Source organism: Streptomyces sp. NPDC059850, assembly GCF_042731515.1.
Lineage (GTDB): Bacteria > Actinomycetota > Actinomycetes > Streptomycetales > Streptomycetaceae > Streptomyces.
The window spans coordinates 453-56,490 of record NZ_JBHWJI010000062.1; the positions used below are offsets into that span (position 1 = coordinate 453).

The 56,038-nt window shown below is 68.9% G+C and carries 48 protein-coding genes and 1 pseudogene; 42 read left to right on the forward strand and 7 right to left on the reverse strand.

The window, feature by feature from the left end:
* Positions 1–156: 156 nt before the first annotated feature.
* On the forward strand, positions 157–1,245 hold the full coding sequence (gene ychF, locus ACFV9T_RS35385) for a redox-regulated ATPase YchF (protein WP_385446616.1): 1,089 nt from the start codon (positions 157–159) through the stop codon (positions 1,243–1,245).
* A gap of 237 nt (positions 1,246–1,482) precedes the next feature.
* A pseudogene (locus ACFV9T_RS35390) lies at positions 1,483–1,644 on the forward strand (SAM-dependent methyltransferase); the annotation flags it as partial.
* Between the two features lie 24 nt (positions 1,645–1,668).
* Here the strand turns inward: ACFV9T_RS35390 and ACFV9T_RS35395 are convergent.
* Positions 1,669–2,250 carry a TetR/AcrR family transcriptional regulator gene (locus ACFV9T_RS35395; RefSeq protein WP_385446617.1) on the reverse strand — a complete coding sequence of 194 codons (582 nt, stop codon included), beginning with the start codon at positions 2,248–2,250 and terminating at the stop codon, positions 1,669–1,671.
* Positions 2,251–3,091: 841 nt separating this feature from the next.
* Here ACFV9T_RS35395 and ACFV9T_RS35400 point away from each other — a divergent pair.
* From ACFV9T_RS35400 to ACFV9T_RS35410, 3 genes are all read left to right on the forward strand, one after another.
* Positions 3,092–4,666: an MFS transporter gene (locus ACFV9T_RS35400; RefSeq protein WP_385446618.1), complete on the forward strand. Its 1,575-nt coding sequence runs from the start codon at positions 3,092–3,094 to the stop codon at positions 4,664–4,666.
* Positions 4,663–5,265, forward strand: coding sequence for an NADPH-dependent FMN reductase (locus tag ACFV9T_RS35405; RefSeq protein WP_385446619.1), 603 nt, complete (start codon positions 4,663–4,665; stop codon positions 5,263–5,265). The genes ACFV9T_RS35400 and ACFV9T_RS35405 overlap by 4 nt, the downstream gene beginning before the upstream one ends.
* Before the next feature lie 588 nt (positions 5,266–5,853).
* Complete coding sequence (locus ACFV9T_RS35410; protein WP_385446620.1) at positions 5,854–6,528, forward strand: response regulator transcription factor; 675 nt, start codon at positions 5,854–5,856, stop codon at positions 6,526–6,528.
* A 241-nt stretch (positions 6,529–6,769) separates the two neighbouring features.
* Here ACFV9T_RS35410 and ACFV9T_RS35415 read toward each other — a convergent pair whose 3' ends face one another.
* Entirely contained in the window at positions 6,770–7,351 is a 582-nt protein-coding gene (locus tag ACFV9T_RS35415) for a hypothetical protein (protein ID WP_385446621.1), read from the reverse strand.
* Between the two features lie 869 nt (positions 7,352–8,220).
* Between ACFV9T_RS35415 and ACFV9T_RS35420 the strand changes: the two genes are divergently transcribed.
* The 29 genes from ACFV9T_RS35420 to ACFV9T_RS35560 all read left to right on the forward strand — a co-directional run bounded on the left by ACFV9T_RS35420 (position 8,221) and on the right by ACFV9T_RS35560 (position 38,998).
* The gene (locus ACFV9T_RS35420; RefSeq protein ID WP_385446622.1) at positions 8,221–9,690 is read left to right on the forward strand and encodes an FAD-dependent monooxygenase; all 1,470 of its coding nucleotides are present in this window, start codon (positions 8,221–8,223) and stop codon (positions 9,688–9,690) included.
* A gap of 26 nt (positions 9,691–9,716) precedes the next feature.
* Positions 9,717–10,046: a TcmI family type II polyketide cyclase gene (locus ACFV9T_RS35425; protein ID WP_385446623.1), complete on the forward strand. Its 330-nt coding sequence runs from the start codon at positions 9,717–9,719 to the stop codon at positions 10,044–10,046.
* Positions 10,043–11,314 carry a beta-ketoacyl-[acyl-carrier-protein] synthase family protein gene (locus ACFV9T_RS35430; RefSeq protein WP_385446624.1) on the forward strand — a complete coding sequence of 424 codons (1,272 nt, stop codon included), beginning with the start codon at positions 10,043–10,045 and terminating at the stop codon, positions 11,312–11,314. The genes ACFV9T_RS35425 and ACFV9T_RS35430 overlap by 4 nt, the downstream gene beginning before the upstream one ends.
* Complete coding sequence (locus ACFV9T_RS35435) at positions 11,311–12,540, forward strand: ketosynthase chain-length factor (RefSeq protein WP_385446625.1); 1,230 nt, start codon at positions 11,311–11,313, stop codon at positions 12,538–12,540. Before ACFV9T_RS35430 ends, ACFV9T_RS35435 begins: the two co-directional genes overlap by 4 nt.
* Positions 12,537–12,800 (forward strand): acyl carrier protein, encoded by a 264-nt coding sequence (locus ACFV9T_RS35440; RefSeq protein ID WP_385446626.1) that lies wholly within the window; start codon positions 12,537–12,539, stop codon positions 12,798–12,800. The genes ACFV9T_RS35435 and ACFV9T_RS35440 overlap by 4 nt, the downstream gene beginning before the upstream one ends.
* 46 nt (positions 12,801–12,846) lie before the next feature.
* Positions 12,847–13,629, forward strand: a complete 783-nt coding sequence (fabG, locus tag ACFV9T_RS35445) for a 3-oxoacyl-ACP reductase FabG (RefSeq protein WP_385446627.1) — start codon at positions 12,847–12,849, stop codon at positions 13,627–13,629.
* Between the two features lie 41 nt (positions 13,630–13,670).
* Complete coding sequence (locus tag ACFV9T_RS35450) at positions 13,671–14,618, forward strand: aromatase/cyclase (RefSeq protein ID WP_385446628.1); 948 nt, start codon at positions 13,671–13,673, stop codon at positions 14,616–14,618.
* Positions 14,619–14,620: 2 nt separating this feature from the next.
* Positions 14,621–16,105, forward strand: coding sequence for an FAD-dependent monooxygenase (locus ACFV9T_RS35455; protein WP_385446629.1), 1,485 nt, complete (start codon positions 14,621–14,623; stop codon positions 16,103–16,105).
* A gap of 43 nt (positions 16,106–16,148) precedes the next feature.
* Positions 16,149–16,910 (forward strand): SDR family oxidoreductase, encoded by a 762-nt coding sequence (locus ACFV9T_RS35460; protein WP_385446630.1) that lies wholly within the window; start codon positions 16,149–16,151, stop codon positions 16,908–16,910.
* A 182-nt stretch (positions 16,911–17,092) separates the two neighbouring features.
* Positions 17,093–18,298, forward strand: coding sequence for an MFS transporter (locus ACFV9T_RS35465; protein WP_385446631.1), 1,206 nt, complete (start codon positions 17,093–17,095; stop codon positions 18,296–18,298).
* Between the two features lie 231 nt (positions 18,299–18,529).
* Positions 18,530–19,606 (forward strand): glycosyltransferase, encoded by a 1,077-nt coding sequence (locus tag ACFV9T_RS35470; RefSeq protein ID WP_385446632.1) that lies wholly within the window; start codon positions 18,530–18,532, stop codon positions 19,604–19,606.
* Between the two features lie 13 nt (positions 19,607–19,619).
* Entirely contained in the window at positions 19,620–20,795 is a 1,176-nt protein-coding gene (locus ACFV9T_RS35475) for a nucleotide disphospho-sugar-binding domain-containing protein (RefSeq protein ID WP_385446633.1), read from the forward strand.
* Positions 20,796–20,854: 59 nt separating this feature from the next.
* Entirely contained in the window at positions 20,855–22,000 is a 1,146-nt protein-coding gene (locus tag ACFV9T_RS35480; RefSeq protein ID WP_385446634.1) for a nucleotide disphospho-sugar-binding domain-containing protein, read from the forward strand.
* Positions 22,001–22,012: 12 nt separating this feature from the next.
* A complete protein-coding gene (locus tag ACFV9T_RS35485; RefSeq protein WP_385446635.1) occupies positions 22,013–23,161 on the forward strand; it encodes a nucleotide disphospho-sugar-binding domain-containing protein in 1,149 nt (382 codons plus the stop codon).
* Between the two features lie 274 nt (positions 23,162–23,435).
* On the forward strand, positions 23,436–24,077 hold the full coding sequence (locus tag ACFV9T_RS35490) for a dTDP-4-dehydrorhamnose 3,5-epimerase family protein (RefSeq protein WP_385446636.1): 642 nt from the start codon (positions 23,436–23,438) through the stop codon (positions 24,075–24,077).
* Positions 24,074–24,994, forward strand: coding sequence for a glucose-1-phosphate thymidylyltransferase RfbA (gene rfbA / locus ACFV9T_RS35495; protein ID WP_385446637.1), 921 nt, complete (start codon positions 24,074–24,076; stop codon positions 24,992–24,994). The genes ACFV9T_RS35490 and rfbA overlap by 4 nt, the downstream gene beginning before the upstream one ends.
* Entirely contained in the window at positions 24,995–25,948 is a 954-nt protein-coding gene (locus ACFV9T_RS35500; RefSeq protein WP_385446638.1) for an NAD-dependent epimerase/dehydratase family protein, read from the forward strand. It begins immediately after the preceding gene.
* Between the two features lie 84 nt (positions 25,949–26,032).
* On the forward strand, positions 26,033–26,809 hold the full coding sequence (locus ACFV9T_RS35505) for a class I SAM-dependent methyltransferase (RefSeq protein ID WP_385446639.1): 777 nt from the start codon (positions 26,033–26,035) through the stop codon (positions 26,807–26,809).
* A 75-nt stretch (positions 26,810–26,884) separates the two neighbouring features.
* Positions 26,885–27,868 carry a dTDP-glucose 4,6-dehydratase gene (gene rfbB, locus ACFV9T_RS35510; RefSeq protein WP_385446640.1) on the forward strand — a complete coding sequence of 328 codons (984 nt, stop codon included), beginning with the start codon at positions 26,885–26,887 and terminating at the stop codon, positions 27,866–27,868.
* Between the two features lie 178 nt (positions 27,869–28,046).
* Positions 28,047–28,808 carry an NAD-dependent epimerase/dehydratase family protein gene (locus ACFV9T_RS35515; RefSeq protein ID WP_385446641.1) on the forward strand — a complete coding sequence of 254 codons (762 nt, stop codon included), beginning with the start codon at positions 28,047–28,049 and terminating at the stop codon, positions 28,806–28,808.
* 38 nt (positions 28,809–28,846) lie between these two features.
* Positions 28,847–30,256, forward strand: coding sequence for an NDP-hexose 2,3-dehydratase family protein (locus ACFV9T_RS35520; protein ID WP_385446642.1), 1,410 nt, complete (start codon positions 28,847–28,849; stop codon positions 30,254–30,256).
* Positions 30,253–31,221: a Gfo/Idh/MocA family protein gene (locus ACFV9T_RS35525; RefSeq protein ID WP_385446643.1), complete on the forward strand. Its 969-nt coding sequence runs from the start codon at positions 30,253–30,255 to the stop codon at positions 31,219–31,221. The genes ACFV9T_RS35520 and ACFV9T_RS35525 overlap by 4 nt, the downstream gene beginning before the upstream one ends.
* Positions 31,218–32,126, forward strand: coding sequence for an alpha/beta hydrolase (locus ACFV9T_RS35530; protein ID WP_385446644.1), 909 nt, complete (start codon positions 31,218–31,220; stop codon positions 32,124–32,126). The genes ACFV9T_RS35525 and ACFV9T_RS35530 overlap by 4 nt, the downstream gene beginning before the upstream one ends.
* A 485-nt stretch (positions 32,127–32,611) precedes the next feature.
* Positions 32,612–33,571 (forward strand): NAD-dependent epimerase/dehydratase family protein, encoded by a 960-nt coding sequence (locus ACFV9T_RS35535; RefSeq protein WP_385446645.1) that lies wholly within the window; start codon positions 32,612–32,614, stop codon positions 33,569–33,571.
* A gap of 117 nt (positions 33,572–33,688) precedes the next feature.
* On the forward strand, positions 33,689–34,939 hold the full coding sequence (locus tag ACFV9T_RS35540; RefSeq protein WP_385446646.1) for an activator-dependent family glycosyltransferase: 1,251 nt from the start codon (positions 33,689–33,691) through the stop codon (positions 34,937–34,939).
* 176 nt (positions 34,940–35,115) lie between these two features.
* Positions 35,116–35,919, forward strand: a complete 804-nt coding sequence (locus tag ACFV9T_RS35545) for an SAM-dependent methyltransferase (RefSeq protein ID WP_385446647.1) — start codon at positions 35,116–35,118, stop codon at positions 35,917–35,919.
* Between the two features lie 56 nt (positions 35,920–35,975).
* On the forward strand, positions 35,976–37,205 hold the full coding sequence (locus tag ACFV9T_RS35550) for an acyltransferase family protein (RefSeq protein ID WP_385446648.1): 1,230 nt from the start codon (positions 35,976–35,978) through the stop codon (positions 37,203–37,205).
* 77 nt (positions 37,206–37,282) lie between these two features.
* On the forward strand, positions 37,283–37,867 hold the full coding sequence (locus ACFV9T_RS35555) for an NADPH-dependent FMN reductase (RefSeq protein WP_385446649.1): 585 nt from the start codon (positions 37,283–37,285) through the stop codon (positions 37,865–37,867).
* A gap of 81 nt (positions 37,868–37,948) precedes the next feature.
* Positions 37,949–38,998, forward strand: coding sequence for an aldo/keto reductase (locus ACFV9T_RS35560; protein WP_385446663.1), 1,050 nt, complete (start codon positions 37,949–37,951; stop codon positions 38,996–38,998).
* A 202-nt stretch (positions 38,999–39,200) separates the two neighbouring features.
* Here the strand turns inward: ACFV9T_RS35560 and ACFV9T_RS35565 are convergent, their stop codons facing one another.
* A complete protein-coding gene (locus ACFV9T_RS35565; protein ID WP_385446650.1) occupies positions 39,201–40,631 on the reverse strand; it encodes a M1 family metallopeptidase in 1,431 nt (476 codons plus the stop codon).
* Between the two features lie 142 nt (positions 40,632–40,773).
* On the opposite strand from ACFV9T_RS35565, the gene ACFV9T_RS35570 reads away from it, so the two are divergent.
* The 7 genes from ACFV9T_RS35570 (at position 40,774) to ACFV9T_RS35600 (ending at position 49,605) form a co-directional block, all read left to right on the forward strand.
* Entirely contained in the window at positions 40,774–41,526 is a 753-nt protein-coding gene (locus ACFV9T_RS35570; RefSeq protein ID WP_385446651.1) for a GntR family transcriptional regulator, read from the forward strand.
* 165 nt (positions 41,527–41,691) lie between these two features.
* Positions 41,692–43,386: a purine-cytosine permease family protein gene (locus ACFV9T_RS35575; RefSeq protein ID WP_385446652.1), complete on the forward strand. Its 1,695-nt coding sequence runs from the start codon at positions 41,692–41,694 to the stop codon at positions 43,384–43,386.
* Positions 43,387–43,657: 271 nt separating this feature from the next.
* Positions 43,658–45,310 (forward strand): APC family permease, encoded by a 1,653-nt coding sequence (locus ACFV9T_RS35580; RefSeq protein ID WP_385446653.1) that lies wholly within the window; start codon positions 43,658–43,660, stop codon positions 45,308–45,310.
* A gap of 148 nt (positions 45,311–45,458) precedes the next feature.
* Positions 45,459–45,644 carry an SPOR domain-containing protein gene (locus ACFV9T_RS35585; protein WP_385446654.1) on the forward strand — a complete coding sequence of 62 codons (186 nt, stop codon included), beginning with the start codon at positions 45,459–45,461 and terminating at the stop codon, positions 45,642–45,644.
* Between the two features lie 153 nt (positions 45,645–45,797).
* A complete protein-coding gene (locus ACFV9T_RS35590) occupies positions 45,798–46,217 on the forward strand; it encodes a (deoxy)nucleoside triphosphate pyrophosphohydrolase (protein ID WP_385446655.1) in 420 nt (139 codons plus the stop codon).
* Positions 46,218–46,343: 126 nt separating this feature from the next.
* The gene (locus ACFV9T_RS35595) at positions 46,344–46,781 is read left to right on the forward strand and encodes an ATP-binding protein (protein WP_385446656.1); all 438 of its coding nucleotides are present in this window, start codon (positions 46,344–46,346) and stop codon (positions 46,779–46,781) included.
* Positions 46,782–46,950: 169 nt separating this feature from the next.
* The gene (locus tag ACFV9T_RS35600) at positions 46,951–49,605 is read left to right on the forward strand and encodes a SpoIIE family protein phosphatase (protein ID WP_385446657.1); all 2,655 of its coding nucleotides are present in this window, start codon (positions 46,951–46,953) and stop codon (positions 49,603–49,605) included.
* A 40-nt stretch (positions 49,606–49,645) separates the two neighbouring features.
* Here the strand turns inward: ACFV9T_RS35600 and ACFV9T_RS35605 are convergent, their stop codons facing one another.
* The 4 genes from ACFV9T_RS35605 to ACFV9T_RS35620 all read right to left on the reverse strand — a co-directional run bounded on the left by ACFV9T_RS35605 (position 49,646) and on the right by ACFV9T_RS35620 (position 53,621).
* Complete coding sequence (locus ACFV9T_RS35605) at positions 49,646–50,416, reverse strand: succinate dehydrogenase/fumarate reductase iron-sulfur subunit (protein WP_385446658.1); 771 nt, start codon at positions 50,414–50,416, stop codon at positions 49,646–49,648.
* The gene (locus ACFV9T_RS35610) at positions 50,413–52,389 is read right to left on the reverse strand and encodes a fumarate reductase/succinate dehydrogenase flavoprotein subunit (RefSeq protein WP_385446659.1); all 1,977 of its coding nucleotides are present in this window, start codon (positions 52,387–52,389) and stop codon (positions 50,413–50,415) included. Before ACFV9T_RS35610 ends, ACFV9T_RS35605 begins: the two co-directional genes overlap by 4 nt.
* A 17-nt stretch (positions 52,390–52,406) precedes the next feature.
* Complete coding sequence (locus tag ACFV9T_RS35615) at positions 52,407–53,252, reverse strand: hypothetical protein (protein WP_385446660.1); 846 nt, start codon at positions 53,250–53,252, stop codon at positions 52,407–52,409.
* Positions 53,253–53,333: 81 nt separating this feature from the next.
* Entirely contained in the window at positions 53,334–53,621 is a 288-nt protein-coding gene (locus ACFV9T_RS35620; RefSeq protein WP_385446661.1) for a hypothetical protein, read from the reverse strand.
* Positions 53,622–53,918: 297 nt separating this feature from the next.
* On the opposite strand from ACFV9T_RS35620, the gene ACFV9T_RS35625 reads away from it, so the two are divergent.
* Positions 53,919–55,922, forward strand: a complete 2,004-nt coding sequence (locus tag ACFV9T_RS35625) for an ABC transporter family substrate-binding protein (RefSeq protein WP_385446662.1) — start codon at positions 53,919–53,921, stop codon at positions 55,920–55,922.
* The last annotated feature ends 116 nt before the right edge of the window (positions 55,923–56,038 follow it).

Here is a 56,038-nt window from a genome sequence, read left to right on the forward strand (position 1 = left end):
TGTCGGTGCTACTTTTTCTCCCCCGGGCTGGGTTCGGGCCCCGCGGGGGGGGGTCGGTGTGGCCGCCGCGTTTAGTGTTGCCCGGGCCCGCGCGGGGCCCGGTCCACCAGTCCTCACATTCGATCCCGCTACGGGAAGCTACGGGAAGTCGCCAACGTGTCGCTCACGATCGGAATCGTCGGTCTGCCGAATGTCGGCAAGTCGACCCTGTTCAACGCCCTGACCAAGAACGACGTGCTGGCGGCCAACTACCCGTTCGCCACCATCGAGCCCAACGTCGGCGTCGTGGGCGTCCCCGACCCCCGCCTCGACAAGCTCGCCGAGCTGTTCGGCTCGGCCCGCAAGCTCCCCGCCACCGTCGACTTCGTCGACATCGCCGGGATCGTCAAGGGCGCCTCGGAGGGCGAGGGCCTGGGCAACAAGTTCCTCGCGAACATCCGCGAGTCCGACGCGATCTGCCAGGTCATCCGCGCCTTCAAGGACGAGAACGTCGTCCACGTCGATGGCAAGATCTCGCCCAAGAGCGACATCGAGACGATCAACACCGAGCTGATCCTGGCCGACCTCCAGACCATCGAGAAGGTGCTGCCCCGCCTGGTCAAGGAGTCCCGGATCCAGAAGGACAAGCAGGCCCAGGTCAAGGCCGTCGAAGAGGCCAAGGCCATCCTCGAAGAGGGCGACACCCTCTTCTCCGCGGGCATCGTCCAGGGCAGCGAGCGCGCCGCCCTCCTCCACGACCTGCACCTGCTCACCACCAAGCCGTTCCTCTACGTCTTCAACGTCGACGAGGACGAGCTGACCGACGACGACTTCAAGGCCGAGCAGCGCTCCCTCGTCGCCCCCGCCGAGGCGATCTTCCTCAACGCCAAGCTCGAAGCGGACCTCGCCGAACTCGACGACGAGGAAGCCCTCGAACTCCTCCAGTCCGTAGGCCAGACCGAACCCGGCCTCGCCACCCTGGCCCACGTCGGCTTCAACACCCTCGGCCTCCAGACCTACCTCACGGCCGGCCCCAAGGAATCCCGCGCCTGGACCATCCCCAAGGGCGCCACGGCCCCCGAGGCGGCCGGTGTCATCCACACCGACTTCCAGAAGGGCTTCATCAAGGCCGAGGTCATCTCCTTCGACGACCTGGTCGAGACAGGCTCCGTCGCCGAAGCCCGCTCGGCGGGCAAGGCGCGCATGGAGGGCAAGGACTACGTGATGCGCGACGGCGACGTGGTGGAGTTCCGCTTCAATGTATAGGCCACGCATTACCGTGGATCCGGTGAATTAGTACATCTCCAGTCAAATGGGGTCGACCGGATTCGGGTCGACCCCGTTCGCCTGTCCGTGGCCGGATTGTGGCTGAACGATCTGACGCTTCGTCGCCGGCTGTCGTCATCCGCCGTTCTCCAGACGCTGGCTGGATCGCGGCTGGATGAAGCTGACAGATGAGAACGATCGCCTACCAAGGTCTCCGAGGTCACGGATCACCGTGGAGTCCACGCAGGCGGGCTGGCGCCGATCATGCCGCGCACCGGTGCGGAGGTCCGGCGGCTCACCGGCGACTTCGAACTGCTCGACCCGGGGCTGGTGTTCCTGCCCCGGTGGCAACCGGACGGCGAGAGTGCGGGCGACCGGGAGCGGCGCTCCAACCTCTGAGCGGCGGCCGCCCGCGAGCCGTGATCACTCCTGCGGGGTCTGGGCGCGCTCCATCATCTCCGTCGCGATAGATAGCAGCGCCGAGCGCTTCTCCTCTGTGTCGCCCTCGAAGTGCGGCAGGGCGAACGTGCCGAAGTGCAGGGTGAGCAGGGCGCCCATGCACCGCAGCTGCTCGGTCAGCGGGGTGCCGGAATCGGTGAGGAACTCGCCGATCTCGGTCATCTGGTCGTTGAACTCCTTGCCGACCTGAAGATCCCGCAGCGTCGCCTCGTTCTGCCGGAGGAAGTGGAACAAGGGGGCGGTGTCGTTCAGGGCCGCCTCGTACCGGCGCAGCAGCTCCCGCTTGGTCTCCAGAGTGCGAGACTGCCCCCGGGCCCACTCAATCGCCTCGGCGACCGGCCGTCCCACGCCCTGGAAGATGCTCTCGAGGATCTCCTCTTTCGACTGGTAGTGGTAGTAAATCGCGGGCTTGGTGACCTGGAGGGCCTCCGCGATCTCCCGGAGTGACGTCTTCTCGTAGCCCCGCTCGGCGAAGAGCTTGAGGGCAACCTCCTGGATGCGCCGGCGGGTGTTGCTCCGGCCCTGCCGGGTGTCCTTCTCGGTCACGGGACCTCCTGGTCGGTCGCGCTAGATACTTACCTGTCGGCAGGCAAGTACCCTTAGTCTACTCACCGGGCCATGTCGCCGGCCCATGGTGGGAGGCGATGAGTGTCCTGCTCACACTCTCCAACTGGTCGGGCTGCTGGTACTCCACGGTCCTCTCGGATGGGCGCTCCAGGCCGCGGGCCACGAGGTTACGGTGCTGTGCACACCAAGCCAGGCGAAACCGCTGCCCCACGCGGGCCTTGTCCCGCTGCCCATGCTCGACGCGGTGAACATGGGCATGCGGGCCGGCTGCACGACTACCGCAAGCCCTCGCGAGAACCTGGCCGTCCGGTCCGGACTGCAGAGATCCACACGAGTCTGCCGCCCCGTCCAATGATCTACACCAAGGTCATCGGCCGCCGACCAGCGCGAGTACCCCGCTCGTCATTCACATCAGACCCGCGACCTGCGACTTCACCATGCACACCGCTCGATAGTGGGGACACAGGTGATGTCACAGATCATGCGCGGGTCAGGCTGCGACACCCCGTACGTCGGCCGTGACCAGCGATGTTGTGCTCGCGCATCAGCCGCTCGGCACTTCCCGCGCAAGCGGGGGGGGGCCCAGCGGTTGACCGTGTGTCCTTGACGGCGAGACTCGGCGACGACGCGCGGGACGCCGTAGGTGTTATACGGACGGCGTAATACCTGGTCAGGCGTGCCGGTGGCCAGTTGCTCACCTATCGGCAACCTCTTCTTGACGTCGATCGCCCGGCGCCCCTAAGCTCGAAATCACTGACCTGCCGGTAAGCAAGTTCTGCTTCGGGGTCATCGTGCATCTGCGGTCTCAAGGAGGTTGGCAGTGGCCGAGGAAGCAAGCCCGGCGGGGTTAGCCGAGGAGAAGGCCGAGCGCCGGAATCGGTACGCGGCCGTGGTAGCTGCCCTGCTGGCGATGCTGCTCGGCGCCCTGGACGGCATGATCGTCGGCACGGCGATGCCGCAGGTCGTCGGCGAACTGGGCGGCGCGGACCGGCTGTCCTGGGTGGTCACCGTCTACATGCTGGCCATCGCCGTCTCCACGCCAGTGTGGGGCAAGCTCGGCGACATGTTCAGCCGCAAGGGTGCCTTCGTGGTGACCGTCGTGGTCTTCGTGGCCGGTTCCATGCTGTGCGGCGCGGCCCAGGACATGAACCAGCTCATCCTCTTCCGGCTGCTCCAGGGGATCGGCGGCGGCGGGCTGATGGTCAGTGCGCTCGCGCTGGTCGGCACGCTGATCCCGCCGCGTGAGCAGGGCCGCTACCAGGGCTTCACGTCGGCGGTCATGGGCCTCGCCATGGTCAGCGGCCCCTTGGTCGGCGGCGTCATCACCGACCACCTCGGCTGGCGCTGGTGCTTCTACGTCAACCTGCCGGTCGGCGCGGTCGCCCTGCTGCTGATTGCCGGCCTGCGCCTGCCCTGGTTGCCGCGGAGGGGAGCGCGGGTTGACTACCCCGGCGCTCTGCTGCTCACCGCGGCCATCTCCACGGTCGTCCTGGTCACCACGTGGGGCGGCAAGGAGTACGCCTGGACCTCGCCCGTACTGCTCGGGCTGGCGGCTGTCGGCGTGGCCGCGTGTGCGGCGCTGCTCGTGGTCGAGCGGCGGGCCGCGGCGCCCATGCTGCCGCTCACCCTCTTCAAGTCGGCGAACTTCTCCCTGATCACCCTGGTCGGCGTGCTCCTCGGCGCCGTGATGACCAGCGCGGTGACCTTCCTGCCGATCCTCGCCCAGTCGGCCCGGGGTACCTCGGCGACCGGCTCAGGGCTGCTCCTGCTGCCGATGTTCGCCGCGCAGGTGGCGGTCGGGCTGGTCGCGGGCCGGTTCATCACCGCCACCGGCCGATACAAGATCTTGGTGCTGGCCGGTGGGGTGTTCATGGTGCTCGGCACCCTCCTGCTCGGCACGGTGGGGGCCGGGGCCGGGGCGGTCGTCCAGGGTGCCTGCATGGCCGCGCTCGGTGTCGGGATCGGCCTGCTGACGCAGACGACGGTGCTGCTCTCCCTGCAGAGCTCCCCGGTCGAAGATCTGGGCGCCGCGTCCGCCACCGCCACCCTCGCCCGCACTCTGGGCGGCTCCCTCGGCGTCGCCGTCAGCGGGGCGTTCTTCGCCCGGGCCCTCGGGGACGCCGTTCCGGCTGGCGGCGGGGCGGCGGCGTCCGAAGGGGGCGCCGCCCTCGGCCCGGCCGTACTGGATGGGCTGTCCAGCGCAGCCCGGGACGCCGTGCTGGACGGTACGACTCAGGTCTTCCTCTTCATTGCCGTGCTCGCAGTCGTCGCACTCGCCGCCGCCTTTCTGCTGGAGGAGGTACCTCTGCGGGGTGCGCCCACGGCCGAGGGCGACATACCGGACGAGGACAACAGTGCTGCCCCCTCCGTACCCGGAACCAAGGAAGTGTCATGACAGAAACCCCCCTGCGTCTGGTCGTCATCGTCGGCAGTCACCGGTCGGGCCGGTTCGCCCCGACCGTGTCGCGCTGGCTGCTGGGCCAGTTGGAGCAGCAGCCGGAGTTCGAGGTCGACGTCGTCGACGTCGCCGAGGCAGGCTTCGGCGACGAAGGCCCGTCGCCGACGGCGTCGCTGCCCCTGCTGGAAGCGGCTGGGGCCTCGGCCCCGCGGATGGAGGCTGCCGACGCCTTCCTCGTGGTGACCCCCGAGTACAACCACAGCTATCCGGCCGCTCTCAAGAACCTCATCGACTGGCACCGTACCCAGTGGATGGCCAAGCCCGTAGGGTTCGTGTCGTACGGCGGCCGGAGCGGCGGTCTGCGCGCTGTCGAGCACCTGCGGCAGGTCTTCGCCGAACTGCACGCAGTCACCATGCGGGACACCGTCAGCTTCCACTCGGCGCACGAGCAGTTCGGCCCGGACGGCGAGCCGGTGGAGCCGGAGGGGCTTGCCTCCGCTGCCAAGGCCCTGCTCGACCAGCTCGGCTGGTGGGCGGGCGCGCTGCGGAGGGCAAGGGCCGAGAAGCCCTATCTGCCTGCTTCGACGAGCGTGTAGGTTCATCGCCCGGCCTCTTTCATCGGTCTCACCGGCGGCGCCGGGTTCCTGCCCACGGCGCCGTCCGCCCCCTCCCCGCCGGTGCTCCGCTCCTTCCCCATTGCCGGCCTGTTCCCTCACTGCCGAGCCCGCGGCGTGTCCGCGCTGTGGGCTCGGCGTTCTCATGAACGAGGCCATGCTTCTGCAAGTTCCCGTCGGGCGGAGGACCGGCCATTGTCGGGCGTTCGGCGCAATGTGACCCTTCGGACATGCTGTGTCACTCAGTCCTACAAGTGGCGAAGCATGGAACAATATGATTTTCGGCATTCTGCTCTGAGGTGGCGTCACTTACGTGTACACCCTCACGATGGCTTCACTGGAGCAAAATATGCGCCATTCTTCATGATCTGTACGGCGGGCGTCGCTGCCCTGCCGTCAAGTAAGTCCTTGACAAGGCCGTGACTCCGCTTGTTACGTTGTTTCCGGACAGGGGTGGTGGCGGGTGAAATTTCTTGAGTAAGGAGATCGGCGCGAGTTAATCGACCTGTCGCGCGGATCACTTGCTTGGTCGCGCCATCCTTGACGCATGTTGGATAGGAAAGGCGATCTATGCAGGTCTTACTCGCCGAATCCGACAGGCAATCGGGGGAAGAGCTCCGGTTGGCTTTGCGGCGGCATGGGTACGAGATGGAAGTGGCTGACAGCGGTGCGAGTGTCTTGTGTTCCTATGGCGAATTCGACATCATACTGCTGGACTTGGAGCTACCGGACATCGATGGTCTGGAGGTCTGTCGGACCATAAGACGGGAGAGTGATGTCCCTATCATATCGTTTACCGGCCATAGCGCTGAAATAGATCGCATTCTTTCGCTTCAAGCGGGCAGTGACGACTGCATTGTAAAGCCTTTCGGGATGCGTGAACTGCTGGCCCGCATGGATGCGGTGACGCGTCGTGCCGCAGGGCGCGTCCGTCGTGACCGGGCTATTTCCTACGGTTCGCTGCGAATCGACGGGGAAGGTCGTCAGATATTTCTTGATGGTGAAGTTGTAAAGCTTACCCGCAAGGAATTCGACCTGCTGCACCTGCTGGCGTCGCAGTCGTCGGTGGTCTTCACGCGCGAAGAGCTGATGCGCCAGGTCTGGGGCGCCAGGGCGAGCGGCGGGGTGTTGGGTGCCAGCCTGTCGCGGACTATCGACACGCATGTGAGTTCGATCAGGAACAAGCTCGGCAGCAGCGACTGGATCATCACCGTGCGCGGTGTCGGATTCCGGTTCGGCCGTTGACTGGCCGGGCAACATGGTCAACCGCGCAGACAACGTAGTCAGTCGGCGACGCGGTCGTACGGCGGGCAGGGGGCGGTCGGGACCCTGCCCGCCCGCCGTTTACACGTGTCTGCGGTTGGCCAGGCACTGGCCGGGAGGCCGGTGGCGCGGGTGCGGGGCCCGTCCTTCGGGCAGACGACGGGACTTTCGCAACAGGCCCAGGTGGACCGGCATGTCAACGGTCATGTCGTTCTGGCCGCCGTCACCGACTCACTGGCATCCGCGCGGCCAAGGTGCGTCGTACGTCCGCCTCGTCGTAGTACGATCGTCCGGCGCGCCGTTCGCGACGCCACTCGTGTTCACTGGCCAGCCGGTACACGCTCCCCATGGGGACACCCCACAGCCGGGACACGTCCTGCGGAGTGAACCAGTGCCGTACGGTGGCCGCCCTGTCGCCGGTCGTCCCGCGGTCGCGTGCTGCCACGCGCCGGTGCAGCCGGGGCCACTCGTACTCCGCCCACCGATGGCCCGGGTCGCTGTCGCAGCGGATCTCGCCAAGGCCTCCCGGCCCGGCTGCCGACCGGGCGACGAGCTGGCCGTCGCACCTCGCCTCCACGCACCGGCCGACCACGACCCGCTGCGACCCGTCAGGGCAGACCACCTCACGGGCGGCCGCCGCGAGCCGGTGCAGTTCCGCCGAGAAGTCGCCGACCGCCGGATGTGCGGCGAACCGCGGCAGCCGCGCCAAGAGCCAGCGGGCAAGCTTCGTTACGGAGCGCTCCGGGCCGAGCTCCCCGCTCTCCTCGGCCATCAGCCCCGACCACGACGCGAGCGTCGCGAGCATGCCGGCGCGCACCTCGACGGCCGCGGTGTTGAGGGGGATGCCCCGCGGAGTTCCCGTCCCGCCGCCGGTCCGCTCCCGCGGGCGCTCGGCCCCGGCCAGCAGTTGCCCGCACTCCTCGTAGAGTCGTGGCAGCGCGTGCAGAACCTGCGCGAGGAAATTACCGCATGACGCGCACAGCAAAGTCGCGGCTGCCGTCGGCCTGTCCGGCGCTCCGGATTTCCGGGCGACTCGGCAGGCAGCTCCCCGGCATTCCCTGGTGGAAGTCGTGACGGTCGCGGTGGTCATGGTGGTTCTGATCTCTGACATTTCTCCCCGTTCGCTCGGTGAACGGATCCCAGGAAATATCGCCGGACGTCGTCCGGGCAATGCTTCTTTCTCGTTTCTGAGAGCGACTTCCGTGGAATTCGCCGGAGCCGCAAACAGTGCAGCACCGCGTCAAGCTGATGTCAGGTTTCGGTGAGACGAGTGGGCCGTTGTGTGTGCGGGGTCACAACTTTGCGTTCCTCTGACGGTCCGCTCACCCCCACCTGTGGCTTCGGGCCCAGAATTGACCCTCTTTGCGTAACCAGTCGACTGACTGTGTTGATTTCTGTGATTGGCGAAGAGAGTATGGAGTAGCTTCCTCTGCCGTGTGTCCATGAGTGGCGGACCCTTCCGGTCGGCCGACCTGGGCGCGAGTAATTGGCTCTTGACTTCACGGGGTCCGGCGAAGAAGCTGTTGGGTAACTTCCCCACTGCTGTCGAGGAATCGTCTCCAGCAGTCCTTGTGTATCGGCCGCGAGTCTCAATATTCCGTCGACATCTATCGCCCGGGCGCTCATCCGAGGGCTTTTCAGGCGGAATTCCGAGGATCTGTACCGGGAGAATTCATGGACGCATCTGTCATTGTTGTGGGCGCGGGCCCCGCGGGCCTCATGCTGGCCGGGGAGCTGCGGCTCGGTGGCGTCGACGTCATCGTGCTCGAACGGCTCCCCGCCCCTACCGGCGAGTCACGGGGGCTGGGCTTTACGGCCCGTACCATGGAGGTCTTCGACCAGCGTGGGATCCTGGCCGGCTTCGGTCCCGTGGAGACCAGCACCCAGGGCCACTTCGGCGGGCAACCCGTCGACTTCGGGACGCTCGAAGGAGCCCACTCTGGTGTGAAGGCCGTACCGCAGTCGAAGACCGAGGCCGTACTGGAGGCCTGGGCCCTCGGCCTGGGCATCGACCTGCGCCGCGGCCATGAGGTGGAGAGCATCGAGGACCAGGGCGACCACGTCGTGCTGGAGACCCGGAGCCTCGAAGGGTCGTGCCGGCTTCTCGCGCGCTGGGTCGTCGGCTGCGACGGAGGGCGCAGCACCGTGCGCAAGCAGGCTGGCTTCGACTTCCCCGGCGTTTCCGCGACCCGCGAGATGTTCCTGGCCGACATCCGGGGATGCGAGATCACCCCGCGCCCGATCGGGGAGACCGTCCCGAACGGTATGGTCATGTCCGCGCCCCTCGGCGACGGTATCGACCGCATCATCGTCTGCGAGCGCGGCGCACCCGCCCGCCGCCGCACCGAGCCGCCGCCCTACGCGGAGGTCGCCGCCGCCTGGCAGCGGCTCACCGGACAGGACATCTCCCACGGCGAGCCGGTCTGGGTCAGCGCCTTCGGCGATCCGGCCCGGCAGGTGCCCACGTACCGGCGTGACCGGGTCCTGCTCGCCGGTGACGCTGCCCATGTGCACCTCCCGGCCGGTGGCCAGGGCATGAACGTCAGCATCCAGGACTCCGCCAACCTCGGTTGGAAGCTCGCCGCCGTGGCCTCGGGCCGCGCCCCGGAGACCCTGCTGGACACCTACCACGCCGAGCGGCACCCCGTCGGCCGACGCCTGCTGATGAACACCCAGGCCCAGGGGATGCTCTTCCTCAGCGGCGACGAGATGCAGCCGCTGCGCGACGTCCTGGCCGAGCTGATCCGCCACGACGACGTCAGCCGCCACCTGGCCGGCATGGTCTCGGGCCTCGACATCCGCTACGACCTTGGCGCCGGTGACCACCCCCTGCTCGGTATGCGGATGCCGCACCAGGAACTGATCACGGCGTCTGGCAAGACCAGCAGCACCGAACTGCTGCACCCGGCCCGCGGGGTCCTGCTCGACCTGGCTGACGACCCGCTGCTGCGGGGGGCGGCGGGCGGCTGGGCCGACCGCGTCGACGTGGTCACCTCGGCCCCGCACGGCCTCGGGCCCGGCAGCCCGCTGGAGGGGACGCGGGCCCTCCTGGTCCGCCCTGACGGCTACGTGGCGTGGACCTCGCCGGGCAGCAGCACCGGCCTCGCCGATGTCCTCGGCCAGTGGTTTGGACCCCCGCGCTGAACTCCCCACCCAGGAAGGCAGGCACCATGCACAGCACGTTGATCGTCGCCAGGATGGGCCCCGCGTCGATGGACGACGTCGGCCGGCTGTTCCAGGAATTCGACGCCACGGAGATGCCGCACCGGATGGGCACTAGACGCCGACAACTCTTCTCCTACCGAGGGCTGTATTTCCACCTTCAGGACTTCGACGGTGATGACGGCGGCACGCGGATCGAGACGGCCAAGGACGACGACCGCTTCCGCCGGATCAGCGAAGACCTGAGGCCCTTCATCCAGGCGTACGACCCCAAGACCTGGCGCTCCCCGGCCGACGCCATGGCCCGCCGCTTCTACCACTGGCAGACCCCGGCATGAGCGGCCGACGGGTGGCCCTCACCGGCATCGGGGTGATCGCCCCGGGCGGCACCGGCACCAAGGCGTTCTGGGAGCTGATCAGCGCGGGGCGCACGGCGACCCGGGCCATCAGCACCTTCGACCCGTCTCCGTTCCGGTCCCGAGTGGCCGCCGAGGTCGACTTCGACCCCGAGGAACACGGGCTGGGACCGCAGCAGATCCGGCGTATGGACCGCGCGGCGCAGTTCGCCGTGGTCGCCGCGCGGGAGGCCGTCGAGGACAGCGGGCTGGAGCCCGCACTGCTACCGCCCCACCGCACCGGCGTCACCATCGGCAGCGCGGTCGGTGCCACCATGACCCTCGACGAGGAGTACCGGGTAGTCAGCGACGGCGGCCGGCTGGAGCTGGTCGACCACGCATACGCGCGACGGTTCCTCTACGACGCGTTCGTGCCGAGCTCGTTCGCGGCCGAAGTGGCCTGGTCCGTGGGCGCCGAAGGGCCCGTCGCGGTGGTTTCGACCGGCTGCACCTCCGGCATCGACGCGGTCGGGCACGCCTGCCAGCTCATCCGGGAGGGCAGCGCCGACGTCATGATCGCCGGCGCAACCGACGCGCCGATCTCCCCCATCACTCTCGCTTGCTTCGACGCCATCAAGGCCACCACGCCCCGCAACGACGACCCGGCCCACGCCTCGCGCCCCTTCGACGCCAGTCGCAACGGCTTCGTCCTGGGCGAGGGCAGCGCCGTGTTCGTCCTGGAGGAGCTGGGCGCAGCCCGCACGCGCGGCGCCCACGTCTACGCCGAGATCGCCGGCTATGCCTCGCGCAGCAACGCATACCACATGACCGGATTGCGGTCCGACGGCGCGGAGATGGCCGAGGCGATCACGGCCGCGCTAGACGAGGCGACCGTACGCCCGGACGACGTCGACTACGTCAACGCCCATGGCTCCGGGACCCGGCAGAACGACCGGCACGAGACGGCCGCCTTCAAACGGAGCCTTGGCGAGCACGCCCACCGGGTGCCCGTCAGCTCCATCAAGTCCATGGTGGGGCACTCCTTGGGCGCCATCGGATCCGTCGAGATCGCTGCGAGCGCCCTGGCCCTGGAGAACGACGTGGTCCCGCCGACCGCAAACCTGCACACCCCCGACCCTGAGTGCGATCTCGATTACGTCCCGCTCACCGCGCGGGACTGGCCGACGAACACCGTCCTCACGGTGGGCAGCGGCTTCGGCGGGTTCCAGAGCGCCATGGTGCTGACCAGACCGCAAGGAGGTGAACGGTGAGCATCCGTACTGTGGTCACCGGCATCGGCGTGGTCGCCCCCAACGGCCTTGGCACCGCGGACTACTGGGCCGCGACCGTCGCCGGGCGCAGCGGAATCGGACCCGTCAGCCGCTTCGACGCCGACTCCTACCCTGTCGGGCTGGCCGGCGAGGTGCCCGGCTTCGTCGCCGAGGACCATCTGCCGGGCCGACTGCTGCCGCAGACCGACCGCATGACCCGCATCGCCCTCACGGTCGCCGACTGGGCGCTCGCGGACGCCGGGATCTGCCCGGCCGACCTGCCCGCCTACGACATGGGCGTGGTCACCGCCAGCGCCTCGGGAGGCTTCGAGTTCGGACAGAACGAGCTCAAGGCCCTGTGGAGCAAGGGCAGCCAGTACGTCAGCGCCTACCAGTCCTTCGCCTGGTTCTACGCCGTCAACACCGGCCAGATCTCGATCCGCAACGGTATGAAGGGCCCCTCCGGCGTGGTGGTCAGCGACCAGGCCGGCGGACTGGACGCCCTCGCCCAGGCACGCCGACACATCCGCAAGGGCACCCCGCTGATCCTCAGCGGCGGCGTCGACGCCTCACTCTGCCCTTGGGGCTGGGTCGCCCAGATGGCCGGAGGTCGGCTCAGCACGACCCGCGACCCCGACCGGGCCTATCTGCCCTTCGACGCCCGGGCGCACGGCTACGTGCCCGGCGAGGGCGGGGCCCTGCTCGTGCTGGAGGACGAGGCCGCCGCTCGCCGCCGGGGCGCCCGGATACTGGGCGAGCTTACCGGCTACGGCGCCACCTTTGATCCCGCACCCGGCAGCGGGCGCCCGCCCACGCTGCGTACGGCGGTCGAGAAGGCCCTCGCCGACGCGGACCTCGCCCCCGGCGACATCGACGCCGTGTTCGCCGACGGGGCCGGGCTGCCCGCGGACGACCGGGTCGAGGCCGAGGCCCTGACCGACGTCTTCGGCCCGAGCAGGGTGCCGGTCACCGTGCCGAAAACGATGACCGGCCGGCTCTGCTCCGGCGCGGCCTCGCTGGACGTCGCCACCGCGCTGCTCGCCGTACGGGATGGCGTTGTCCCACCCACCGTCAACGTTGAGCCCGGCTCCACGTCGGAACTCGACCTCGTACTCGAGGCACGCCCCGCCGACCTGCGGAGCGTGCTCGTCCTGGCGCGCGGCCACGGCGGCTTCAACGCCGCGCTGGTAGTGCGCGCTCCCGAAACCGCAGAAGGAGAGAGATGACCTCACGTCAGTTCACCTCGGCCGAGCTCAGGGCCATCCTCCGGGAAGCCGCCGGGCTGGAGGAGGGCACGCCCGCCGACGGCGCCCTGGACGTCAGCTTCCAGGATCTCGGCCTGGAGTCGCTGGCCCTGCTGGAGACCGGCGGCCGGATCGAGCGGGAGTACGGCATCACGCTCGACGACGGCGCCCTTTTCGAGGCGTCCACCCCCCGGGCGCTGCTGGACCTGGTCAACGCCCATCTGGCCGCCACCGTGGCCTGACTGCCCTTGCCGCACAGAAGACGCGTACAGGCACAGAGAGGACACCATGTCGCAACAGCAGCGGGTCGCCCTGGTCACCGGAGGCACCAGCGGAATCGGACTGGCCGTGGCCCGGCTCCTCGGCACCCAGGGACACGCCGTGTTCCTGGGGTCGCGCAACCACGAGAGCGTCGCTGCCATCGTCAAGGAGCTGCAAACCCAAGGGCTGCAGGCCGACGGGCGCGCCTGCGACGTCCGCTCCCGCTCCGACGTCCGGACGTTCGTGCAGGCCGCCGTCGACCGGTACGGCGGCGTCGACGTCCTGGTCAACAACGCCGGCCGCAGCGGCGGCGGGGTCACCGCGGACATCGCCGACGAGCTGTGGGACGACGTCATTGCCACCAACCTCACCAGCGTCTTCACGATGACCCGCGAGGTCCTCACCACCGGCGGCCTGCGGGAGAAGAACTGGGGCCGGATCATCAACGTCGCCTCCACCGCGGGCAAGCAGGGTGTGGTCCTCGGCGCCCCCTATTCCGCCTCCAAGCACGGCGTCGTCGGCTTCACCAAGGCCCTTGGCAACGAACTCGCGCCCACCGGCATCACCGTCAACGCGGTCTGCCCCGGCTACGTCGAGACGCCCATGGCGCAGCGGGTGCGCCAGGGGTACGCGACCGCCTACGACACCACCGAGGACGCGATCCTGGAGAAGTTCCAGGCGAAGATCCCGCTCGGCCGGTACTCGACCCCCGAGGAAGTCGCCGGCCTGGTCGGCTACCTGGCCTCCGATACCGCCGACTCCATCACCTCCCAGGCCCTCAACGTCTGCGGTGGACTCGGCAACTTCTGACACGGCGTGTGGACCCCACACAGGAGCAAAGGAGCAGGAGCATGCCATCCCCCCGGACGTGCGAGGTGGAACACGACATCACGGTCTCGGCCCCTGCCGACGCCGTTTACGGGCTGCTCGCGGACGTGGCGCACTGGCCGCGGATCTTCCCCCCGACCATTCACGCCGAACGGACCGAGGGCGACGACACCGAGGAACGTATCCGCATCTGGGCCACCGCCAACGGCGAGGCCAAGCACTGGACGTCGCGCCGCACACTCGACCCCGAGGCCCTCAGGATCGACTTCCGGCAGGAGCGCACCGCCGACCCGGTCGCGGCCATGGGCGGCGCCTGGATCATCGAGCCGCTCGACCCGGGCACCTCGCGGGTCCGGCTGCTGCACGACTACCGCGCCGTCGACGACGACCCGGAGTCACTGCGCTGGATCGACGAGGCCGTCGACCGCAATTCCCGTACGGAACTGGCCTCCCTCAAGGCTAATCTCGAGGCCGCGCACGCCGCCGAGGGTCACACCCTCACCTTCTCGGACTCCGTCCGCGTGACCGGCTCCGCCGCCGACCTGTACGACTTCATCGACGCGGCGGACCGCTGGCCGCAGCGGCTCCCGCACGTGGCGTCGGTCCGGCTGGAGCGGCAGCCCTCCGGGCTCCAGGACCTGGAGATGGAGACCCGCGCCAAGGACGGCTCCACCCACCGCACCCGCTCCTACCGGGTCTGCGTGCCCCATGAGCGCATCGCCTACAAACAGACCACCCTCCCCGCACTGATGTCCTTGCACACCGGACTGTGGACCTTCGAGGAGGATGCGGAGGGTGTCACGGCCACCTCCTGGCACACCGTCGTGATCGCCACTGACAACATCGCCGCGGTTCTCGGAACGGCGGCGACCGCCGCCGAGGCGCTGGAGTACGTCCGCGGAGCGCTGAGCGCCAACAGTCTGGCCACGCTCCGCCACGCCAAGGACCACGCCGAAGCGGCACGGCGCTGACCGTGTCGACGGCACGCACGCTCGACACCCAGGTCCTGGTCGTCGGGGCGGGCCCGGTCGGTCTGCTGCTCGCCGGGGAACTGCGCCTCGGCGGCGCCGATGTCGTCGTACTGGAACGGCGCACGGGGCCGCTCACCGAGTCCCGGGCGTCCACCCTCCACGCCCGCACCATGGAACTCCTCGACCAGCGCGGCCTGTTGACCCGGCTCGGCACTCCGTCGCGCGGCGGCCCGGGGCACTTCGGCGGCTTGACGCTGGACCTCGAAACCCCGGGTCCGTACGCCGGCCAGTGGAAGGTGCCGCAGGCCCGCACCGAGGAACTGCTGGAGGAGTGGGCGCGCGGACTCGGCGCGCGGTTCGTCAAGGGCTACCGGCTGACCGGGCTGGAGGAGCCGGGCCGGCGCGTCGAGGCGCGGGCCGAACCGGAGACACCCGGGGGAGAGCGGCTGCGGATCCGGGCCGCCTACGCCATCGGCTGCGACGGGGAGTCCAGCACGGTCCGCGAACTCGTCGGCTTCCGCCTCTCGGGGCAGGACGCCACCAGGGAACTGCTACGCGCCGACGTGGCGGGCATCGACATCCCCGAACGGCGCTTCGAACGGCACCCCGGCGGGCTGGCCATCGCGCACCGGGCGCCCGACGGCGTCACCCGGGTCATGACGCACGTCTACGGCGCACCCGCCCAGCTGCGCGCCCGACCGCCCTCCTTCGCCGAGGTGACCGACGCCTGGCAGCGGGTCGCGGGCGACGACATCGGCGGCGGCACCCCGCTGTGGCTGAACGCCTTCGGTGATACCCGTCGCCAGGCCGAACAGTACCGGCGGGGCCGCGTCCTGCTCGCCGGCGACGCCGCCCACCAGCAGCTGCCGGCCGGCGGACAGGCTCTCAACCTGGGCCTGCAGGACGCCTTCAACCTCGGCTGGAAACTGGCCGCCGTAGTCCTCGACCGCGCCCCCGAGAGCCTGCTGGACACCTACCACGCCGAACGCCACCCCGTCGGCCGGCGCACCCTGGGCAACATCGCCACCCAGGCCCACCTACTGCTCGGCGGCCCCGAGGTGGAGCCCCTGCGCGGCCTCTTCACCGAACTCCTGCGACTGCCGCGGGCCCGCGCGCATCTGGCGGCCATGATCAGCGGGGTCGACGTCCGGTACCCGGTCGACGCCGAGGGGGACCAACACCCCCTGGTGGGCTCACGGTTACCGCATCTGCGGTTCGACACAGAGGCCGGGCCGACCGACACCCTGGCCGCGTCCCGGGCCGGGTCCGGCGTACTGCTCGACCTTGCCGGAGGGCCCCGCCCGGCCTGGACCGTCACGCCCTGGATGGACGGCCGGGTGCGTGTCATACGGGGCACCACAAGGTCTGACGTGCCGTTCGGAGCCGTTCTGCTGCGTCCCGACGGGCACGTGGCGTGGGCCGACGGCACGGAGCGGGACCTCCACGCGGCGCTGCGGCGCTGGTTCGGGCCGCCTCAACGGCACTGACTTCTCTCCGACCACCTCACCCCAACGAACACAGGAGGACATCGTGGGCAAGCTCATGGGCAAGACCGCGCTCGTCACGGGATCGAGCCGCGGTATCGGCCGGGCCACCGCCCAGCGGCTGGCGCGGGAAGGCGCCCTCGTCGCCGTGCACTACACGTCTGATGACCAAGCCGCCCGGCAGACCGTGTCGGACATCGAAGCCGAAGGGGGACAGGCATTTCCCGTACGAGCACAACTGGGCGTGCCCGGGGATGTGGACATGCTCTTCGAAGCCCTGGAGTCCGGCCTGAAGGAGCGCACAGGGACGAACACGCTGAACGTCCTGGTGAACAACGCGGCCATTATGGGTGGCGTGGCGCCGGAGGAGGTCACCCCCGACCTGTTCGACCGGCTCTTCGCCGTCAATGCCAAGGCGCCGTTCTTCATTGTGCAGCGTGCACTGCAGCTGATCCCCGATGGCGGACGCATCATCAATATCTCCTCCGGGCTCACTCGCGTCGCCAACCCTGAAGAAGCCGTCTATGCGATGTCCAAGGGGGCCATCGAACAGATCGCTCTGCACTTTGCCAAGTTCCTGGGCCCACGTGGAATCACTGTCAACAGCGTCGCCCCAGGCATCACCAACAACAGCAGCCCGGTGTTCGACATCCCGGAGGCGGTAGAGCAGATGTCCCAGCTTTCCGCTTTCGGGCGGGTGGGCGAGCCATCGGACATTGGTGACGTGGTGGCCTTCCTCGCCTCTGACGACGCCCGGTGGGTCACTGGCTCCTTCATCGACGCGAGTGGGGGTTCGCTGCTCGGCTGACCTGCACCGGCGCCCAGCTTACGTGGCACCTCACCGAGGAAGCCGGCCGCGAGGTTCTCCGGCGTCGCGGCCGGCCAGGTGGTGCCGGCTCCTTTCCTGGCGGTGTTCCCATGACACAAAGTCAAGCGTCATCTTCGACTCCCGCAGCCCTCGACTTCGCATCGTGCTCCCGGCGGAGCTGGATGCTGTTGGTGGTGCTCGCAGGCAACATGCTCCTGGATGCCCTAGAGGTATCCGTGGTCATCGTTTCGCTGCCCGCGATCAGCGATGCTTTCGCTCTATCGATCTGGACCGTTCAGTGGGTCATGGGAGGCTTCGCGCTCGGATTCGGTGCGCTGCTCCTGCCTGGCGTCCGCCTGGCCGCGCTGTTTGGGCAACGGCGCGTCTACCTCGCCGCGCTTCTGGTCTTTGCTGTGGCTTCCCTCGTAGGCGGGTTGGCGACCAACGAGACTCTGCTGATCGCAACCCGCATGGTGAAAGGAGCGTGCGCTGCACTGACAGCACCCACCGGTCTGGCCATCATCACTACCGCGTTTCGCGAGGGCGCGGATCGCAACCGCGCCGTAGCGGTCTACTCCTTCTTCGGCGCCATCGGATTCACGACGGGACTGCTGCTGTCCGGCGTTCTCACTCAGGTCAGCTGGCGCTGGACCTTTCTGTTCGCAGCCCCTGTCGCTCTTGCCCTGCTCCTCTTTGCAGCCGCTATCGTCCCGCGCGACCTCGATGGCACCGCAGCGCCCGTGGGCCGACCGCTTCGCCGCTTGCTCAGGAACGGTCCCCTGATCCGTTCTGCCCTTGGCGCCGCGACCCTCAACGGCACCTACCTGGGGCTGTTGTTCCTCGCGACCTTCCAGCTTCAGACCATGCTGGGGTGGAGCGCTGGGCAGACCGCGCTGGCATTTCTGCCGGCCTGCGTTCCCCTGGCCGTCTCGGCTCTGGCCTCCGGGCGGTTGGTCATGCGCTTCGGCGCGCCGCGGCTCATCGCCCTGGGTGCTGCCGCGCCTCTCATCGGCTACGCCCTCTACCTGAGGTCGACCGTGCCCGTCTCATACGCCGCGGATCTCCTGCCCACCCTGGTTCTGGTCGGGGTGGGGTTTGTCTGTGCGTTCGCAGCACTGAACATGCAGGCGAGCAGCGCTCTCCCACCCGCTGACCGGAGAGCGGCGTCAGCGCTCTACCAGACCGCTGTACAGTTCGGCGCCGTGATCATGCTGACGCTGGTGTCTGCCCTGCTCTCGCTGGGGCTTCCCCGTCACGAAGAGGACATCGCCGCGGCCTACCGGCCGCCCCTGTTGCTCATGACCGCAGTCGCGGCGGGAGGGCTGGTGGTGGCTGTCTGGGGCCTCGTCTCACGCACCACGGACCGTGCGGCGCGTTACAGCGGCTGACGTGATGCGCTGATGCGTTCGTGAGGGAAATCCGATCGATTCGCTCATTCGAAAGGAGTGCGAGTGCGGGTTCTGTTTACCGTGTCTAACTGGCCTGGGCACTGGGCCTCCATGGTGCCCCTGGGATGGGCATTGCAGGCGGCGGGCCACGAGGTGAATGTCTTTTGCACTCCGTGCCAGACACAGTCGGTAAGCAACGCAGGGCTCATGCCGGTTCCAATTCTCGAAGCTATGGACATGACGGTGCGGGGCCGACTGCACAATTTCCGAATGGCTGAATTTGGTGCATGGCCCTTTTCGGAACTCCCACTGCACCCGCTTACTGGGGAACCGCTTCAATCGCTCGATGAATTCGATATGAATGCGTGGTCCCGAGAGAACCATGACTGGGCCATCGGTGTCGTGGCTCGGAGCAGTGACGCCGCAGTAGAATTCGCACGCTGGTGGCTTCCCGATCTTGTGGTTCACGACATCATGAGCTTCGAAGGGCCGCTCATCGGGAAAGTCCTGGATATTCCCGCCATATTGCAGCTGTGGGGGCCTGTCGGCCCGGACGACGACGTACCGGGAGCACCACCGGGGGCGAGCTTCGTGCCCATGGACCCCAGTGGGGCATTCCCCAGGTACGGCGTGGGGCAGATGGGCCCGCACGTTTATGAGCATGTGATCGACCCTTCTCCGATAAGCGCGCGACCACCCCTGAAGGCCGAGCGGCTATCCATTCGCCATGTGCCGTACAACGGTCCTGGAGCGAGGCTGCCGCAAGGCGAGCGCGGCTCTGCCGGACCGCCGCGGGTGTGTGTGGTTTGGGGAACCTCCGTCAGCGGCATATACGGGCCGATTTCCTTCGCGGTGCCTCGCATAGTGGACGCTCTCGCAGGTCTGGGCGCTGAGGTCCTCGTTCTGCTCGCGGGTGCCGACCGCAAACGGATGGAGCGCGCCGTAACTCTTCCGCCTGGCGTGAGGCTGATGGAGCGTACGCCGTTGCACTTGCTGATGCCCAGCTGCGATGTGGTCATCCACCACGGTGGCGCCGGCTGCGCCATGACCGCCCTGACGGCTGGAGTGCCCCAGCTGGCCATCTCCACAGGCTTGGACCAGGAGGTGATCGCCGGCCGAATCGCTACAGCTGGTGCGGCCCGGTCCTTGTCCAATGCTCAGGCGGATGAGGAGGCGATTCGCACGGCCGTCACTTCACTCCTCACGGATCCCGCCCACTCCAGTGCCGCACGGCGACTGCGGGACGAGATGGAGTCCCTGCCCACCCCGGCGGCGCTGGTGTCTTCGCTGTCCGCCCTCGCTCAGTGACAAGGTGACCTGAATGCGTGTCCTCGTGATGACGACTCCTGACCCAAGCCACCTTCCGACTCTGGTACCGGTCGCCTGGGCTCTCCGCGCCGCTGGCCACGAGGTGCTCGTCCTGGGGAGACCCGACAGTGCGGAACCCACCCGTACGGCAGGGCTGAACTTCGTGAGCCTCGGCGATTCGTTCAATACCGAAGAGCTGGTACTCAACGACCTGGCGCCAGGGAAACGCCCACTGGAATCCCGGCCGCGCGGCATGAAGGGCGGTTTCGGAGGTCTGTGGATGGAGCATGCGAAATCGATGGTGAGGGACTACCTGGATTTCGCCCGCTCCTTCCGGCCGGAACTGATAATTTCCGATCCGCTGGAGTACAGCGCACTCATTCTGGGAGCCTTGCTGCAGGTCCCGGTCGTTCACCATCGCTGGGGTGTCGATCCGATCGGCACGCCCCGGCTCCCCGCTGCCAGAGAGGAATTGCGCCAGACCTGCCAGTCGCTGGGCCTCGATACCCTCCCTGACCCCACGGTAGTCCTTGATTCCTGCCCCAGTGCCCTTCAGCTCCCGGAACTGAAGCCGGAGACTCCGGTGCGCTATGTGCCGTTCAATGGCAGCGAGGCGATGCCTTCATGGCTGCGTGCGGAGTGGGGCCGACCACGCTCGCGCCCCAAGCGGGTCGCTGTCTCTCTCGGCAGAAGAACCCTGGTCTACAACGGGGTGCCCTTCGTGCGCGCGCTGCTGCACTCGTTCGCGGAGATGCGAGGTGTCGAACTGATCGCCACGGTCGGCGCAAGGCACCGGGAGAGCATCGGTCCGGTGCCGGCCAACGTGCGGATGGTCGATCCTGTCCCGCTCCATCTACTCCTCAGCTCCTGCGACGCCGTCATTACCCATGGCGGTGCGGCCACCACCATGACCGCCGCCCTCTTCGGGCTGCCACAGCTGGTACTTCCGCAGATGGCCGACTGTTTCGCGCACGGCGACCGCTTGGCGGCCACCGGCGCGGGAATCAGCTTCGACACCGTGACTGCCCAGGACGATGCCGGTCTCCTCCACGAGGCACTGACACAGCTGCTCACAGACTCCCGGTACGCCGAGGCAGCCGGGGTTCTGCGTACGGAGATGGAGTGCATGCCGTCCCCCGCGCAGATCGCCTCCGATCTGGAGAAGCTCGCCCGCGCCTACGGTTCCTGACCACCGCCCCCCTTCGCGAAGCAGCACCCCCGACAAGACGAGAAGAGAACGGATCGCCCATGAAGATGCTGTTCGTCGCGGGCCCCACCCCGTCCAACGCGTTCGCTCTCGCCCCGCTTGCCACCGCGGCACGTGACGAAGGGCACCAGGTTTTCATGTCGACCGTGAAGGAGCGGACGTCGGCGGTGACCGGGATCGGCCTGCCGGCCATCGCTGGCACCATCAGCCCCATAGCCGACATCAAGGGCACGCGGCGCTCCGGCGAGCGGGAGATCGTCCCGGAGGACGTGGACCATCCCGAGTTCATCCGGTACACGGGCCGCTGGTTCGGGCGCGTGGCGGCGGAGAGCCTCGTACAGCTGCGGGAGGTGGCGGCCGGCTGGCGTCCGGACATCGTGATCGGCGGGCCGCACGCCTACGCGGCGGCGCTCCTCGCCCACGAACTGTCGGTGCCGTGGGTACGGCACACCTGGGCCGCGCTGGACACTGTGGGCATCCACGTGAGCAGCGAGGAGGAACTCGAGCCGGAACTGCGGCAACTGGGCCTGGACCGCATCCCGCAGCACGACCTGATGATCGACAACTGTCCGCCCGGAGTCCGATGGGCCGGCGCCGCCCCCGCCCAACAGATCCGATGGGTCCCCATCAACTCCCAGAGCACCGTCGAACCGTGGATGTACACGCGCGGCGAGCGGCGCAGGGTGTGTGTGACGGGCGGAAGCATGGCCGCCCGGGACAACAACTTCGAGCTCATCCGGGGCATGGTGGACAGCCTCGCCGTCCTGGACGCCGAGATCGTCATCCCGGCGCCGGAGGAGGTCGCCGCTGAACTGCGCGCCCAGTTCGACGACATCCGCGCGGGCTGGATTCCGCTGGACGTGCTGATGCCGACCTGCGACCTCATCGTGCACCACGCCGGCGGCCTCACCGGGCAGACCGCGATGATCTCGGGAGTACCCCAGCTGCTCCTGCCCCAGGAGAAGAAAGTACGCCGCGCCGCGCAACTCGTCGCCGACTATGGCGCCGCGATCAACCTGCTGCCCGACGAGGTCACCCCCGACAGCATCGCGAAGGGCCTCCAGGAACTCCTTGAGGACTCGGCCTACGTCGAAAAGTCTCAGGCGCTCGGCCGCGAGATCGCCGCCATGCCATCCCCAAGCGAGGTGGTCGGCGTACTCGAAGACCTCGCGACCTGCTCCCCCTGAGGAGGCATACCGATGAGAGTTCTCTTTGTCACCGGCGGTGGCCAGGCGACCGTGTTCTCGCTGGCCCCGCTCGCCACGGCCCTGCGCAGTGCGGGCCACGAGATTTTCATGGCGGCCAACAGGGACCTGATGTCCGCCGCCGAGGTGGCGGCGATCCCGGTGATCTCGATGACCGACCTGCCGATCCGGCACTTCATCTCCCAGGACCGGCAGGGGCGGCCGGTGCCTCCGCCGCTCGACGCCGGGGTGGCCCAGCAGGGCGTGTTCACCGGCCGCTGGTTCGGCCGTATGGCCGCCGCGAGCCTCGGCGTCCTCAAGGAGTTCACGGCAGCGTGGCGCCCCGATGTCGTCGTCGGCGGGACCATGGCGTACGCGGCGCCGCTGCTGGCCCCGTACCTCGGGATCCCGTGGGTGCGGCTGGCGTGGGATGCGATCGACGCGAGGCATGTGCATCGCGGCGCCGACGAGGAACTCCAACCCGAGCTGCGCGAGCTCGGATTATCACGCCTTCCCGAGCCCGACCTGTTCATCGACGTGTGCCCACCCAGTCTGCGGCCCGCTGCCGCCCGCCCCGCGTCGCCGATGCGGTACGTTCCGGCGAACCGCCAACGCCAGCTCGAACCTGGAATGTATACCCGTGGGGACCGCCGCCGGATCTGCCTCACCGCCGGCAGCCAGGTGACCCGCGACGGCCACCACAAGCTCTTCGATTTCCTGACGCGTACGGTGTCGGAGCTCGCACCGCTCGACGCCGACATCCTGATCGCCGCCCCCGACGGCCTCACCTCCGACCTGCGCGAAGCCTGCGGAGATGTGCACGCGGGGTGGTTCCCCCTGGACGTTGTGGCCCCGACGTGTGATCTGCTCGTGCACCACGGGGGCGGCGTGACCAGCTTGACGGGCATGTACTCCGGGACGCCCCAAGTCATCGTCCCCGGCGCGGAGATGCTCGTCGACCAGGCGCGGCGCCTGGCCGACTACGGCGCGGCCGTGACGCTGAAGACCGGAGAGGACGCGCCGGACGTCGTGGGTGCGGCCTGCCGCGAGGTCGTCTCGGACACCTCTTACGCCACGCGTGCCCGGGCGCTCCGCAAAGAGATCCTGGCCATGCCGTCACCGAACCAGATGGTGGGCGCGGTCGCGGAACTGGCGCACCGCTGACATTCCTCTGACATTTCTCGCCCATGCTCTGAAGTTTCGGTATTGACCTTGGGCGGATCCGAAGATAGATTCTTTAGCATTCGCAGTGTTCTATCTGCGCTGAAATCAAGGTACACGCAGGGCAGTTATCCACCCGCGTGTTTTGGCTATTCGCGATCCCGTGTCAGGCTCGCGGGGCCCGCCTGATCGCCCCCATCTCCGCTGATGCCCCGGCTCTGCCGGCTGTTGCACGGGAGATGTTCCTTGCCCATTTCCCCCTTGTCCGGAGGGACATATGGAAGCGCGAAAGCTTGCTGTGGAGGGCGCACTGGAGTTCACCTCGCGGACGTTCTCCGACGAACGCGGGATATTCGTCGCCCCTTTTCAGCAGGCGGCCTTCGAAACCGCCAAGGGAGGACCGCTGTTCGCGGTCGCCCAGGGAAACCACAGCTTGTCCCGACGAGGTGTCGTCCGGGGCATTCACTACACCGTCGCACCTCCGGGCGCCGCCAAGTACGTCTACTGCGCGAGCGGGCGGTGCCTGGACTTCACCGTGGACATCCGGCGTGGCTCGCCCACGTACGGCAAATGGGACGCCGTCCTCCTGGACCAGGTCGGCTTCCGTGCCGTGTACCTGCCGATTGGTGTCGGCCACTCCTTCGTGGCGCTCACCGACAACACGGTCATGTCGTACCTGACCTCAGCCCCGTACGTCGCGGAGCACGAGCTGGCCCTCTCGCCGCTCGACCCTGCGCTCGGCCTGCCGATCCCCGAGGACATCGACCCGATCCTCTCCGAGCGGGACGCCGCCGCTCCCACTCTCGCTCAGGCCGCGGAGCGCGGGCTGCTCCCCGACTATGAACGCTGCCTGGAACTGGAGGCCCAACTGGGCACCGCGGCACAGGCGGGGCATGGACTGACGGGAGCCCGCTCATGAAAGGGATCATCCTCGCCGGGGGGAGCGGAACCCGCCTTAAGCCGCTGACCGGGGTGGTCTCCAAACAGATCCTCCCGGTCTACAACAAGCCGATGATCTACTACCCGCTGTCCGTCCTCATGCTCGCCGGCATCCGGGAGATCCTGGTGATCTCCTCACCGTCCCACCTGGAGATGTTCCGCAGCCTCCTCGGCGACGGCTCCCAGCTCGGCCTGAGCATCGACTACGCCGAGCAGAAGGAGCCCAACGGCATCGGAGAGGCGTTCGTCATCGGCGCCGGCCACGTAGGGGCCGACCAGGTGGCGCTCATCCTGGGCGACAACGTCTTTCACGGCCACGGCTTCTCCGAGTTGCTGCGTACGACCGCGGCCGGGCTCGACGGGTGCGCGCTGTTCGGCTACCCGGTCAAGGACCCATGGCGGTACGGGGTCGCTGAGCTGGACGCCGACCGGCAGCTCACCGCCCTGACGGAGAAGCCCAGCGAGCCCCGCTCCAACATCGCCGTCACCGGCCTGTACATGTACGACAACGACGTGGTCGGGCTGGCCCAGGACCTTGTGCCGTCCGAACGCGGCGAACTGGAGATCACCGACATCAACCGGGCCTACCTGGAGCAGGGCAGGGCGCAGCTGGCCGAGCTGGGGCGTGGATTCGTCTGGCTCGACATGGGCACCCACGACTCGCTTCTGGAAGCCGGCCAGTATGTGCAGATCCTGGAAAAGCGGCAGGGCGTGCGGATCGGCTGCGTCGAGGAGATCGCCTACCGCATGGGCTACATCGGCATGGAGGAGTGCCACCGGCTCGGGAGCGAGCAGGCCGGCACCGAATACGGGGCCTATCTCATCAACCTCGTCGAAGGGGCCGCGGCGAGCCACCCTGCCGCCGCATTGACCACCGCGCTCCCGCGGACGGCCTGAATGCCGTGCGCTGTCGTACTCGGTGGCACCGGCTGCATCGGGCGGCACATCTGCGCGGCCTTCGCCCGGCACGGCTACCGGGTCGTCGTCGTGGCCCGCAAGCCCGCGCCGCACAGCGCGGACGCCGCTTTCCAACCCATGGACCTGCTCACCGCGTCGGCCGAGACGATCGGCCGGATGCTCCGGAACGTGCGTGCGAGCGTCGTGGTCAATGCCACCGACATGGCGGGCGCGACCGACCTGACCAGCTCCGCCGATGGCGGGGAGGGGCGTGCCGCCGAGCTGTTGCGCGCCAACGAGGATCTGGCCCGCAAGCTGGTCGTGGCGGTAGGGCGGCAGCCGGGGCGCCCCCGGCTCGTGCACATCGGGACCATCCACGAGTACGGCTCCGGAACGGCCGGCGCCCCCCTGGACGAGTCCGTCCCACCCGAACCCCTGAACGCCTACGCCCGGGCCAAACTCGCCGGGTCGCAGGCCGTCCTCGACGCGGCCCGCGCGGACACGGTGAGCGGTGTGGTGCTCAGGCTGGTCAACACGTGCGGCCCCTACCCGACACCTGCGGGCTTCCCGGGGAAGCTCCTGCCTCAGCTGCGCGGCGTCGGCCGAGGCGGCGAGCTGGCCCTGACCGTGGCCGACGCGATGCGTGACTGGGTTGACGTACGCGACGTCGCCGCGGCCGTGGTGAAAGCGGCGGAACGCCCGGTGAGCGGACACGTCTTCAACATCGGCAGCGGCGTCGCGGTGCCTATGCGCGAGCTGGTCTCCCACTGTCTGTCTGCGGCGGGACTGCCGCAGGCCACCGTCAGCGAGCGGGAGAGCCCCGTGCGCAGCCTGGGCGTCGACTGGATCCAGGCCGATATCCGGCTGGCCAAGGAGCTGCTGGGCTGGAGCCCTCGCATCGGGCTGAAGGAGTCGCTGCAGGACATGTGGGACGTGGGAGCGACAAGTCGCTGACGCAGGACCGGTCACTCCGTCAAGGCTGCCGCGAGGCGTTCCACAAACCGTCAGAGACAGAACGAAAAACGAGAGAGGAAGAGCATGGCTGACATCGAGTACAGGGACCCGCGCACCGTACCGCACGAGTCGGAGCAGGAACGCGACTCGCGGCTGCGCCTCACCAAGCTCCTGGCCGAGACGCCGATTCCGCCCGAGTATCTGATCGACAATCTCCCGGTGTATCTGCGCCGGCACCAGCTCGCTGATCTGCTGGCCATGGATGCCCTGTACCGGATGATCACCGATGTCCCAGGGGTCGTCATGGAGTTTGGTGTGCTGCACGGACGCCATCTCGCCGCCTTCACCGCTCTGCGCAGCATCTACGAGCCCTACAATTCACTGCGCCGTGTCATCGGCTTCGACACCTTCACCGGCTTTCCCTCCATAGCTGACATCGACCGCGCCACTCCGAGCGCCGTCCCCGGCCGGTTCGCCGTTCCTGAGCATGAAGTGGACCACCTGCGCGAGGTACTCGCCGCCCACGAGGTCAACGAGCCCTACGGCCACACCCAGCGCAGCTTTGTGGTGCAGGGAGATGTCCGCAAGACGGTCCCCGAGTATCTGCGGGAGAACCCGGAGACCGTCATCGCGCTGGCGTATATAGACGTCGATCTTTACGAGCCCACCCTGGAGATCCTTCACGCCATCCGTCCGCACCTGGTCAAGGGGAGCATTCTGGCCTTCGACGAACTCGCCCACCCCAAGTGGCCCGGTGAAACCAAAGCGCTGGCCGAATTCGTAGAGCTCGGCAACGCGAAACTGCGCCAGCTGCCCCACCGCGAATCCCCGATCATCTACCTGGAGTGGGGTGAGAACTGATCCGCCGCGGCTCAAGCTCCATCGCACTCACCGCCGGCTTGTCGTCGGTGACCACATGTGAATCGAGGTAGCGGCATGAGGAAGATTCTGGTCACCGGCGGCGCCGGTTTTATCGGCTCGCACTATGTGCGCACGCTTCTCGGCGGCGGCTACCTGGAGTGGGAGGGTGCGCACGTCACTGTTCTGGACAAGCTCACCTACGCTGGGAACCGCGCGAACCTCCCCGAGACGCACCCGCGCCTGACCTTCGCCCGCGGCGACATCTGCGACAGCGACCTGCTGCGCCGACTGCTGCCCGGCCACGACGCGGTGGTCCACTTCGCCGCCGAGTCGCACGTGGACCGCTCCGTGGAAGCGGCCGAGGAGTTCGTCCACACCAATGTGACCGGCACTCAGCGGCTGCTCGACGCGGTCCTCGTCAGCGGTGTGCAGCGCGTGGTCCACGTCTCCACCGACGAGGTCTACGGGTCGATAGACGAAGGCTCCTGGACCGAGGACTGGCCGCTTGCGCCCAACTCCCCGTATTCCGCCTCCAAGGCGGCATCGGACCTGCTGGCGCGGTCGTACTGGCGCACCCACGGGCTGAACGTTTCCATCACCCGGTGTTCCAACAACTATGGTCCGTACCAGCACCCCGAGAAGCTCATCCCGCTGTTCGTCACCAATCTGCTCGGAGGAAAGCAGGTGCCGCTCTACGGCGACGGCGGCAACATCCGCGAGTGGCTACACGTGGACGACCACTGCCGCGCGCTCGACCTCGTGCTGAACAAGGGCCGGGCCGGTGAGGTCTACAACATCGGCGGCGGCAACGAGCAGACCAACCGGGCCATCACCGAACGCCTGCTCGCACTGACCGGCTCGGACTGGTCCAGGGTCCGCCGGGTCGGCGACCGCAAGGGGCACGACCTGCGCTACTCCCTCGACGAGACGAAGATCCGCGAGGAACTCGGCTACGCCCCGCGGATCACCTTCGAGCAGGGTCTCACCGACACCGTGGCCTGGTACAAGGATCACCCCGCCTGGTGGAAAGGCGCCAAGCACGGCGGCTCGCAGGCGTGAGGCCCTCCTCCGGCGGCTCCGGCCGACAGGAGCGGGCGCCCCGAGTCGTGGGCACCCTCGCCCACAGCAACACCATCACCGGGCACAGCTTCTGGGGCAGCGTGCACCCAGTCTCTGGCCGATCGGATGTTCGACTACGTCATCGATCTTCGATGAAGGGATTCGTGGAGGCCCGCGGATGACCATGGAGATTGTGGGCAACGGATTCCTCGCCCGGAACCTGCGCCCTCTCGCACACCGCCATCCGGACACGGTCGCCATGGCGGCGGGCGTCTCTTGGGCCAGCGGCACTTCGGACGCCGACTTCGCCCGGGAGTCCGCGCTGCTGAGGCAGGCCGCAGCCCGGTGCCGTGCCACCAGGCGCCGGCTGCTGTTCTTCTCCACCGCGGCCACCGGCATGTACGGCGCGGTCGACGGGCCGGGCCGGGAGGACAGCCCGATCACGCCCTGCACTCCGTACGGCGCACATAAGCTCGCGCTCGAACGCCAGCTGCAGGATTCGGGCGCCGATCACCTGATCCTGCGTCTGGGTCATCTCGTCGGTACCGGACAGCCCCCGCACCAGCTGATCCCCACCCTCATACGGCAGATACGCGAGGGCTCCGTGCGTATCCAGCGCGGCGCCGCCCGTGACCTGATCGATGTCCGCGACGTGGTCACCGTCATCGACCGGCTGCTCGCCCAGGGGCTGCGTGGCGAGACCGTCAACGTGGCCTCCGGCACGGCCGTGCCGGTGGAGCGGATCGTCGACCACCTTGCGACCCGACTGGATCTACCGGTCCGCCGCCGGTACCAGGACGAGGGGGCTCATCACGTCATCTCCACCGAGAAGCTGCGCGCCCTCGTCCCGGAGACGGCGGCCATGGGCTTCGGCCCCGGCTACTACCGGCAGGTTCTCGACGCCTTCATCGCCTCGGCCGATCCCTCCACGGCAGCCTAATCGCCCGCGCCTTCCCACCGATCCGCCTGGAGTTCTCCATGCTCTCACCCCTCACCAAGCCCGCAGCCGACGCGGCAGCCCTGCGGCCGCGCCACGACCCCTCGGTCAATGACCGGATGGCCGCGTCGGCCGCTGCGGCCTCGGGCGTGGCCCTGCGCACCGAGGACTTCACCCAATGGCTCGAAGGGCGGCGCCGGGCGCACCGGTTCCAGGTCGACCGGATCGCGTTCGACGAACTCGACGGTTGGTCGTTCGAGGAGTCCACCGGAAATCTGGTGCACCGCAGTGGCCGGTTCTTCTCTGTGGAGGGCCTGCACGTCACGACAGAGGAGGGCGCTCACCGCGAGTGGCACCAGCCGATCATCAATCAGCCCGAGGTCGGCATCCTGGGCATCCTGGTGAAGGAGTTCGACGGAGTACTCCACTTCCTGCTGCAGGCCAAGATGGAGCCGGGCAACCCCAACCTGCTCCAGCTCTCTCCCACCGTCCAAGCCACCCGCAGCAACTACACCAAGGTCCACCGGGGCACGGACGTGAAGTACATCGAGTACTTCACTCAGCCGGGGCGCGGCCGGGTGATCGCCGACGTCCTGCAGTCCGAGCACGGCTCCTGGTTCTTCCACAAGAGCAACCGCAACATGATTGTGGAAGCCGTCGGCGAGGTGCCGCTCGACGAGGACTTCTGCTGGCTGACCCTGGGCCAGATCGGACAGCTGCTGCACCGGGACAACGTCGTCAACATGGACTCACGCACCGTGCTGGCGTGCGTGCCGCTCCCGGGTGCCGGGGAGGACGCCCTGCTCTCGGACGTCGCGCTGCTGTCCTGGTTCACCGCGGAGCGCTCGCGGCACGACGTGCACGCCGAACGCGTACCGCTGGCCGGGCTTCCCGGCTGGACCCGCGGTGCGTCGGCCATCAGCCACGACGCGGGCCGGTACTTCGATGTCGTGGCGGTATCGGTCCAAGCCGGCAGCCGCGAGGTCAGCGGCTGGACCCAGCCGCTGTTCGAGCCCCACGGCCTGGGTGTGACGGCCTTCTTGACCCGGCGGATCGGTGGAGTACGGCACGTGCTGGCACACGCCCGCGTCGAGGGCGGCTTCCTCGACACGGTCGAGCTGGGTCCCACCGTCCAGTACACCCCGGGCAACCACGCCCACCTGACCGGTGAGGACCGCCCGCCCTTCCTCGACCTGGTGCTCGCGGCCGACCGGTCCCGTATCTCCTACGAGGCCGTGCACTCGGAGGAGGGCGGCCGGTTCCTGAACGCGGAGAGCCGCTACCTCCTGGTCGAGGCCGACGAGGAGCAGGCCCCGCTCACTCCGCCCGCCGGCTTCCAGTGGGTGACCCCCGCCCAGCTGACCGCCCTGGTCCAGCACGGCCACTACGTCAACGTCCAGGCCCGCACTCTGCTCGCCTGCCTCAACGCGACAGCCGTGCACACCCGATGAGGCCCGTTCGCATCGGCGTACTGGGCTGCGCGGACATCGCACGGCGCCGCATGCTGCCCGCGATGGCGGCGCAGGAGGGAGTGGAGATCGCCGCGATCGCCAGCCGCGACGCCGCCAGAGCCCGCGAGCTGGCCGGGCAGTACGGCGTTTCGCCCCATCAGAGTTACGGCGATCTCCTGGAGCGGGACGACGTGGACGCCGTGTACATTCCGCTACCGGCGGCCCTGCACGCGCAGTGGGCCAACGCGGCGCTGAGGGCGGGCAAGCACGTACTGGCCGAGAAGCCGCTCACCACCTCCCTGGCGGAGACCGAAGGGCTGCTCGCCCTGGCCGCGAAGTCGGGGCTGGCCCTGATGGAGAACGTCATGTTCGTCCATCACTCCCAACACGCCGCGATCCGCCGGCTGGTGGCCGACGGGGCGATCGGCCGGCTGCGCGCCTTCCACGCCACCTTCGCCATCCCCGGACTGCCCGACGGCGACATCCGCTACAACGCCGAACTCGGCGGCGGTGCCCTGTGGGACACCGGGGTCTACCCCGTGCGCGCGGCCCTGTACTTCCTGGGTGACGCCCTGGAAGTCGTCGGCGCCACCCTCGGCGCCCACGGCGGCCGCCAGGTCGACACCGCCGGAGCGGCACTGCTGCGTACGCCGGACGGGGTCAGCGCCCAGCTGTCGTTCGGGCTCGACCACGGCTACCGCAGCGCCTACGAGCTTTGGGGGAGCCTCGGCCGTATCACCGTCGAGCGCGCCTTCACGCCGCCCGCCGACCACCAGCCCCGGGTTCGTATCGAGCGGCAAGGCAGCGTCGAGGAGCTGGCGCTGCCGGCCGACGACCAAGTGGCAGCCACGGTACGCGCGTTCGCGGCAGCCGTGCGCGGCGAGTCGGTGCCTGATCCCCTGTCGCTGCGGCAGGCGTGGCTGCTGGACGAGCTGCGTGCCTGCGCGGCGAAGGACTCCCGATGACGGGCCCGCAGGCGCCTTCGGTCCGCGAGATCACCCTCGACGCCGGTGGTGTCCAGCTCTCGGCACTGCTCGCGGAGCCGCTCCATGCGGCCCCGCGCGCCGTGGTGGTCGCCGTGCACGGTGCGGGGATGCGGGCAGGCTACTTCGACAGCTGTGCCCGGCCCGGCCTTTCCCTGCTGCGGCTGGGGGCCGAACTGGGCTATACCGTGCTGTCCGTGGACCGCCCCGGTTATGGGGTGTCCGTCTCCCGGCTGCCCACGGGCCAGAGCCTCGCCGACCAGTCCTCGACCTTGCACGCCGCGCTGACGTGCTTCGCGCGCGGCCATCCGCTCGGCGCGGGCTACTTCATGGTGGGCCACTCCTACGGCGGCAAGCTCGCCCTGACCGCCGCCGCGGCCGAGCGCGGCGACTCCTTGCTGGGAGTGGACATCTCCGGGCTCGGCCACCGGTACGCCGTCGACCTGGCACAGCTTCCCGGGGCGCAGGGGCGCGGCGCGTGGCGCCGGCACTGGGGGGCGCTGCGGCTGTACCCGCCCAGCGCGTTCCGTCTGGGCCGTTCACTGGTGGCGCCGGTTCCGGAGCGGGAGGCGCGGGACGGGCCGCTGTGGCCGGACATGTATCCCCTCATCGCCGCCCGGGTGCGTGTCCCGGTCCGCTTCACCTTCGCCGAGCAGGAGCAGTGGTGGCTCCACGACGACGAGGTGGTGGGGGACCTGGTGCGCCGTCTGACGTCCTCGCCCCGGGTGGATGTCGCCCGCCAGCCCTATGCCGGGCACAACATCAGCCTCGGCTGGGCGGCGCGCACTTACCACCTCCGGGCGCTGGCGTTTCTGGAGGAGTGCCTGCTGGCGCGCGACGCGGCTGTACCGGCCTCCCACGGGGAGGGCAGAGCACGGTTGCGCTGATGGTCACTTCCGTGTGAACGGCGTGGCCGCACCCCGTTCCGCCGAGGTGAGCTGTCCATCAGTCTCCGCCGAATTGGCCTTCCCACCGCAGCACCGTTCACCACCGAAAGGGGAGACATCATGGACAAGCACGCGAACTCAGCACGGGGTACGGGACCGAGCCGGGGAACCGAGCGGACCACCGCCACCCATATCCCTGCGAGGCCGTCTGCGCGGTCCTGTCCACGCGCCGTCCTCGACGCGCATCTTCTCCGGCGGCGACGATTGCGTGCTCCACCGCGGCGATACCTTGCTTCCCCAGGGCCTGGTCGCCGTGGCCGGCGCGTTCACCGCGCAGCTGGTCAGAGACGAAGCGTCTGGCCCGAATGCCCTCCCTGGCGCCACGTTCGAAGATCGGGACAAGTGGCGGTCGTCGGCCCCCGCGGCCAGGACTCGTCGAAGCACCGCCTCGTCGTGGGCGATCACACGCGTGTGGAGATCTCGGCATGACACTTGAGCAGCCTTGCGTGGTGGTGCTCGGAGGCAGCGGTTTCGTGGGCGGACATCTGCGTGCGGCCTTCCGGTCGTCGGGTGCCCGGGTCGTCAGCGTCTCCCGGACTCGACCCGGTGACGTCGGCGGCAACGGTCCGACGGTCGAGCACTTCGTCGTCTTCGACCTGCTCGCGGCCGGGCCCGCGGAAGTGGGCGCGATGCTCGCCGACACCGGGGCGGATGTGGTGGTGAACGCTGCTGGCGGTTATTGGCGCATGACGGACCAGCAGATGTGGGGAGCCAACACGGAGTTGGTCTCCACCCTGGTCGCAGCCGTTCGGACGCTGCCGCACCGGCCCCTTTTGATCCAGCTCGGCAGCGTCCACGAGTACGGCCCCGGTAGCAGGGACACCGGTATCACCGAGGAGCGGACGCCGGCCCCGGCCAACGCCTACGGGCGCTCCAAAGTGGAGGCGGCACGCTGCGTACTGGATGCGGCCAGCACATCCGAGCTGAACGGTGTTGTGCTGCGGATAGCAAACATCATTGGCCCGGGTTTGCCGGCCGGCAGCCTTCTCGGCGACATCGCGGCGCACCTTGAACGGTTCGCCCAGGACGGCGATGCCGCTGGCAGAGACCTGGTCCTCGGTCCGCTGAACGCGGAGCGTGATTTCGTCGACGTACGCGACGTCGCCGACGCGGTACTTGCCGTGACGCGCGCGCCGCGGGCTGACGTATCGGGCCGCGTCATCAACATTGGCAGCGGAGTGGCGGTCAGCGCGGCCCGAGTGGCAGAGCGGCTGATCGAGCTGAGCGACCTGCCGGTCCGGCTGGTCGAGCGAGCCCGGACAGGTACCTCCCGCAGTGACGTGGACTGCCAGATGCTGGACGTCTCCCGGGCGCGGCAGTTGTTGGGCTGGGTGCCGCGCCGGAACCTGGATGCTTCACTCACCGGGCTCCTTGGGGCCGCGTGAGCCTATCCGCCTCGAGCCACTGAGCTCCGCCCCTCCACCGTCGGCTTCGTCTGTCCCTTCGCCGGGTGAGGTGGCCGGCGGCACTCCTTGCACGACACCCTCAACGGAGAAGCACTCATGCGTGTTCTGTTCGCAGTCTTTCCCGCCACCGCACATGTGCACCCGATCGTTCCGCTGGCCTGGGCCCTGCAGAATGCCGGCCACGAGGTACGGGTGGCCATTCATCCCGATGCCGTGGACCTCGTCACCAGTGCGGGCCTAGCGGCCGTGCCTCTCGGCTCCCGCGACAAGCTCGCCTCAGTGGTCGAGTTCAACGCGAATCCTGACCGGACCGACAGCCTCGACGACGCCCTGTTCCTGGACACTGCGGACCCCTCCGGCTGGGAGGAGCAGTGGGAGAAGATGTGCAAGGTCCTGTCGCTCTACCGCCAGGTCCTGCCCGACTTGGTCGACGTCACCCGCAGTTGGCAGCCGGACCTGGTGGTGTGGGACCAGTTCTGCGTTCCGGCCGCCGTGGCCGCACGGGTCAGCGGAGCTGCCCAGGCCCGCATGCTGTGGGGCCGCGACAACATCGGCTGGCTGCGCGCGCGGTCTCGGGAGCACCTGGCGGCGCGGGGGGCGCAGCCGCAGGAGGACCCGGTGCACGCTCTGATGGAGGGCATGCTGACGCCCTACGGCCTTGAGTACGAGGAGGAGTTGCTGCTCGGGCAGTGGACCATCGATCCCATGCCACGGGCGATGCAGCTGCCGGTCGACTTGCCGTTCATCTCGTTGCGCCGGGTTCCCTACAACGGGACAGCCGCCGTGCCCAGCTGGGTCCACGAGCGGCCCGAGCGTCCTCGGGTCTGCCTCACCCTCGGTGTCGGCGGCCGCGGCCGCCAGCTCTTCCGGCAGAGCGGTGTCTCGTTCGCCGAGGTTGTCCAGGCGGTGGCCGAGCTGGATGTGGAACTGGTGGCCACGGTGGGCGCCGCGCAGCGGAACTCCATCGCCGCGGTGCCGGACAACGTTCGCCTGGTGGAGTACATACCGCTCAACTACCTGCTGCCGACCTGCTCGGCGGTCATCTACCACGGTGGCGGCGGCACTTTTGCGGCCTCGGTGGCTCATCGGGTGCCGCAGCTGATTACGCCGATGCTGTTCTGGGGCGAGACAACCATCGCCCAGTACGTCGCCGACAGCGGCGCCGGACTGGTGATCGACAGCAACCACTTCACTGCGGACGCCCTGCAGAAGGGGCTCACCCGACTGCTCGAGGACCAGTCCTTCCAGGACGGTGCTGCCGCGCTGCACAGGGAGATGGAGGAGACGCCCTCCCCTGCCGACCTCGTAACGGTGCTGGAGGAAATGACCGCCCGGCACCGTCGCTAGCGTCCTGAGTCGGGATGCGCTGCGTAACTCAGTGCGGGTACGAAGACCGCGTACAGGATCCTTGAACCGCCTCGCCGGACAACCGAACCGAATTCCCGACTCAGGGACAAGGGCGGCGAGATCCGGCGCCGGTCCTGCCTGTGATGGGAAACCCAAGAGGAAATGAGGAATGCTTGATGTCCACGACCCGGCAATGGATCCCTGACGGAATGGACCGAGAGGTGGCGAGCGCTGCTCGAGCGTATGACTGTCTGCTGGGCGGTACGCATCACTTCGCGGCCGACCGGAAACTGGCTGAGCAGGTGCTCTCGGTTCTGCCGGCCAATATTATGGCGCGCCAGAACCGGGATTACCTGCAGCGTGTGGTCCGTTTCCTCATCGACTGCGGCGTCCGGCAATTCATCGACCTCGGCTCGGGCCTGCCGGTTATGGGAAACGTGCACGAGGTGGCTCAGCAACTCGATCCGGAGTGCCGCGTGATCTACGTGGATAACGAGCCGGCCACGGTTGCGCACAGTGGGCTCATATTGAGCGGCGCTGCGGGAACGGCCATGGTTGAGGCAGACGTGCGTGACATGAATGCCGTGCTGGGCGCCGATGCCACTCGTCGATTGATCGACTTTTCCCAGCCTGTAGGTCTCCTCATGCTCGGAGTAACGCAATTCCTGTCCGATGAGGACGATCCGTGGGCCATCATCTCGGGTTACCGTGACGCACTTCCCTCCGGCAGTCATCTTGCTCTGTCCTGCTTCACCTGGGACAACGACCCGGAGACAATGCAGAACACAATTGACATGTTCCGGGAGGCTGGTCGCTCGCCAATCGTTCCCCGCACAAGTGCGGAGGTCATGCGATTGATCGGTGATTTCGAACTTCTTGAACCCGGCTTGGTGTTCACGCCTCAATGGCGGCCGGACTCCACCTCTGGCGACAGCGATGAGCGCTCGAACCTTTACGCGGGTGTCGCGCGCAAAGCGTGACAGCGTCAACCTGCAGACCCGGCTGAGTATCCCCAACGGGCCGTCACGGAAGATCGATGCCGATGACTCGCCCTTTATCGATTCTGCATTCACTCAAGGAAGGCGCCTGTGTGGTGTCCCAGTTGACGACGTCCAGACTTCCCTCGCTCACCGGCATGCGTTTTATCGCCGCGGCCATGGTGTTCGCGGTGCACGGAGCGGCCGCTGGTGCTTTCCGCGATACTCATGTGGCGGCTGATTACTACCGCTACTTCGGTAATGCAGGTGCGGTCGGCGTTTCCTTCTTCTTCATCCTCAGTGGGTTCGTGCTGACTTGGTCGGTGCGGCCCGCGGACACTGTTTGGAATTTCTGGCGACGACGGATTGTCAAGATCTTCCCCAGCCACGTGGTGACGTTCGTCGCCGCCGTCGTCCTGCTGTCGTTGACCAGTACGGCTATTGCCTTTCCCCAGACGCTCGGCAACCTCTTCCTGCTGCATGCGTGGTTGCCGGATAACTCCTATATCGAAACTGCCAACACCGTGAGCTGGTCGTTGTCGGTGGAACTCCTTTTCTATCTTTCATTTCCGCTGCTCATCAAGGTGATCAATAAAATCGAGTCCAACAGGTTGTGGTACATGGCCGGAGGGGTGGTGCTGCTCATTCTGGTGATTCCGGTGGTCGCCCACGCCCTTCTTCCGGACACGCCGAAATTCTCGTTCACGGAGCTGTCTTGGACGCAGATCTGGTTCGTGTACGTCTTTCCAGTCGTGCGCTTGCTGGAGTTCTTGCTGGGTATGCTCATGAGTCGAATTGTCCTTACTGGCCGGTGGATTCGGCTGGGTATCGTGCCCCCGGCTCTGCTCGGGGTCATGGTGTACGTGGCCTCGATCCACATCGAGCACGACCCTCTCTACAACTACGTGGCGCTGACCGTAATCCCCCTCGCGCTACTGATCTCAGCTGCTGCTGCGGCTGATGTCCGGGGGCAGTGGACTTGGCTCAGCATGCGCCCCATGGTGTGGCTCGGCGAGATATCCTTCGCCTTCTATCTCGTCCACTCTTTGGTCCTGAAGTTCGGGCATAGGGCCTTTGGGGCGCAGCCCAACATGTTCGGCCAGCCCTCCGGGCCGGCGTGGAGCACCCCAGGAGGCATCGCGTTTCTGGTGGGCTGCTTCGGCGTCTCCATTGTGCTCGCCTGGGCCCTGTACACCCTGGTCGAGCAGCCTGCCATGCGTCGCTGGGCCCGGCCACGGGACAGCTCGCCACGCAGCCTGCGGTCCGGCGTTGCTACGGATGCAGCCTGATCCGAATCCCTCCCCCTTCCCGCACTCACCACATTCCTATCTTCCAGAAGGCGAAATTGGGAATGGAAAGGACCGACATGACTGAAAAGCCCCTCCGTCTCGCCGTGATAGTCGGCAGCGTCCGTGATACTCGTTTCGCCCCCACGGTTACCGAATGGTTCACGAGTGTGGCGGTCCAGCGCACCGACCTGATCGTGGATGTCATCGACTTGGCAGACGTGCCGCTGACCATGGAGGGCCCCACCCGCGAGCCCTCGCCGGAAATGATCGCCGTGCTGGAGACGACTCGGCCCCGCCTCGCGCTGGCGGACGCTTTCGTGGTGGTGACGCCCGAGTACAACCACAGTTTTCCTGCCTCCTTGAAGAACGCCATCGACTGGCACCTGACGGAGTGGCAGGCCAAGCCGGTTGGTTTCGTCTGCTACGGCGGCTTCTCCGGCGGCCTGCGTGCCGTCGAGCAGCTCCGTCAGATCTTCGCGGAACTGCACGCTGTCACCATCCGCGACACCGTGAGTTTCCACGGCGGCGCCGCCGCCTTCGACGACGGCCGACCCAAGGACGCCGAGGGTGCCGAGGCGGCTGCCAAGACCCTCCTCGACCAGCTCGCCTGGTGGGCTCTCGCCCTCAGCGAGGCGCGGGCCAAGCGCCCGTACGGTCTCTGACTTATCCGCCCGACGGTGCCGCACCGGCACTGCCTGCCCGAACTGGCCCCCGAGCGTCTGTTGAAGAAGGGCGTACCAAGCGTGAAGTACAACCTGTTGGGAAAAACCGGGCTGCGTGTGTCCGATCTGTGCCTCGGCGCCGGCACCTTCGGGGTGAGCGACTGGGGTGCCTCCCAGGAGGTCGCGACCCGGCTCGTCGACCAGTACGCCGAAGAGGGCGGCAACTTCATCGACACCGCCAATGTCTACGGCGGCGGTCGGTCGGAGGCCTGCGTCGGGAAGGTGCTGTCGGGCCGACGCGACAAGTTCGTCCTGGCAACGAAGTACAACGCCATGACCCGGCCGGGAGATGTGAACTCCGCGGGGAACCATCGCAAGAACCTCGTCGACTCGCTGGAGACCAGCCTGCGCCGACTGCAGACCGACCGCATCGACCTGCTGTGGCTGCACGCCCGCGATGCGTTCACTCCCGTCGAGGAGGTCATGCGCGCCCTCGACGACCAGGTGCGCGCGGGGAAAATTCTCTATGTCGGCGCCTCCAACTGGCCGGCCTGGGAGGTAGCCCGGGCCAATATGCTCGCCGAGCTGCGCGGCTGGTCGGCCTTCGCCGGCATGCAGGTCCGCTACAACCTGCTGGAGCGCACCGTGGAGCGGGATCTGCTGCCCATGGCCAGGACGTGCGATGTCAGCGTGTTCGCCTGGGGCCCGCTGGCCGAGGGACGGCTGACCGGCAAGTACCTGCGCGGCGAGAGCGGCCGGCTGACCGTGGAGAACTGGGCGGGTGAGGCCGAACGCGACACTGAGATCGTCCGTGAGGTCGTCAGGATCGCCGAAGAAGGCGGATGGACGCCTGCCCAGGTGGCTCTCGCATGGCTCCGGGGTCGCCCTCATCCGGTGTTGCCCATCCTCGGTGCCACCAAGCCGGCACAGCTGCGGGACACCCTGGCCAGCTCGCGCGTGTGGCTCGATGAGGATCAAACCAAGCGCTTGGACGATCTCAGCGAGGTGTCACTGGGCTTCCCCCACGAACTGATGCGGAAGCCGAAGTTCACCAATGGGACCTATGGGGACCTGTGGCAGGACCTGGAGCACCGCCGGGCGGCGGCTCGAACCGTCAGAGACATCCTGTGAAGTGGCTGACCTGGACCTGTCGCGGATCAAGAACCTGACCGGGCGCCGGTTCCACGAGGGTCAGTAGTGCGTTGTGGCGAACAGAACCCCTGCTCGATGAGCAGGGGTCTTCTTTGTTTCGGGGCACCGTGCCGGCCGGCCCGGTGCCCGGGGCATCCTCGGACCAGCAGGACGCCGGTCAGGTGATCAGTAGCCGATCATGTCACTTCGGCTTGCCTTTGGCGTACAGCCAGGTGTCGAAGAGATCGCTCAGGTCCTTGCCGGACAGGCGCTCGGACAGGGCGATGAACTGACGGGTGTCGGCGTTGCCGTGGCGGTGGGTCTTCAGCCAGGTGCGGAGGATGCGGAAGAAGGCGCGGTCGCCGACCGCGCGGCGGAGTTGGTGGAGGGCCATCGCGCCTCGGCCGTAGACGGGTGGGTCGGAGATGTGGGCGGAGGAGGGCGGGGTGGCGGGTGGGAAGGCCCAGATGCCCTTGCTCTCCTCGTCCGTGCCGTCGTAGAAGGCGTCGAAGGTCTGCTGCGCGGTGCGGCCGTGGTGCTGTTCGGTCCAGAGCCACTCGGCGTACGTGGCGAAGCCCTCGTTGAGCCACATGTCCGTCCAGGCGCGCGGGGTGACCGAGTCGCCGAACCACTGGTGGGCGAGTTCGTGGACGATGAGGCGTTCATCGGGCGCGGCGGCGAAGTAGGGCTTGGTCTGGGTTTCCAGGGCGTAGCCGAGGTCGGGGAGGTGGCCGACGATGGCGCCGGTGGAGGCGAAGGGGTAGGGGCCGAAGGTGCGGCGTTCCCAGGCGGTGATCTTGGTGATCTGGGCGGGGACCTTGCGGGAGGCCTTGGCCTCGGTGGGGTCGATGGCGACGTACTGGGGGAGGCCGTTCGCGGTGGTGGTGTGGATGTCGAAGCGGCCGATGGCGACGGTGGCCAGGTAGGTGGCCATGGGGTCGCGGGTGCGCCAGTGGTGGGTGGTGCGGCCGCGGTGGGTGGTGCGACGGATGAGTTCGCCGTTGGAGACGGCCGTGTAGCCCCGGGGGACGGTGACGGCGATGTCGTACGCGGCCTTGTCGGAGGGGTGGTTGTTGCTGGGGAACCAGGTCATGGAGCCGGTCGGTTCTCCGAGTGCGACGGCGCCGTCGGCGGTGCGGAGCCAGCCTTCGCGGGAGCCGTCCGGGTCGGTGAGGGCCTTCGGCTCGCCGTCGTAGGCGACGGTCGTCGTGAAGGTGCGGCCCTTGGGGAGATCAGTCGCGGGGGTGAGGGTCAGCTCGGAGCCGTCGCGGGTGGCGCGGGCGGGGCGGCCGTTCACGGTGGTCTCGCGGACGCGCAGTCCGGCGAGGTCGAGGTGGAACGAGCTGAGGGCGCGGGTGGCGCGGGCGGTGATCCGGGCGGTGCCGCGCAGCCGGTGGGTGGTGGGCGCGTAGTCGAGGGTGAGGCGGTAGTGGGTGACGTCGTAGCCGCCGTTGCCGAGGTTCGGGAAGAGGGCGTCGCCGACCCCGGCCGCACCGGGGCGGGCCGGGGAGTCGGCCCCGCCGCAGGATGTGGTCAGGAGGAGGGCGAGGAGCAGGGCCCCGGGGAGGCGGTGTGTGGCGGGGCGCTGGGGCACGGGTCTCCTCGGGAAGGTGCGCGGGCTGATGATCGCCATGAAAGCGGGTGAACCGGATCGCTGTCGATATAAACGTCCCCGAACTGCAGTTCACCACTTCTAGTGAAGCTTTGGCCGTCAGTTGCTATCAGCAACCGTCGGTTGTCAAGCTGTTGCTGACTGTCAACCACTGGGAGTGCACGTGGCCTTTGGTGACCAGCCCGCATACCTCCGTGTCGCCGACGACCTCCGGAAGAAGATCGTCGCGGGCGATCTGCCACCGCATGCCCGCCTCCCCTCCCAGGCGCGGATCCGCGAGGAGTACGGGGTCTCCGACACCGTCGCCCTCGAAGCCCGCAAGGTGCTGATGGCCGAGGGCCTGGTCGAGGGCCGCTCCGGGTCGGGTACGTACGTGCGTCCGCAGCTCGTCCCGCGCCGTCTGATGCGCACCGGCTATCACGCCCGGAAGGATTCCAGCCCGTTCCGGCAGGAGCAGGGGGACGAGCGGGTCAGCGGCACCTGGGAGTCGGGGAGCGAGCAGGAGGAGGCGAGTCCGGAGATCGCCGAGCGGCTGCGGGTCGAGCCGGGCGAGCGCGTCATGCGCACCCGGTATCTCTTCCGGGCGGCGGGCGAGCCGACGATGCTCTCCACGTCCTGGGAGCCGCTCGCCGTCACCGGCCGCACCCCCGTGATGCTGCCCGAGGAGGGGCCGCTGGCCGGGCGCGGGGTGGTCGAGCGGATGGCGGCCGTCGACGTGGTGGTGGACAACGTGGCGGAGGAGGTCGGGGCGCGGCCGGGCCTCGCCGAGGAGGTGCTGGCGCTCGGCGGGGTGCCGGGCCATGTGGTGCTGGTGATCTCCCGTACGTACTTCGCGGGCGGCCGACCCGTCGAGACGGCGGACGTGGTGGCGCTGGCCGAGCGCTATCGGGTCGCGTACCACCTGCCCGTGAAGTGACCTGCCGGTGAAGTGACGTCGGTCCGGGGCGGGTTTGACCGCGCGTTAACGTCCGCCCCTGCGCCGTAACGGACCGGCAACGCCGCGCCGCGGCCCGCCGACATCTGCCCGGCCTAGCTTCCTCAGGCGTACCCGCTCCCGCGCCGAACGACAGGGGAAGCCGCCATGACGGACACGGTCACACCCAAGCAGACGCAGGCCAGCGCGCCGCGGCGCAGCTACGCCCGGCTCGCCGCCGACGAGAGCCGCGAGGACTACTCGCTGCGCTACGCGCCGCACAGCTACCGCCGTTGGTCGCCGACCATGGTCGCGTCCACGGCGCTCGGTGGCATCGCGTATCTCGCCGACTTCGCGATCGGCGCGTCCATCGTCTTCACCTACGGCTTCACCAGCGGGCTCGCCTCGATCCTCACCGCGGCGACGATCATCTTCCTGACCGGTATCCCGATCGCACGTGCCTGTGCGACGTACGGACTGGACATGGATCTGATCACCCGCGGCGCCGGGTTCGGCTACTTCGGATCGACTCTGACCTCGCTCATCTACGCCAGCTTCACCTTCATCTTCTTCGCGCTGGAGGGCTCGATCATGGCGCAGGCCATGCATCAGGCGCTCCACATCCCGCTCCCCATCGGCTATCTGATCACTACTCTGATCGTGATCCCGATCGTCTTCCGGGGGATGGGCGCGCTCGCCAAGGTGCAGGCGTGGACGCAGCCGCTGTGGCTGATCGGGCTGGTGCTGCCGTTCGTGGTGCTCGCCTTCGAACGGCCGGACGCCTGGGCCTCGTTCGCCTCCTTCGGCGGTACGGAGGGGGCGGGCTCCGGCTTCGACTGGATCGGGTACGGGCTCGGCACCGGGGTGGCGCTCTCGCTGATCGCCCAGATCGGCGAGCAGGCCGACTATCTGCGCTTCATGCCCGCCAAGACCGAGCAGAACCGGCGGCGCTGGAACCTCGCGGTGCTGGCCGCCGGGCCCGGCTGGGTGGTGATCGGCGCGGCCAAGCAGCTCGGCGGCGCGTTCCTGGCCTTCGTGGCGCTCGGCGCGGTCGGCACGACCCACGCCCTGGAGCCCATCGCCCCGCAGATCGAGGCGTTGAAGCCCTGGCTCGGCTCGGTCGCGCTCCCGGCCGCCGCGCTGTTCGTCGTGGTCTCCCAGATCAAGATCAATGTGACCAACGCCTACAGCGGCTCGCTCTCCTGGTCCAACTTCTTCTCCCGGGTGACCCATCGCCACCCCGGCCGGGTCTGGTACATCTTCCTCAACCTCGCCATCGCGCTGGCGCTGATGGAGATGAACATGTTCGCGGTGCTCAACAAGCTGCTGGGCTTCTACTCCAACGTCGGCATCGCCTGGATCGCGGCGGTCACCGCCGATCTGGTGATCAACAAGCCGCTGGGGCTGAGCCCGAGGTACATCGAGTTCAAGCGCGCGTATCTGTACCCGGTGAACCCGGCGGGGTTCGGCGCGATGGTGATCGCCTCGACCGTCTCGATCATCGCCTTCTTCGGGGCGTTCGGGCAGGTGCCCGAGGCGTTCTCCACCTTCATCGCGTGCGGTCTGGCGCTGGTGCTGAGCCCGCTGCTGGCCTGGCTCACCCGGGGGCGCTACTACCTGGCCCGGCCGAACCCGGTGAATGGCCCGGGGGTGGACGTGCCGGACATCACGGCCGCCCACACCTGCGCGGTGTGCGAGACGGCGTACGAGCTGCCGGACATCGTCGACTGCCCGGTGCGGGCCGGGGCGGTCTGCTCGCTGTGCTGCTCGCTGGACGCGGAGTGCGGCGACGCCTGCCGCAAAGGCCCCCGGGGCGCGCCGGTGCTACTGCCGGTCCCGACGGTGCGCGCGAGCGATGGGTAAAGGACCGGTAATTAAAAACCCATGCCCCGCAATCACGGCCCGCGAGTTGTCAAATTGGACGCGTTCGGCGAAATCCGAGCGGAATGGCGGTGCTGGCGTCCGCACCGTCTGGCCAGCGCCTTCGCGCGGAGCCGATAAATGTGTTGCATAGATCACACGTATCCGCCGACAGCTCAGCTCGGCCTCAAACCCGTAAAGCGCCCCCCTATTTCGCTTGTACGATGGCGCGCGTTTGCATCAGGTCTGGGGGGCGAAAGGAGCGTGAGGGGCGTTGAGCACGGAGCAGGGTTCCCACTCGCATTACAAACGGTCACTCGGCACGGTGGCCCTCACCGCGGTGGGTCTCGGTTCGATCATCGGCTCCGGCTGGCTGTTCGGCGCCGCGCGGGCCGCGGCGCTGGCGGGCCCGGCCGCCATCTTCGCCTGGGTGATCGGCGCGGCGGTCGCCCTGACCATCGCCCTGACGTACTCCGAACTCGGTTCGATGTTCCCCAAGGCCGGCGGCATGGTGCGGTACGGCCAGTACTCGCACGGCTCGCTGGCCGGATATCTGGCCGCCTGGGCCAACTGGATCGCGATCGTCTCCGTCATCCCCGGTGAGGCGACGGCGTCCGTCCAGTACATGAGTTCCTGGGACTTCGGCTGGGCCAAGGAGCTGTACGACGGGAAAGAGCTGACCGGCAGCGGTGTCGCGCTCGCGTCCGTGCTGCTCGTCTTCTACTTCTTCCTCAACTGGTTCGCGATCACTCTGTTCGCGAAGACCAACACCGCGATCACCGTCTTCAAGCTCGTCGTCCCGGCCCTGACCGCGGGCGCCCTGCTGATGGCGCACTTCGACACCGGCAACGTCACCGGCAACGGCGGCTTCACGCCGAACGGCTGGAACTCGGTGTTCACCGCCGTCGCCGTCTCCGGCATCGTCTGGGCGTACAACGGCTTCCAGTCGCCGCTCAACATGGCGGGCGAGGCCCGCAACCCGGGCAAGTCGCTGCCCAAGGCCGTCATCAGCTCCATCCTCATCGCGCTGGTGATCTACGTAGCCCTGCAGGTCGCGTTCCTGACGGCCGTCCCGGCGGCCGACCTCGCGGAGGGCGGCTGGGCCAAGCTCTCGTACGACTCCCCGCTCGCCGACCTCTCCCTCGCCTGGGGCCTGAACTGGCTGGCGCTGCTGCTGTACGCGGACGCCTTCGTCTCCCCGTCCGGCACCGGCATGATCTACGCGGCCACCACCTCCCGCATGGTCCAGGGCGTCCAGGAGAACGGCCACCTGCCCGGCGTCTTCGGCAAGGTCGACCCGAAGACCGGCATTCCGCGCCCGGCGCTGGTGCTCAACCTGGTGATCGCGTTCGCGTTCCTCGCGGTCTTCCGCGGCTGGGGCTCGCTGGCCGAGATCGTCTCCGTGGCCACCGTCATCTCGTACATCACCGGGCCGGTCGCCGTGATGTCGCTGCGGCGGCTCTCCCCGGACCTGCCGCGCCCGGTGAAGCTGCGCGCGATGCCGGTCATCGCGCCGATCGCGATGGTCTTCGGCTCGCTCGTCCTCTACTGGGCCCGCTGGCCGCTCACCGGCAAGGTCATCTTCATCATGGCGATCGGCCTGCCGATCTGGGCCTGGTACGAGCTGCGCAAGCCGTGGGCCGAGCTGAAGCCGCATCTGCTGTCCGGCGCCTGGATGGTGACGTACCTGCTGGTCATGGCCGCGTTCTCGTGGGCCGGTGGCAAGGAGTTCGGCGGCCGTGGCTATGTGCCCGAGGGCTGGGACATCCTGCTCGTCGCCCTGATCGCCCTCGGCTTCTACTTCTGGGGTGTGCGCAGCGCGTGGCGCAATCCGACCCTGCTGCAGGCCGAGCGCGAGCTGGCCGAGACCACGGCCGAGGACCTGACCGGCGAGGCGGACCGGGAGACGGTCTCCACGCGCTCCTGAGCGCGTGGCCGGATGCGTGCCGCGTTGTGAGAACACGTATCCGCTGCGTGAAGGTAGGGCGTAGGCTCGGGCATATGCGGAACGGGATTTCCTTAACGGTGTCGCCCAGACGCGTGCCCGGGCGCGCCACAACGGAGGGGGCGGAGCGATGAGTGACGGCAACACTGTGCTGCCATGGCTCGTCATCCGCCAGGACGGCAACGGCAATCGCTATCGCGTCGGCCGCTACGCCACGCGTACGGAGGCCCAGGAGGTCGCCGACCGGCTCGACGGACAGGGGCAGGAGCAGCTCTACGTCGTCGAGCGGACCGCCGCGACCGGCCAGGCGGGCTGACGCCGCCCGTACCTCCCCCACACCTCGCACAAGGCCTCGCTACCGGCGGGCCGGAGTCTCCCGTTCGTCCGGGCGGGAGAATCCGGCCCGCCGGGCTCTGCGCGCCAGGGCTCTGCATACCAGCGCTCTGTGCCAAGCGCCTACAGTGCGGGCATGACGGTGCGCGTGGTGGTGGGCGGAGCGGTGTTCGACCAGGGGCGGCTGCTGGCCGCGCGGCGCAGCGCGCCGCCCGAGCTGGCCGGGCGCTGGGAGCTGCCCGGCGGCAAGGCCGAGCCCGGTGAGACCCCGCCGCAGGCCCTGGTGCGGGAGCTGCGCGAGGAGCTGGGCGTCGAGGTCGAGCCGCTGGAGCCGCTGCCCGGCGAATGGCCGCTGAAGCCCGGTTACGTCCTGCGGGTGTGGACCGCCGCGCTGCGCTCCGGCGAGCCGCGTCCGCTGGAGGACCACGACGAGCTGCGCTGGCTCACCCCCGACCGGGTGGACGAGGTCGACTGGCTCGATGAGGACCGGCCCGCGGTGGCGGAGGCGGTCCGGCGGCTGCGCGCCGCGGAACACCTCCATCCGCGCGCCCACTGAACCCGTTTGACCTCTTTCGGCCCTGCCGGGGCGGCCTGGGGCGGTAATCGGGGCAGGGATTCGGGTATGTGCTGATTAACCCATCTGAATCCCTACATTCCGGCGGAGCCGCGCGGCGGCTGGGAAGTGATCGGCGTGAGTGAGAGCGCAGGGACGGCCGCCGGGCCCACACCCGGTTTCGCCGAGTGGGTCTTCCCCGCCGAGCCGGGCGCCGTGCGCGACGCCCGCTGGCTGGTCCGGCAGGTGCTGGACGAGTGGGGGTTGTCGGCGCTGGGCGATGTGACGGCCCTGCTGGTGAGCGAACTGGTCACCAACGCCCTGCGGTACGCGAGCGGCCCGATCGGGCTGCGCGTGTACGCCCGTCGCGAAACCGGTGTGCCGCGTTCCGTGCTGCGGGTCGAGGTGTCGGACCCGCTGGCCGATCCGCCGCACGCGCGCAGGGCGTCTCCGGAGGACGAGAGCGGCCGGGGGCTGGAGTTGATCGCCCGGGCCGCGCTGCGCTGGGGCACCCGGCTGGACCGCGCCGGAAAAACGGTGTGGTTCGAGCTGCCTCTCCCCGGTTAGGAGTGAGGGGGAGCGCTGATCTTGAGCGCTTCATTCAAAGCGGGGACGGAAACGGATTGCGGGCTGAGATAGTGCTGTGATCGTGAAGACCGTACTCCGGATGGCCGCGGTGCTGGATACTCGGCTATCTGTAGCCGGTCGGAGCACCTGAGCCGGAGGGGACGGGCGCATGAGCGAGAAGCCAGCGGGGGCGGATATCCCCGAGGGGACGGTTGGTTCGCAGGTGTCGCCGGTGTCGCAAATGTCATCGATGTCCGATGTGTGGCAGAGCAGTCCGCCCGGGTCGATCTATGACTACATCCGTGTCGCCTCCTTCTCGCTGGGCTCCGACGGGCGTATCGCACAGTGGAGCGAACGCGCCACCGAGCTGCTGGGGCTGACGGCGGACCAGGCCCTCGGCAAGGATCCGGTGGACGCCTTCGTACCGGCTGAGCTGCGGGAGACCGGCCGCCGCAAGGTCGCCGACATCCTGGACGGCCGGGAGTGGACCGGTCTGGTCCCCTACCGCAATCCCCAGGCGGCCGGCGGAGTCGGCATCGCCGAGGTGTATGTGATGCCGGGCCAGGACGAGGACGGGGAGCGCACCGCGCTCTGTATCGCCGTCGATGTGGGCGCCCTGCGCGGGCTGGAAACCGACCTTGCCGCCTCACAGGCCGTTTTCGGTCAATCTCCGCTTGGTTTCTTTCTCTTCGGCACAGATTTGCGCATGCTCCGGGTCAACGACCGCTTTGCGAAGGTTTTCGGCCGCCCGGTCGAGGAGTACCGCGGCGCCACCGCGCACGATCTGCTGCCCCGGGGCGAGGCCGACCGGCTCGCCGCCGCCCTGCGCCAAGTCCTGGACAGCGGACAGCCCTTGACGGACATGCCGCTCATGGGCCCCGTCCCCGGCAGCCACGACCGCCGCCGCTGGTCGGTGTCGCTGTACCGGCTGCACAGCGGATCGGGCCGCCCCATCGGCATCGCCGGGCTCGCCACCGATGTCACCGGCCGCCGCCGCGCCGAGCAGGAGGCCGCGGGCGTACGCCGCAACCTGGCCCTGCTGAACGAGGCCGGGGCCCGAATAGGCACCTCGCTGGACCTGGAGACCACCGCCCGCGAACTGCTGGACGTGGCCGTCCCGCAGTTCTGCGACCTGGCCTCCGTCGACCTCTACCAGGGGCTGCTGTCCGGCGACGAGACCCCGCCCGGGCTCGCCGACGGCAGCGCCGAACTGCGCCGCGTCGCCTTCGCCAGCGCCGTCTCGGACGGCCCGGTCGCCTTCGGTGACGTCTACCGCACCGACGACAGCGGCCAGGGCGAGCTGCCCAAGCCCATCGACGTCGGCGAGGTGCACCGCTACCCGTTCCACTCGCTGTGCGCCCACGCCCTGCGCACCGCCCAGGTCCGGGTCGTCACCGGGCGCGACAGCGGCGAGGGGATGGAACTCGGCGCCATGCTGCAGTCCACCCTCCTGGTGCCGATGGTCGCCCGCGACACCGTCGTCGGGCTCGCCCAGTTCTCCCGTACGAAGGGCAGCGAACCCTTCGGCGAGCGGGACCGGGCGCTCGCCGTCGAACTGGCCGCCCGCGCCGCCGTCTCCATCGACAACGCCCGGCTCTACCGCAGAGAACACGAGCGCGCGCTGATACTGCAGCGCAGTCTGCTCCCGCCCGGCGACCCGGAGGCCGCCGGGCTCGACATCGCCTGCCGCTATCTGCCGGGCAACGCGGCCACCGAGGTGGGCGGCGACTGGTTCGACGTCATCGAACTGCCCGGACACCGCACCGCGCTGGTGGTCGGCGATGTGATGGGGCGCGGCCTGCGGGCCGCCGTCGCGATGGGCGAGCTGCGCACCGCCGTCCGCACGCTGGCGCTGCTGGACCTGGAGCCCGCCGAGGTGCTGTCCGCGCTGGACGAGATCGCCCGCGGGCTCGGCGCGCCCGGCGGCTCGCCCAGCAGCGCGCGGGCCGCCGGGCGGTCCGCCGACGGCTCCTCCGACCTGTCCGAGGTCTACCTCGCCACCTGCGTCTACGCCGTCTACGACCCGGTCACCCGGCGCTGCACCTTCGCCAACGCGGGCCATCTGCCGCCCGCCCTGGTCGAACCGGGGGACGGCGCGCTGCTGATGGAGGTGCCGCCGGGGATGCCGCTCGGGGTCGGCGGCGAGCCGTTCGAGGAGATCGAGGTGGAGCTGCCGGACGGTGCGCTGCTCGCCCTCTACACCGACGGCCTGGTCGAATCCCGCGACCAGGCGCTGGACGAGGGGCTCCAGGAGCTGCGTACCGCACTCTCCACCCACGAGGGCGCGGACAGCCCGGACAGCTCGCTGGAGGACATCTGCGACCACGTCCTCAGCAGCCTCGACACCCACCACGGCGAGGACGACATCGCCCTGCTCATGGCCCGGGTGCAGGGCCTGCCGAGCGGTTCGGTCGGCGACTGGAAGCTGCCGAGCGACCCGCAGTCGGTCGGCAAGGCCCGGGAACTCGCCCGTGAGCAGCTGGAGTCCTGGGGGATGGACGGTCTGGTCGACACCACCGAGCTGCTGGTCAGCGAGCTGGTGACCAACGCGCTGCGGTACGGCGAGGGCGAGATACGGCTGCGGCTGCTGCTGGACCGGACGCTGGTGTGCGAGGTCTGGGACGGCAACCTGGTCCAGCCCCGGCGGCGGCGCGCCCGCGACACCGACGAGGGCGGCCGCGGACTGCAGCTGGTCGGTCTGCTCAGCGCGGGCTGGGGCAGCCGCCGCACCCCGCACGGCAAGACGGTCTGGTTCGAACTGGCCCTCCCGGACGGCGAGTCCTCGGGCCCGGACTCGGTGGAAGCGCTGCTCAGCCTGTGGTGACCGGGTGGGCCCGCGTGAGAGCGGGCCCACGATCGGACCGTTACTGCTCCCGGCGGCGGATCTTGTTGCCCAGCCAGACCAGCGGGTCGTACTTGCGGTCCACGGCCCGCTCCTTGAGCGGGATCAGGGCATTGTCGGTGATCTTGATCCCCTCGGGGCAGACCTCCGTGCAGCACTTGGTGATGTTGCAGTAGCCGAGCCCGTGTTCCTCCTGGGCCGCCCGCTTGCGGTCGATCCCGGTCTCGCCCGCCGCGTCCAGCGGATGCATGTCCAGCTCCGAGACCCGCATCAGGAAGCGCGGACCCGCGAACGCCTCCTTGTTCTGCTCGAAGTCGCGCAGCACATGGCAGGTGTCCTGGCACAGGAAGCACTCGATGCACTTACGGAACTCCTGCGAGCGCGCCACATCCTCCTGCCGCATCCGGTACTCGCCCGGCGCCAGCCCCTCCGGCGGGACGAAGGACGGCACCTCGCGGGCCTTGGCGTAGTTGTACGAGACGTCCGTGACCAGGTCGCGGACGACCGGGAAGGCCCGCAGCGGGGTCAGGGTGATCGTCTCGTCGCGGCTGAAAACCGACATCCGTGTCATGCACAGCAGCCTCGGCCGTCCGTTGATCTCGGCGCTGCACGATCCGCACTTGCCCGCCTTGCAGTTCCAGCGGACCGCGAGGTCCGGTGCCTGGGTCGCCTGGAGGCGGTGGACGATGTCCAAAACGACTTCGCCCTCATTGACCTCGACGCGGAAGTCCCGCAGACCGCCGCCGTCCACATCACCCCGCCATACCCGGAAGTGGGCCTCGTACGCGCTCACTGGGTCAGCTCCTCGTCCGTCAGGTACTTCACCAGCTCGTCCTTTTCGAACAGGTTCAGCAGATCGGGCCGGATGGGCGGCGTCTCGCGCTTCTCCAGCCGGACCTGTCCGCGCCCGGGGTCGGGCGGCGCGGCGAGACCGGCCGACGGGTCGGTCAGGCGGCACACCAGGTTGACCCGGCGCCATTCGCGGTCCATCCCGGGACAGTCGTCGCGGGTGTGCCCGCCACGGCTCTCGGTGCGCTCCAGGGCGGCGCGCGCCACGCATTCGCTGACCAGCAGCATGTTGCGCAGGTCGATGGCCAGGTGCCAGCCGGGGTTGAACTGCCGGTGGCCCTCGACTCCGGCCCGCCGCGCCCGGACCCGCAGCGCCGCCAGCCGGTGCAGCGCGTCCTCCATCTCACCGGCCCGCCGGATGATGCCCACCAGGTCGTTCATGGTCTGCTGCAGCTCCTGGTGGAGCGTGTACGGATTCTCGGCGGGGCTGGCCGGACCGCCCGGCGCCGCTCCCTCGGCCGGTACGTCGCCGTCCTCGGCGCTGAACGGCCGCAGCGCCTCGGCCGCCGCCAGGTCCAGCTGGGCGTCGTCCGGCACCGGGCGGGCGCCCGACGCGGCGGTCTCCCGCGCGTACCGGGCCGCGTACAGCCCGGCGCGGCGGCCGAAGACCAGCAGGTCGGAGAGGGAGTTGCCGCCGAGCCGGTTGGAGCCGTGCATCCCGCCCGCGACCTCGCCCGCGGCGAAGAGGCCGGGGACGCCGGTCGCGGCGGCGGTGTCCGGGTCGACGTCCACCCCGCCCATCACGTAGTGGCAGGTCGGGCCGACCTCCATGGGCTCGGCCGTGATGTCGACGTCGGCCAGCTCCTTGAACTGGTGGTGCATCGACGGCAGCCGCCGCTTGATCACCTCGGCGGGCATCCGGGTGGAGACATCGAGGAAGACGCCGCCGTGCGGGGAGCCCCGGCCCGCCTTGACCTCGGAGTTGATGGCGCGGGCCACCTCGTCGCGGGGGAGCAGCTCGGGCGGGCGGCGGTTGTGGTCCGGGTCCTCGTACCAGCGGTCGCCCTCGTCCTCGGACTGGGCGTACTTCTCCTTGAAGACGTCCGGGATGTAGTCGAACATGAACCGCTTGCCCTCGCTGTTGCGCAGCACCCCGCCGTCGCCGCGCACCGACTCGGTGACGAGGATCCCCTTGACCGAGGGCGGCCAGACCATGCCGGTCGGGTGGAACTGCACGAACTCCATGTTGATCAGCGGGGCCCCGGCGAGCAGGGCCAGCGCGTGGCCGTCGCCGGTGTACTCCCAGGAGTTGGAGGTCACCTTGAAGGACTTGCCGATGCCGCCGGTGGCCAGCACCACGGCCGGGGCCTCGATGGCGAAGAAGCGGCCGGACTCGCGTTCGTAGCCGAAGACCCCGGCGACCCGCTCGCCCGCCGCGTCCTTGACGACGCGGGTGACCGTGCACTCCTGGAAGACCTTGAGCCGCGCCTCGTAGTCGCCGGTCTCGGCGTGGTCCTCCTGCTGGAGGGAGACGATCTTCTGCTGGAGGGTACGGATCAGCTCAAGACCGGTGCGGTCGCCGACGTGGGCGAGGCGCGGGTACTCATGGCCGCCGAAGTTCCGCTGGGAGATCTTGCCGTCCGGGGTGCGGTCGAAGAGCGCGCCCCAGGTCTCCAGCTCCCAGACCCGGTCCGGGGCCTCCTGGGCGTGCAGCTCGGCCATCCGCCAGTGGTTGAGGAACTTTCCGCCGCGCATGGTGTCGCGGAAGTGCACCTGCCAGTTGTCGCCCGCGTTGACATTGCCCATGCTGGCGGCGATGCCGCCCTCGGCCATCACCGTATGGGCCTTGCCGAACAGCGACTTGCAGATGACGGCGCACCGCATGCCCTGTTCACGTGCCTCGATCGCGGCCCGCAGTCCGGCGCCCCCCGCGCCGATCACGACCACGTCCCAGGCCTGACGTTCGACTTGCGTCATCGTTGAAGGCACCTCTCCTAGAAGAACCGGGGGTCGTCGAAGGCGCCGCTCGCCAGCAGGAACACATAGAAGTCGGCGACGGCGACACTGATCAGCGACGCCCAGGCCAGCTGCATATGGCGTGCGTTGAGCGAGCTGACCCAGCCCCAGAGCCGGTAGCGCACCGGATGCCGGGAGAAGTGCTTGAGCCGCCCGCCGACGATGTGCCGACAGGAGTGGCAGGAGAGGGTGTACGCCCAGATCAGCGCGATGTTGGCGAGCAGTACCAGGGTGCCGAGGCCCATATGGCCCCACCGGCCGTGCTCGTCCCGGAAACCGAGCACGGTGTCATAGGTGAGGATTCCCGCGACGATCACCGCGAAGTAGAAGAAGTAGCGGTGGATGTTCTGCAGAACGAGCGGGAAGCGGGTCTCGCCGGTGTAGTTGGCACGCGGTTCGGCGACCGCGCAGGCCGGTGGCGAGGCCCAGAAGCCCCGGTAATACGCCTTGCGGTAGTAGTAGCAGGTCAGCCGGAAGCCGAGCGGGAAGATCAGGATCAGCAGGGCGGGGGACAGGCCCCACCAGCCGCCGAAGATCTCCCAGTTCGCGCCGCCCTTCATGGGCACGCAGTTCTGCGCGATGCACGGCGAGTAGAACGGGGAGACGTACGGCTCGGCGTAGTAGTTGTCCCCGGCGAAGGCCCGCCAGGTCGAGTAGACGATGAACGCGAACAGCCCGGCGGCGGTGACCGCGGGCTGCAGCCACCAGCGGTCGGTCCGCAGATGGCGGGCGGGGATGGCGGCGCGCGACGGGCTGCGCACGCCGCTCGTGGCCGCTTCCCGCTCGGAGGGCGTGGCGGCTTGGGGGTCGGTGCCAGTGGCCAAGGAAGACTCCGCGGTGGAGTGGTGTGGGGGACGGTCGGCGCGGACCCGTTCGGCCGGGTGCGTCGCGCCGGGCGACCCCGGTTAAGGAGCGTGGCGGTCGCGCGCGCCGAGACCCTCGTCGTCGACGTCCGACCACAGCGCGCTGTTGTACGGCGCGTCGGGGACCGGAACCATCTCGGGGCGCGGCCGCTCCGTGGCGGGGGCCGTATCGCACAGCAGGGCGAGACTCTCGCGCAGATGGTCCGCGTCGGTGCGGACCCGTCGTATCTCCAGTCCGCCGGTGCCGACCCGGCCTTCCAGCCGGGTGACGGAACGGACCAGATCGTCGAGACAGCGTTGGACGGCCGTCAAGTCGTCATTCAAGGACATGACTTGCCCTCACTTCCGCGGTTGCGGTTGGCGGCGCTCATGCGACAGCGAGTGTTACGCGTCACAGTCCTGGTTGGGAAGGGATCTGCCGCGATTGGCGGAGTCACCGGCGTGATCACGCCGCCGTGCGCCGGGGTGCGCGCCGGTCACATTGATCCGGTCGGGTGATCCTGTCCCCTCCATGGCCGTCCCGAGGTGCTGTCCCATGATCCGTCGCTTTGAGTAAGGAGTATATGCGACAGGCGTCAAAATGTGCGAAATGCGCTTAATATCGGCACACCCCGGAGGTCCTGAGCCATGTCCATCGACAAGCGACGCTGCGCCATGCTGCTCGCCGCGGGAGTGCTGCTGCCGCTTCCCATCCTCACCGGGTGCAGTTCCAACGACGACGACGGCCCGCCGTCGCGCTCGGCCCGGGACATCGCCCCGGCCTCCCGCGCGCAGACCGCCCCCGGCGGCACGCTGCGCTGGGCGCTCGACGCCCGGCCCGCGACGTTCAACGCCTTCCAGAGCTCCGCCGACACCGGCACCGAGCGGATCGCCGGAGCGGTGCTGCCCGCCCTCCACACCCTCGACGCCCGCGGCCGCCCGCAGCTCAACGGCGACTACCTGGAGTCCGCCGAGGTCGTCTCGCGCGAGCCCAAGCAGGTCGTGGTCTACAAGCTCAACCCCAAGGCGGTGTGGAGCGACGGCCGCGCGCTCGGCGCCGAGGACTTCGCCGCCCAGTGGAAGGCGCTGCGCGGCACCGAGAACGCCTACTGGACCGCGCGCAACGCCGGATACGACCGCATCGCCAGGATCCAGCCGGGCGACAAGGACCACGAGGTCAAGGTCACCTTCGCCAAGCCGTACACCGACTGGCGGTCGCTGTTCACGCCGCTGTACCCGAAGAGCGTGATGAGCAACCCGGCCGTCTTCAACGCCGGGGCCCGCAAGGGGCTCGCCGTCAGCTCCGGTCCGTTCACGGTCCGCGAGGTGAAGGACGACTCCGTCACCCTCGTACGGAACCCCCGCTGGTGGGGCGACCGGGCCCGGCTGAACCGGCTGGTCTTCGAGGCCGTCCCGGCCGGGAAGCGGGCCGGGGCGCTGATCGACGGGACCGTCGACATGGCCGAGGTCGACCGGTCGACGGCGCGCCGTATCCAGGCCGCCGCGCCCGCCGGGAAGCGGGCCGCCGGGGCGAAGTCGCACCCCTCGGGCAAGGCGGGCGCGCCGCAGCTGGAGACCCACGCCCAGGAGGCCGCGGACGCCACGCGCGACCGGGCGGAGGCCGAGATCGCCCCGGGCTCCGAGCGCTCCGAGGCCGTGGCCCTGCGCCGGTACAGCCTGCGCACGGCGCTGGACCCCGCGTACACCCAGCTCGCCATCAACGGCGCCAAGGGCCCGCTCGCCGATGAGCGGGTGCGCCGCGCGGTGGCCCGCGCGATCGACCGCGAGGCGCTGGCCAAGCTGGTGCTGAAGCCCTTCGGGCTGCCCGCCGAGCCGCTCGGCAACCATCTGCTGATGGCCGAGCAGAAGGGGTACAAGGACCACAGCGGCGCCCTCGGCGGCCGGGACGCCCAGGCCGCGCAGTCCCTGCTCGCCGACGCGGGCTGGCACCCCGGCGGCTCGGCCGCCCGCCAGAAGTCGGTCGACGGCAAGACGGACGACAAGACGGGGGACACGGCAGGCGACACGCGGCAGCAGCCGACCCCCGCCGCCGACAGGCCTTCCGGCGCCGCCCCCGCCGCGGGCGACGCGGGCCGCTCCGGGCGCTCCCGCCCGGCCGCCGTGCAGAAGAAGGGGCGGCCGCTGGTGCTGCGCTTCGTCCTCCCGTCCGACTCCGGCGGCGCCTCGCTGCGGGCCGTCGGGACACGCATCGGCCGGATGCTGGACGAGATCGGCGTCCGTACCGAGATCACCCGGGTGAAGAGCGAGGACTTCTTCAAGAACCACATCGCCACCGGCAAGTACGACCTGGCCCTCTACTCCTGGCCCGCCTCCGCCTACCCGGCGACCGACAGCCGTCCGATCTACGCCAAGCCGCAGCCGGCCGCGGACGGCTCGCTGGTGGTCGAGCAGAACTACACCCGGGTCGGTACGGACCAGATCGACCAGCTCTTCGACCAGGCCCTCTCCGAGCTGGACGGCGGCGCCTCGCGCGCCCTGGTCGGCCGCGCCGACGCCCGGATCTGGGCGGCCGCCGGATCGATTCCGCTCTACCAGCCGCCGCAGCTGGTCGCGGTCCGCAAGACGGTGGGCAACGCCGGAGCGTTCGGCTTCGCCACCCCCCGCTACCAGGACATCGGCTTCCGGAAGTAGCCACGGAGGCTGCGGGACGGGGGGGGGGGGGGGGGGGGGCTCCGGGCCCCCCCCCGCCCCGTACCATTGGGGGGGGTGTTATAAAAAAAAACGAGCCCACGCCAAATGGGTGGCTG

Coding starts and splice junctions, on each gene's coding strand:
- ACFV9T_RS35550 (WP_385446648.1), top strand. CDS start 35,976: ATGCCGATGACTCGCCCTTTATCGATTCTGCATTCACTCAAGGAAGGC.
- ACFV9T_RS35625 (WP_385446662.1), top strand. CDS start 53,919: ATGTCCATCGACAAGCGACGCTGCGCCATGCTGCTCGCCGCGGGAGTG.
- ACFV9T_RS35535 (WP_385446645.1), top strand. CDS start 32,612: ATGACACTTGAGCAGCCTTGCGTGGTGGTGCTCGGAGGCAGCGGTTTC.
- ACFV9T_RS35490 (WP_385446636.1), top strand. CDS start 23,436: ATGGAAGCGCGAAAGCTTGCTGTGGAGGGCGCACTGGAGTTCACCTCG.
- ACFV9T_RS35610 (WP_385446659.1), bottom strand. CDS start 52,389: ATGACGCAAGTCGAACGTCAGGCCTGGGACGTGGTCGTGATCGGCGCG.
- ACFV9T_RS35505 (WP_385446639.1), top strand. CDS start 26,033: ATGGCTGACATCGAGTACAGGGACCCGCGCACCGTACCGCACGAGTCG.
- ACFV9T_RS35585 (WP_385446654.1), top strand. CDS start 45,459: ATGAGTGACGGCAACACTGTGCTGCCATGGCTCGTCATCCGCCAGGAC.
- ACFV9T_RS35410 (WP_385446620.1), top strand. CDS start 5,854: ATGCAGGTCTTACTCGCCGAATCCGACAGGCAATCGGGGGAAGAGCTC.
- ACFV9T_RS35440 (WP_385446626.1), top strand. CDS start 12,537: ATGACCTCACGTCAGTTCACCTCGGCCGAGCTCAGGGCCATCCTCCGG.
- ACFV9T_RS35450 (WP_385446628.1), top strand. CDS start 13,671: ATGCCATCCCCCCGGACGTGCGAGGTGGAACACGACATCACGGTCTCG.
- ACFV9T_RS35500 (WP_385446638.1), top strand. CDS start 24,995: ATGCCGTGCGCTGTCGTACTCGGTGGCACCGGCTGCATCGGGCGGCAC.
- ACFV9T_RS35470 (WP_385446632.1), top strand. CDS start 18,530: ATGGACATGACGGTGCGGGGCCGACTGCACAATTTCCGAATGGCTGAA.
- ACFV9T_RS35405 (WP_385446619.1), top strand. CDS start 4,663: ATGACAGAAACCCCCCTGCGTCTGGTCGTCATCGTCGGCAGTCACCGG.
- ACFV9T_RS35565 (WP_385446650.1), bottom strand. CDS start 40,631: ATGGCGATCATCAGCCCGCGCACCTTCCCGAGGAGACCCGTGCCCCAG.
- ACFV9T_RS35600 (WP_385446657.1), top strand. CDS start 46,951: ATGAGCGAGAAGCCAGCGGGGGCGGATATCCCCGAGGGGACGGTTGGT.
- ACFV9T_RS35420 (WP_385446622.1), top strand. CDS start 8,221: ATGGACGCATCTGTCATTGTTGTGGGCGCGGGCCCCGCGGGCCTCATG.
- ACFV9T_RS35620 (WP_385446661.1), bottom strand. CDS start 53,621: ATGTCCTTGAATGACGACTTGACGGCCGTCCAACGCTGTCTCGACGAT.
- ACFV9T_RS35545 (WP_385446647.1), top strand. CDS start 35,116: ATGTCCACGACCCGGCAATGGATCCCTGACGGAATGGACCGAGAGGTG.
- ACFV9T_RS35425 (WP_385446623.1), top strand. CDS start 9,717: ATGCACAGCACGTTGATCGTCGCCAGGATGGGCCCCGCGTCGATGGAC.
- ACFV9T_RS35515 (WP_385446641.1), top strand. CDS start 28,047: ATGACCATGGAGATTGTGGGCAACGGATTCCTCGCCCGGAACCTGCGC.
- ACFV9T_RS35530 (WP_385446644.1), top strand. CDS start 31,218: ATGACGGGCCCGCAGGCGCCTTCGGTCCGCGAGATCACCCTCGACGCC.
- ACFV9T_RS35575 (WP_385446652.1), top strand. CDS start 41,692: ATGACGGACACGGTCACACCCAAGCAGACGCAGGCCAGCGCGCCGCGG.
- rfbA (WP_385446637.1), top strand. CDS start 24,074: ATGAAAGGGATCATCCTCGCCGGGGGGAGCGGAACCCGCCTTAAGCCG.
- rfbB (WP_385446640.1), top strand. CDS start 26,885: ATGAGGAAGATTCTGGTCACCGGCGGCGCCGGTTTTATCGGCTCGCAC.
- ACFV9T_RS35525 (WP_385446643.1), top strand. CDS start 30,253: ATGAGGCCCGTTCGCATCGGCGTACTGGGCTGCGCGGACATCGCACGG.
- ACFV9T_RS35415 (WP_385446621.1), bottom strand. CDS start 7,351: ATGCTCGCGACGCTCGCGTCGTGGTCGGGGCTGATGGCCGAGGAGAGC.
- fabG (WP_385446627.1), top strand. CDS start 12,847: ATGTCGCAACAGCAGCGGGTCGCCCTGGTCACCGGAGGCACCAGCGGA.
- ACFV9T_RS35590 (WP_385446655.1), top strand. CDS start 45,798: ATGACGGTGCGCGTGGTGGTGGGCGGAGCGGTGTTCGACCAGGGGCGG.
- ACFV9T_RS35555 (WP_385446649.1), top strand. CDS start 37,283: ATGACTGAAAAGCCCCTCCGTCTCGCCGTGATAGTCGGCAGCGTCCGT.
- ACFV9T_RS35485 (WP_385446635.1), top strand. CDS start 22,013: ATGAGAGTTCTCTTTGTCACCGGCGGTGGCCAGGCGACCGTGTTCTCG.
- ACFV9T_RS35520 (WP_385446642.1), top strand. CDS start 28,847: ATGCTCTCACCCCTCACCAAGCCCGCAGCCGACGCGGCAGCCCTGCGG.
- ACFV9T_RS35430 (WP_385446624.1), top strand. CDS start 10,043: ATGAGCGGCCGACGGGTGGCCCTCACCGGCATCGGGGTGATCGCCCCG.
- ACFV9T_RS35480 (WP_385446634.1), top strand. CDS start 20,855: ATGAAGATGCTGTTCGTCGCGGGCCCCACCCCGTCCAACGCGTTCGCT.
- ACFV9T_RS35540 (WP_385446646.1), top strand. CDS start 33,689: ATGCGTGTTCTGTTCGCAGTCTTTCCCGCCACCGCACATGTGCACCCG.
- ACFV9T_RS35465 (WP_385446631.1), top strand. CDS start 17,093: ATGCTGTTGGTGGTGCTCGCAGGCAACATGCTCCTGGATGCCCTAGAG.
- ACFV9T_RS35475 (WP_385446633.1), top strand. CDS start 19,620: ATGCGTGTCCTCGTGATGACGACTCCTGACCCAAGCCACCTTCCGACT.